Origin of the sequence: Pseudarthrobacter sp. NPDC092202 (assembly GCF_044755505.1) — a bacterium.
Taxonomy (GTDB): domain Bacteria; phylum Actinomycetota; class Actinomycetes; order Actinomycetales; family Micrococcaceae; genus Arthrobacter.
Genome location: NZ_JBIVRG010000002.1, coordinates 1 through 56,615 on the forward strand (window position 1 = coordinate 1; position 56,615 = coordinate 56,615).

Sequence of the window (56,615 nt, forward strand, 5' to 3'; positions counted from 1 at the left end):
GATGGGCAGTGTGAGAACTTCCATCCTGGAAGACCTCGACGTCTATCCACGAACCAGCCGCCGACCCTCGACTACACCCTCAACTGCGAAGAGCCCCTTTAATGCGCCTTTTTGGCTGGCGCTCTCTCACTCTCTTCAGGAAAGTGAGCGAGCGTTGCCAATATTCACGCATCAGTCGAGAGAGCGTTTGGGGACCCGGTTCGGGAGCCCGTGGCCGCCGGCGGGAGCTACTGTCCGGCTGGAGCTGCGTCCGCTTTTGGTTCCTTGGCAGGCAGTGGCTGGGGGTTCAGGAAAGCCGCGGAAATAAGGGGTGCGGCCAGTTCCACCTGCCAGTCCCGCGCGCCCAGGGCGCGGAGTTCCGCGGCAATCGCGTCGTTGCTGACATCGGCCGGTGGGCGCCAGGCCACCCGGCGCAGGTAGTCAGGGGTCAGCAGGTTCTCCAGCGGCAGGTTCAGCTCCTCGGCCCTGGCCTGCAGCAGCGGCCGGGCGGTGGCCAGCCGGGCAGCTGCCGCCGGATCGCGGTCGGCCCAGACCCTCGGCGGGGGCGGGGCATTGGTGGGCAGGTGCAGCGGCGGGAGCTCCTCGAGGTCGCGGGCTGCGGCTATGCACCGCAGCCAGCGGGGAGCCTCCCGCTGGGCAGCCCGGCCGTGGAAGCCCTTGGTTCCCAAAAGCTGCGGCACCGTGGACGGCATCGCCTTGGCTGCAGCCACCAGCGCAGAGTCCGGGATCAGCCTGCCGGGAGCAACATCCCGTTTCTGCGCCAGGGAGTCGCGCTCCAGCCACAGCTCGCGGACGGCAGCGAGCTGCCGGCGGTCCCGGATCTGGTGGAGCCCGGAGGTCTTCCGCCATGGGTCGACGCGGGCCGGCGGCAGCCCCGCGGCCAGGATCGCCGCGAATTCCTGCTCGGCGTACTCCAGCTTGCCGTCAGCCTCCAGGAGTTCGATCAGCTCCTCCCGCAGCTCCGTCAGGACCTCAACGTCCAGCGCGGCGTACCTCAGCCAGGGTTCCGGCAGGGGACGGGTGGACCAGTCGGCGGCGGAATGCTCCTTGGCGAGACCGAAGCCCAGCAGTTGTTCGATGACGGCCGCGAGTCCCACCCGGGGGAGCCCGGCGAGCCGTGCCGCGAGTTCGGTGTCAAAGAGCCTGTCCGGCCACATGCCCAGCTCGGAGAGGCAGGGCAGGTCCTGGCTGGCGGCATGCAGGATCCACTCGACGCCGCGGAGGGCGTCGTTGATGATGTCCAGGTTGCCGAAGGGTTCGGGGTCGATCAGCCAGGTTCCGGCGCCTTCACGCCGGATCTGGACAAGGAAAGCCCGCTGCCCGTAGCGGAAGCCGGAAGCCCGCTCAGCGTCAACCCCCGCGGGCCCTGTTCCTGCGGCTATGGCCGCGGCGCAGCGCTCCAGGCCGGACTGCGTTTCGATCACCAGCGGAACGCCGTCCCGGGGCGAGGCGAGTTCAACGATTTCGGGGACGGGGCTGTCAAAGCCTTCCACCGTGATGTGGGGTGCGGTATCAGCAGCCGGGACGCCGGCCGTGGTGTTATCCGGAATGTTAGGGGTCATGATGCCTTCAGTTTACCGGCCGGCCGGTCCACGCCTGCGTGCGGGCGTGCGTACGGTCCCGCAGCGCCGCCCTGTGCGCCGCGCGCCGTCTGGACGCCACCGGCCAGGGACCTCAGTTCCGCCGCCGGTGTGTCAGCGGCGTAACGCCGTCAGGAAGCGGTGGCAGGCCGGCGAACGTGCAGACCATGTCGGACCACGCCTCGAGGTGGGCCCGGACATCGGAGCTGGCAGGTGTCCAGGACGCACGGAGTTCAATGTCGATGGATCCCGGCCGCTCCGAGAGGGTGCCGAAGCTTTCGGAGAGGACACGGGTGGCGGTGCCGCCTGCAGCCCGGTACGGCGCCTTGTGGTTTTCCAGTGCCTCCACGAGCCAGGTCCAGGCGACGGTTCCGAGCATCTCGTCGTTGCCCATCTCGGGCTCCAGTTCCGCGCGGATATAGGTGACGATGCGGAACTCCCCGCCCCAGACCTCCGATCCCTCCGGATCATGCAGGAGGATGAACCGGCCGGTTGCCAGTTCCGTGCCGCCGTCGTCTTCCGTTCCCGAGGCGGCAGCCAATGCCATGGCGGCCGGGCCGTGAAGGGGCGTTCCGGGCGTGCCGGCGCCGGGAGCATAAACCTCGGCGCCCAAGGCCACGGCAAAGGGTGCCAGCCGGGCAGGCGCGGGAATCTCCGCCAGGCGGAGCTCCCGGCGGCACTGGGCTTTCCTGAGGGTTCCCAAGGCGTGGAGAAACTCCGGGGGAACCTGGTCAAGTGCGTTCACCTTCGCAGGTTACGCAACTGTGCCGGGCAGGGCGGGTAGGCTCGCCGCCGGTCCCTTGCCCGGGGAGCCGGCAGCGTCAGCCGGCACGCTGCTGGAGTTCCCGGCGGATGGCGTCAGCAAAGGAATCCACGTCCTCTTCGGTGGTATCAAAGGAACACATCCACCGGACTTCCCCGGCGGCTTCATTCCAGTCGTAGAAGCGGAAGGACGCGCGCAGCCGGTCCGCCACGCCGTCGGGCAGGATGGCGAACACGCCGTTGGACTCGGTCTTCTGGGTGGGCTGGACGCCGTCGATGGTGTCGACGGCGGCGCGGAGCCGTGCGGCCATGGCGTTGGCGTGGGCGGCGGAGCGCAGCCACAGATCGCCCTCCAGGAGCGCGATGAACTGGGCGGACATAAACCGCATCTTGGACGCCAGCTGCATGTTCATCTTGCGCAGGTACACGAGCCCGTGGGCGGCTTCCGGGTTCAGCGCCACCACCACTTCACCGAAGAGCAGGCCGTTCTTGGTCCCGCCGAAGGACAGGATGTCTACGCCGGCGTCGCGGGTGAAGGCGCGCAGCGGAACCTGGAGGTGGGCTGCGGCGTTGGCCAGCCGGGCGCCGTCCATGTGGAGCTTCATGCCCCTGGCGTGGATGTGGTCGGCGATGGCGCGGACTTCCTCAGGCGTGTAGCACGTGCCAAGTTCGGTCGTCTGGGTGATGGAGACGGCGAGCGGCTGGGCGCGGTGCTCGTCGCCCCAGCCCCAGGCCTCCCGGTCGATGAGTTCGGGGGTCAGCTTGCCGTCCGGCGTCGGGACGTGCAGCAGCTTGATGCCGCCGACGCGCTCCGGGGCACCGTTCTCATCCATGTTGATATGGGCCGTGGATGCGCAGACCACCGCACCCCACCGGGGGAGCAGCGACTGCAGCGAAAGGACGTTGGCACCCGTGCCGTTGAAGACCGGGAAGCACTCAATGCCGGGCCCGAAGTGTTCCTCCATCAGCTCCTGCAGCCTGGCGGTGTATTCGTCCTCGCCGTAGGAGACCTGGTGGCCGCCGTTCGCGGCTGCCAGTGCCGCGAGGACTTCCGGGTGCACCCCGGAATAGTTGTCCGAGGCGAACCCCCGCACGTTCGGATCGTGGAGGCGGACCCCGGCGGCGGTTTCAGCAGTTGTTGTCATCGCTTTGCTCACGCTTTCAGTCTAAGTAAAGTCGGGCGCCGGTAAGTCAGGGCGCCAGCAGCAGCCGGCTGCCGTTCAGTTCAACGGCGGGGGTTTCGAAGAGGCCGACGACGGCGCGCGCCAGGTCCCCGACGTCCGTTGCCCCCGGGAAAGTCCGTCCTGGATGGCTGCGGCGCAGCCCCTCGTCAACCAGGGCCTTGACCACCAGGACGACGGCGGCTGCCGCGCCGCCGCCGTTCCCGGAATCACGGCGGAAGCCGTCCGCCACGGCCATGGTCCAGGCTTCAGCGGCGGCCTTCGCTGCGGCATAGCTGGCTCCTGCCGCCGAGGGCTTGCTGACGGCGGTGGAGGACACCAGGGCGAAGCGGCCGTTCGGGGAGGCGGCGACGTCGTCGTAAAAAACGCGCGAAACGTTGCGGAGCGTTGTGATTGCTCCCCGTTCAAGGAAGTTCCAGTCCTCGTCCGTCTGGTCCGTGATGCCGCGTGCGCCGCGCCAGCCGCCCACCAGGTGGATGACCGCGTCCATTGGTCCGGCGGCAGCGGAGACCTCGGCGCGCAGCTGCCGGACCTCTTCCATTTGGGCGAGGTCGCACACAAAGGGGGCAACGCCGTCGCCCGCCTGTTCCGCCGCCGCGCTGATCCTGGCCCGGTCCGACCCCACGGTGAAGACGCGGTGGCCTGCTTCCCGGAGCGCGCGGGCCACGGCGATGCCGGACGCTCCGCTGCCGCCGGCAACAAGAACGTTCAGCCGCTGTGGTGCTGTACCCGGTGCTTCCGTCACAGGGCGGAGGCTCCGGTGATCCCGGCAGTGGACTCGATGACAGGGCGCATCTTCTTCTCCAGCGCTTCGTAGAACATGGACAGCGGGAATTCGTCGTCAAGCACCTGGTCCGTAAGGCCGCGGGGCGGACCGGCCAGCGGCAGTGCCTCCGGCCCCTTGGCCCAGACGGAGGCCGGGTGGGGAGTGACGGTCGCGGAGATCAGCTGGTACGCGGCCAGCCAATGGGCGGTCTTCGGCCGGTCTATGGAGCGCCAGTACAGTTCGTCGATGTTCGCGCCGAGCGCGATGACGGCGTTGGCTACCTCGTCCCAGTCGATGGTGAGCCGGGTGTCCGTCCAGTGCAGGACCCGCTGCTGGTGCAGCCAGGCGAACAGGAGCTGGCCGCCCAGTCCGTCGTAGTTCCGTACCCGGCTGCCGGTGATCGCGAACCGGAAGATGCGGTCGAAGATGATGGCGTACTGCACCAGTTTGGCGTGGCGCCGAGACTCAGGGTCGGCGTCCTCGTCATTTTCGATCCGTACGGACTCGCGGAAAGCAGTCAGGTCGCAGCGCAGTTCCTCGAGCGAGTACAGGAAGAAGGGCATCCGCTGCTTGATCATGAACGGATCAAAAGGCAGGTCGCCACGCATGTGGGTCCGGTCGTGGATCAGGTCCCACATGACGAAGGTGGCCTCGGTCAGGTCCTGGTCGGCGAGCATTTCCGCCGCGCCGTCGGGCAGTTCCAGGCTGGTGGTCTCGGCTGCGGCTTTGAGGACGCGGCGGAACCTGGCCGCCTCCCGGTCCGCGAAGATGGCTCCCCAAGTGAAGGTGGGGGTCTTGCTGACCGCGACGGTCTCAGGGAACAGTACAGCGGAGTTGGTGTCATAACCGGCTGTGAAGTCCACGAAGCGGATGGGAACGAACAGCTTGTTCGAGTAATCGCCCGCCTCGAGGCCGGCGATGAACTCGGGCCAGATCACCTCGATCAGGACTGCCTCCACGAGGCGGCTGCTGCTGCCGTTCTGCGTGTACATGGGGAAGACCACCAGGTGCTGGAGGCCGTTCCGCCGCTGCTCCTGGGGCTGGAAGGCCAGGAGGGAGGACACGAAGTCAGGGATGGCAAACCCGGAGCGCGCCCAGCTGGAAAAGTCCGTGCAAACAGCGTCCAGGTATGTGGCGTCATGCGGGAAGGCGGGGGCGAGGGCGCGGACGGCGGTGACGATGTCTTCCACCTTGGCAGCTGCCTCGGAATGGTGCGCGGCGTCGGGGATGGAGCCGTCCTGGGCCTGCAGGGCCTGGAGGGCGGTGGCTGCGGCCTTGAGCCGCTTCCAGTCCTGGTTCTCCGCGGAAATCCCGGTGACGGCGTTGGTCAGGGTTTCGGTCATCGTCGGCTGCCTTTCTGGTTGCTTGCTACCTATTGCCGAGCGTAGCAAGCAACCAGTAGGGCTAATGCAGAAAGGGGATAAGCCTAAGAAAGCGTTAGGCTCGGATGCGCAGATTGCTGCCGGAGGAGGCTGCCAGCTGGGGCATTACTTCTCCGGCTCCGTTCCGCTGACCTCCGCATCCTCTTGCGGGACCAGCCGGATGGAGATGGAGTTGATGCAGTAGCGCTGGTCCCTGGGGGTTCCGAAACCCTCACCCTCAAAGACATGGCCCAAATGCGAATCACAGGCTGCGCACCGGACCTCCACCCGGTCCATCCCCATGGTGCGGTCGTGGATGTAGCGGACGTTCCCTTCCGCAAGCGGTGCCCAGAAGGACGGCCAGCCGCAATGGGAATCGAACTTTTCGTTGCTGGTGAAGAGCTCTGTCCCACAGGCGCGGCACTGGTAGACGCCTGCCGTGTGGGTGTCCCAGTATTCACCGGTGTAAGGACGCTCGGTCCCGGCCTGGCGGAGCACGCGGTATTCCTCCGGAGTGAGTTCCTCACGCCATTGGGCATCGCTCTTTTCAACGCCCTTGCCGCCCGGGGCGGAACCGGCGGATGCCGCCTCAGGGGCAGGCGCGGCCGTATCTGGGGCCTTATGTCCGAAGATGCTGTTTCCGAAAATGCTCATAGCTTTCCCAACGCTCACGAGTCGCCAATAAATCCCGAGCCCGCGTACAGGTGAAGCACCGGTATGCCCAGTTGGTCCTGTGCCTTGTTGGCCCAGTCCGTATGGAAGGTGTCCGCCACGGCATGCGGCCGGGTAATCACCACCGCCTGCGCAGCGCCGGTCTCGCGTACCTTCGAGACCAGTCCGCTGACGGCCCCGCCGTCCACCACTTCCCCTGTGAGGCCTGAACCCAGTCCTTCCAGGGCCGCCAGGGATACGGACAGGGTCTCGGCTGCCTTGGCACGTTCCTGGGTGGGATCCGGGGCGTGGGAGGTCAACTCCCGGAAGGCTTTGGCTATGTCCAGCAGCGAAAGGTTCTCGAGGAAATCCACCAGCAGGTGCCGCTCGGTGTTCGCCGGCACCAGGACAACCAGGCGGGTATCCGAGCCGTCCACGAGGCGTTCGATGTTCAGGCGGTCGTCCGCCCCCAGGGGTTCTTCGGTCAGGATGACGATGGGTTCACTCATGGCCCTAGCCTAGTCCTGCAGCGCTGCCCTGCGCAGTGGCCGCCACGCCCGTCCCGGGGGCCGGCAGGCAGCCGCCGCACGCGGCGGAATGCGGGCATCGGTGCCGGGCCGGTAAGAATAGTTTCATGGCATCTTTCCAGCGAACCCGCCCCGCCCCCGTTCAGAGCACCCCCGACTCCGGGGGGATGTCGCTGCGCGCCAAATGGGCAATCGGCGGAGCGATCGGCGGAGGCGGCCTCGCGGGGCTGCTGGCAACAGGGTCATCTGCGCTCGCCGTGTACTTCGCGCGGCGGGTTATCACGCCGGCACGGCAGCGGGCGGCAGACCAGGAAATGCTCGCGCTCATCAGGGACGGCCAGCGGCAGCAGGCAATTTTTGCCGCCACGGACGACACCACCGTGGACGGTGTCTACGGGTTCTTTTTCGACGGCGGCAAAGGACACGCGCGGATCGGCCGCATCGTTTCCTACTCGCCCGCCGAACGGACTGTCCTGCGGGAGGTCGAAGCGGTCTACGCCGGTGACCTCTCAAAGGCCCGCCGCGGCTGGTGGAGCGGGGCTGTCCACCCGGACCCTTCCGCCGTCGGAATCCCGCACGAGGAAGTGATGATCGACGTTGACCGGGGGCAGGCGCCCGCGTGGCTCGTCCGCGCCGGCGGAACGGCCCGGACCTGGGCGGTGATGGTGCATGGACGGGGAGCCACGCGGCAGGAGGCGCTGCGTGCGGTAGGCCCGGCGCTGGAACTGGGGCTTACCAGCCTCCTGGTTTCCTACCGCAACGACGGCCTTGCGCCCTCCGCAGACGACGGCCGTTACGGCCTGGGGTCGACGGAGTGGCGTGACGTCGAGGCAGCAATCGAGTACGCGCTGGCCAACGGTGCGGAAGAGGTTGTGCTGTTCGGGTGGTCCATGGGAGGTGCCATCTGCCTGCAGGCGGCCGACCTTTCCCGCTACCGACACCTCATCCGGGCGATGGTGCTCGATGCGCCCGTCACCGACTGGGTGAATGTCCTGGCCCATCATGCGCAGCTGAACAGGATTCCGTCCCTTGTGGGCCGGTATGGCCAGCTGATGCTGGGGCATCCGCTGGGACGGCGCCTCACCGGATTGTCCGCCCCGGTTGACCTGAAGGCGATGGACTGGGTGTCGCGGGCCGTCGAACTCCGCACGCCCACGCTGGTGGTGCACAGCGTCGATGACGAATACGTGCCCTACCGGCCCTCCGCGCTGCTCGCCGAGCGCAATCCGGAGATGGTGACCTTCGAGCCGTTCCACCAGGCACGTCACACCAAGGAATGGAATGTGGATCCGGAGCGGTGGGAGAGCCTGGTCAAGGCGTGGCTGCGGCAGCAGCTGGCACCCAGGCTGAATCCGGGCGCCTTGAACCCGGTCAGCCCCTGACCCGGGGTCAAGTTCTGCTGTCAGGCCTTGACACGTGGCGGGAAGCCCCCCTGCTGCGAAGCACCTTAGTTGAAGCCCGGACCGTCCGAACGGGTAATGGGATCCGCGAAGTTGGAATGGGTGGGACGGTCGCGGTCCGAAAGATGTTCTGACCACCCGGCGTGCCGATCAACTTTTCCGCACTTCACGCAGTGGCGCGTGAAGTTACCGTCGCGGTCCGCTTCCGCCACCCAGTGGTGCCCCAGATTGATCTTGCAAAGCAGGGTTTTTAGCATGACGTTTGTCCATTTAACAGCGGCCCTGCGTTGGGCTGGGCCGACTAACGGCTGGACCGACCAGTGACTTGCGTCAGCCGGGCGGGCTGATCCTGCTACAGGTAGGTGCGCCCTGACGGATCTTGTGTGCCTTGAAAGCACGCCAGCGATGGCGTGTTGCGGGCGATGGGAGAAGTGACATTCCTGGGGCTGAAACGGTGCACCGATTGTAGCGCCGCAACAGGCCAGAAGATATATGGGCTGCGGACTCTACGCGGCGGACAACGAGCCGATGGGTGCCGTGACGGCCTGGGTGAGGCGGATCAGGTCAGCCGGCGCCAGTTCTATGTCCAGGCCGCGCTTTCCGCCGGAGACCAGCAGGGTCTGCAGGCTCACGGCGCTTGAGTCCAGCACCGTGGGGGAGGGCAGCCGCTGGCCGAGCGGGGAGATGCCGCCCAGCACGTAGCCGGTGCGCCGCTGGGCCGCGGCCGGATCCGCCATTGCCGCTTTCTTGGCCCCCAGTGCGTGGGCGAACGCCTTCAGGTCCAGGGTTCCGCTGACCGGGACGATGCCCACCGCCAGCCGGCCCTCCACCTCAACCATCAACGTCTTGAAGACCCTTGCGGGATCGATCCCGAGGGCCTCGGCCGCCTCGGCACCGTAGCTGGCCGCGGCGGGATCGTGCGTGTAGGGGTGCAGCACAAAAGGAACCCCGGCCGCGGCCAGTGCCGCGGTTGCCGGGGTTCCCTGTGAAGCGTTCCTGCGGGCCATGGTGCTGGTCCCGGCAGCAGCTAGGACCGCACGCCGGAAGCGGCAGCGACCTTGCGCTTGATCCGTCCCAGCATGGCCGTCATGCCGCGCATGCGGAGCGGCGTGATGGCCCGCGTGAGGCCCAGGAGTTCGGGCATATCGTCCGGTACAGAGAGGATCTCTTCGGCGGTCAGCCCGTCGAGGCCCTCGTGCAGCACCCCGGCGAACCCGCGTGTTGTCGGGGCCTCGGCGGGAGCCTTGAAGAACAGACGTACGGTACCGGCCGCGCCGCCATCTTTTTCCGTCTCGATGGTGAGGAAGAGCGGCGACTGGCACTCCACCACCTGCTCCAGCAGTTCGGGGTGGTCCTTGAGCCGGTCCGGCAGCTCCGGAAGGCCCTCCGAGAATTCCAGCAGCAGCTGCAGCCGCTCGGGTTCGGACACGGCCTGGAAATCGTCCACAATGGCCGCCAGGGCGGAAGGCAAAGCTTGAGTAGTCATCGGTCCAAGTCTACGCAATCCCTGAGGAACGGGCCGCGTCAGGCTCCAACTGCAACAGGAACGGACCCGCGTTCCGCACCCTTGACGATCGGTACCCGCACGGCGTTGCCCCATTCGGTCCAGGAGCCGTCGTAGTTGCGGACGGATTCAAAGCCCAGGAGGTACTTGAGGGCAAACCAGGTGTGGCTGGAACGCTCGCCAATGCGGCAGTAAGCCACGACGTCGTCGCCTTCGGCCAGCCCGGCTTCGCCGAGGTAGAGGGCCTCCAGTTCCTCGCGGCTGCGGTAGGTTCCGTCAGCAGCTGCGGCGCGGGCCCACGGGATGGAGGCAGCGGTGGGAATGTGGCCCCCGCGCAGGGCGCCCTCTTCCGGGTAGGCCGGCATGTGCGTGCGCTGGCCCGTGTATTCCTCGGGGGAGCGGACATCGATGAGCGGCTTCCCAAGATGGGCAAGGACGTCTTCCTTGAAGGCACGGATGGGAGCGTCATTGCGTTCGACGAGGGGGTAGTCGCCCCTGGCCGGAGCCGGCTTTTCCCTGGTGAGTTCACGTCCTTCGGCAATCCACTTGTCCCGGCCGCCGTCCAGCAGGCGCACGTCCTGGTGGCCGAAAAGCTCGAAAACCCACAGGGCGTAGGCAGCCCACCAGTTGGACTTGTCCCCGTAAATGACCACTGTGCTGTCACGGGAGATGCCCTTCGACGCCGCCAGTTCGGCGAACGCGGCTCCGTCCACGTAGTCGCGGGTGACGTCGTCGTTCAGGTCCGTGTGCCAGTCGATCTTCACGGCCCCGGGGATGTGGCCGGTTTCGTAGAGAAGGACGTCTTCATCGGACTCCACCACCACCAGCTCGCCGTTGGCGACGGCGCCGCTTTCGATAGCGGCAGCGAGCCACCCGGTGGAGACCAGCCGCTCCGGGTGGGCGTAGGCAGCGAACTTCTCGTTCTGTTCAACGGGGTAGGGCATGATCTTGGCCTTTCATTGAGGACACGGACAGCCTGCTGGACCTTGGCGGCGCCGGCATTGGGACCTGCTTCCACACTAGCCAGCACCCCGGCCGGTGTCCGTATTCCGTTAACAGGACGAAATGTTGCCTTCATCACGCGGGGCCGGCAAAGAGTCTGGGACACAGCATATGGCGGCGGTAAGTCGGGGAGTTGTGGGGCCGCATTGCCGGTATCCTTTCTGGGGACCAACCACCAGCAGAACGGACCCCCTTGGTACAGATCGAACAGCTTGCCGCCCGCACTCCGGCAGTTTCGGTGGATGAGCTCCTCAAAGGTTTCTATCCATCGCCGCGGTTCGGCCAGGTTTCGTTTTCCAGCTACCGCCCCGATCCCAAGCAGCCCAGCCAGTCTGCAGCTGTCAGGGCACTCGAGGGGTTTGCCGACGGCGTTGGCGCCGCGGGCGGGGGTGGACTGTTCAAGAAGTTCTTCGCGAAGAAGGATGAGTCCCGCGCAGGCATCTACCTCGACGGCGGTTTCGGCGTTGGCAAGACCCACCTCCTGGCCTCGCTGTGGCACGCCTCGCCCGGCCCTAAGGCCTTCGGTACCTTCGTGGAGTACACCAACCTGGTGGGGGCCCTGTCCTTCCGCAAGACGGTGGACGCGCTCAGCGGCTACAAGCTTGTTTGCATCGATGAGTTCGAGCTCGACGATCCGGGCGACACCGTCCTCATGTCCCGGCTGATGCGGGAACTGGCAGACGCCGGGGTGAAACTTGCGGCCACCTCCAACACCCTGCCCGGTTCGCTGGGCGACGGCCGGTTCGCAGCGGTGGATTTCCAGCGCGAAATCCAGGTCCTCGCGGACCAGTTCGACGTCCTGCGGATCGACGGGGAAGACTTCCGGCACCGCGGGCTGCCTGCAGCGCCGGCACCGCTGAAGAACAGTGAACTGTCCTCGCACATGAAAGCCGAATTCGACGGGAAGACGGTGGCCCAGGACGAATTCAGCACGCTGATCCACCACCTTGCAGGCGTGCACCCCAGCCGCTACCGCCAGCTGATTGACGGCATTGACGGCGTGGTGTGGCGCAACGTCCACACCATCACTGAGCAGGCGGTGGCGCTGAGGTTCGTTGTGCTTGCTGACCGGCTCTATGACAAGGATGTCCCCATCCTCGCCAGCGGTGTTCCGTTCGACCAGCTGTTCACGGAGGAAATGATGACGGGCGGCTACATGAAGAAGTACTTCCGCGCCGTCTCCCGGCTCACCGCACTGGCCCGTGAAGGCCAGAACCACGAACCCTCCTAGCGGCGGTTCTGCCCGGTTAGCCTATTGCTCCGGGACTGCGCGGCTTCAGGACCAGGCGAACCGCCAGTCCGGCGGCGAGGGCCCAAAACGCCGAGCCGATCCCGGCGAAAGCAAGGCCCGAGGCCGCCATGAGGAAGGTGACGGTCGGGGCTATCCTGTCCTCCGGATCGGCCAGCGCCGCTGAAACGGCACCAGCAAGTGTTCCCAGGAGTGCAAGGCCGGCCACTGCCTCAAGCAGGCCTGCCGGCGCGGCCGTCACCAGCGTCACCAGCGCAGCGGAGAACGCAGCCAGCACAAGGTAGGCAAATCCCGAGGTGAAGCCTGCCACCCACCTGCGGTGCCGGTCCGGGCCTGCCTCCTCACCGGCTGCCAGGGCGGCGCTGAGCGCGGCGAGGTTAATGGCATGGGCTCCGAACCCTGCTGCCGTCGCGGTGCCCGCGCCGGTCACCAGCATGGCGGGGCGCCACGGGGTGTCGTAGCCGAAGGACCGCAGGACAGCCACACCGGGAACGTTCTGCGACGCCATCGTCACCACAAACAGGGGAAGCGCAATACCCGCCATCGCCTGCAGGGTGAAGGCCGGCGCGGTCCAGGCCAGGCCCGGAAGGATTTCCCCGTCACCCAAGGAGGTGCCGCCTGCGGCCAGTGACAGGCCGATCGCGGCCAGGGCCACCAGCAGGGCTGCCGGCACGGACCAGCGGGGCGCCAGCTTCATCATCAGCAGCCAACACAGGATGACCGGCGCAATGAACAGCGGAACAGTCCCCAGCGCCTTGAACGGAGCAAGGCAAAGCTGCAGCAGGACGCCGGCAAGCATAGCCTGGGCAAGGGTTGCCGGGATCCTTGCCATCAGCCGGCCCAGGGCAGGCACCAGACCCGTCATGGCTATCAGTACCCCGGTGGCAAGGAAGGCCCCGACGGCGGCCGGCCACCCGCCGTCGACCGCTCCGGACGTTGCCAGCAGGGCAGCGCCGGGCGTGGACCACGCAAGTGTCACCGGCACTTTGGAACGCCAGGCAAGCCAAAGCACCCCGAGGCCTACGGCCACGGTCAGCGCCAGCAGTCCGGACGCCGCCTGCGCAGGGCTGGCGCCCACTGCCCTGAGCCCGGCCAGCACCACGGCGAAGGACGACGTGAAGCCCACCAGGGCAGTGACAATGCCCGCCACAATGGGCCGGGAGTCGAACCGGGACTGTCCGGGTGGGTGGTGTGCCGTGGTGTATGCGGGGGATTTCGCCATACGGGCAGGTTACCGGCCCTCGCTCGCCAGCCCGCCATCGGCCTGGGACGTGCCGGTTAAACGCCAAAGGTGCAGGTGCCGCCTCCCGGCGGGACCTGCACCCCCTTGACGTGCTAGGGCAAGACCCTGGCCAAATCCTGTTACGGAGTCCTGTCAGCCGGCGGAACCGGGTTGACGGGAGTTACCGGCGGAACCTGCTCGGCGGCAGGTGCCTGTCCCGGGGTTCCGTTCTTGTCAATGAGCTTGGAAGCGCCATCCTGGACTTTGTTGACGTGGCCCGAGTACTTGCCTCCGGTCTTGGTGTCCACAAAATCACCGGCCTTGTTGATGCCGTTCTTGATGGCCTGCTCGTTGCCGCGGATGAGACCCTGAGCCTTGCCCTTTAGATCGTCAATCAGTCCCACGAGCACCTCCCTTCAATCGCGGAGCCAGGTCGCTCCTCCGCATTCGATCCTAGCGCCGCAGGGAAGGCCTGCCAAGGAAATCGGAGGTTCCGGGCGTTCGCCCGCAGCGGATGCCGCTCCGACAACGGGCCCGCCCTGTCTGCTGTGGCTGCCGCGGTGTGGGAACCGATGGGTGGTGGTGCATGGGGGAGGGGTGCCCGGGCAAGAAAAAAGCAGCTCCCGGGGGAGCTGCTGGATGTGGGCGATACTGGGATCGAACCAGTGACCTCTTCCGTGTCAGGGAAGCGCGCTACCGCTGCGCCAATCGCCCGGAACCGGACGACCGGCTTATGGGATTGTAAAAACAAGAGAGCGGACGACGAGATTCGAACTCGCGACATCCACCTTGGCAAGGTGGTGCTCTACCAGCTGAGCTACGTCCGCAAATGTGGAGTGCGTTCCGGCCGGGGCCGGGCGAACTACCTGAAGCAAGTTTCCTTGCTTGGTGGGCGATACTGGGATCGAACCAGTGACCTCTTCCGTGTCAGGGAAGCGCGCTACCGCTGCGCCAATCGCCCATGTCCATCCGGAGATTATCCGGAAACCATGGTTTTCACCGAGGTGGGTACGGGATTCGAACCCGTGTATACGGCTTTGCAGGCCGCTGCCTCGCCTCTCGGCCAACCCACCGTGTAAGCGTCGATTCCGAAGAACTTTTGCTGTGACAGTGTCCTGCGAGCGGACGACGAGATTCGAACTCGCGACATCCACCTTGGCAAGGTGGTGCTCTACCAGCTGAGCTACGTCCGCATTTTGGAGCCTGATTCCCTGCCGTTCCCGGCATTTCCTCGCGTTCCAACGAGTAAAAACAATATAGGAGGTTCAAGGATTCTCCAAATCGCCGGCGCCCCAATCACCCTTTGTGTCCGCCCTTCCCAGCAATGGCGCGGTTTCCGCCTACTTACAGCCGTGTAATTCACGACGACGGGTGTGTGACCTGTGTGCCGCGTCCGGCAGGTTCGCGGGACGCGCCCGCTTGCTGCTGGCTGTCATGGATGGCTGTGCGGGCGCCGATTTTTGAATTGGGTGCGGCGTCGGCTAGCATTCAAGTGCACCAGGGCGATTGGCGCAGTGGTAGCGCGCTTCGTTCACACCGAAGAGGTCACTGGTTCGAACCCAGTATCGCCCACCGCACAAAGGTCCGTTTCCGCTCGCAGCGGAAGCGGACCTTTTTTGTGCGCGGATTCTTGCCTGCAGATTTTGTCGGCCCCCTGTGAAAGAGTTTTTTCCATGACAGCTCCACTCCTCGCCCACGCCACCGAATACGGCCGGATGTACGCCCGCTCAACGTCGGAGCAGTTTTCGGTTCCGTCCATCACCACTGTTATCAGCCAGCAGCCGCATGGGCTGGATGGCTGGTTCGGGTATATGGGCGCCAGCAGCCTGGCAAAAGATCCGCTGCTGGCGGACTGCCTGGGAAGCCCCGCCAAAATCCGCCAGGCTGTCAGCCGCGCTGCCAAGGCAGCCGAGACCTATCGGGACGACGCCGCCAGGCGAGGGGACCGCGTGCACAACTACTGCGAGCAGGTGGCCCTCCGCGCCCTGGGGCGCCCGCACGCCATGAAGGAAGCCCGCGAGGCCCTGGCCGCCAACGGGGAGGAAGCCTTCGCAGTGCGCTTTGACGAGTGGTGGGAGCTGTTCCGGGTGGAACCCATCGCGCCGGAAATCACCGTGTGGAACAACGCGGTGGGGTATGCGGGAACCCTGGACCTGGTGGCCCGCATCAACGGCCGCGTTTGCCTCATCGACTACAAAACCAAAGGCACCACCCGGGACGGACTGGTTAAACCGCTCGATGACAAGGTGGTGATGCAGCTCGTCGCCGGGATGAAGGCGGAAGAGAGCCTGGTTGATCCCGAGGCCGGCACCTGGGAACCGTGGAAATACGGTGAGGACCCCGTCCTGCTGGCGGTGGCTATCGGCGAAACCGAAGTCCGTCCCGTGCGGGCCAACCCCGACGTCCTCAAGCACCACTGGTGGAAGTTCTGTGCCCTGCGGCGGGTGTGGGAGCTCAACGCGGATACCATCAGCGCCGGTGCCGCGCTGCTTCCCATCGCACCACCGCCGCTGGCCCAGGTGCGCACTGCCTAGCGCTCCGTCTGTATTTGGTATGTCTGCGGACCAGATGACTGCGCCTAAACTGGACAGGTCCCCTTTACCGCCAACTGTAAGGAATTACTGCGCATGGCTATCCTGAATATCCGCATCATCGGCGATCCTGTGTTGCGCACAGTGGCCGATCCCGTGACGGATTTCGGGCCGGAGCTGGCCAAGCTGGTGGCGGACATGACCGAAACCATGGAGGACGTGGACGGCGCAGGGCTGGCCGCGCCCCAGGTCGGCATCAGCCAGCGCGTCTTTACCTACCGGATTGGCGGCGTGGAAGGCCACATCATCAACCCCGTCCTGGAAAACAGCGGTGACTACCAGGAGGACCAGGTGGAGGGCTGCCTGTCCATCCCCGGCCTCGGTTTTCCCGTGCGGCGTTTCCGCTCCACCCGCGTGACCGGCGTGGACATGCACGGAAACCCCGTCACGGTGGAAGGTGAAGGGATGCTGGCACGGTGCTTCCAGCATGAGAACGACCACCTGGACGGCATCCTTTACACCGACCGCCTGGAGGGGGAGGACCGCAAGGCCGCCCTGCGGTCAATCCGGAACGCCAACTACGGCTCTGTTACCGAGCGGACGGCAGCCAAACGGGCCAAAACGGTCGGGTCCAGTTTCGGCGGCTCCACGCCCGGGTCAAGTTTCGGTGCCGGAGCGGCCGGTAACGCCGGGTGAGGGTCCTGTTTGCGGGAACCCCCGCAGTCGCCGTCCCGTCCCTTGATGCGCTGGTGGACGCAGGGTTCGACGTCGTCGCCGTGCTGACCCGTCCCGACGCCCCCGTGGGCCGCAAGCGTGTCCTGACGCCGTCGCCCGTGGCCGCGCGCGCCGCCGAGCTCGGCATCGAGGTCATCCGCGCAGCGCGCGTGGACGCCGAGGCGACGGCCAGGATTTCCGGGGTAAACCCGGATGTGGCCGCCATCGTGGCCTACGGCGGGCTGGTTCCGCCCGCAGCCCTGGCCGTTCCCCGGTACGGCTGGGTCAACCTGCACTTCTCCCTCCTGCCGGCCTGGCGCGGAGCCGCACCCGTGCAGCGTGCCGTGATGGCCGGGGACGACGTCACCGGGGCCGTGACGTTCCTGCTGGAAGAGGGGCTGGATACCGGTCCTGTCTTCGGCACCCTGACCGAATCCGTGGGCCCGGAGGACACCGCTGGCGAACTCCTGGAAAGGCTCTCCCGCAGCGGGGCGGTCCTCCTGGCCCAGACGCTGTCCGCCATTGAGGCCGGCAAAGCGGCGCCGCAACCGCAGGCAGGTGAGGTTTCCCTGGCACCCAAGCTGACCCTTGAGGACGGCCACATCAACTGGAACCATCCCGCGCTTGCCATTGGCCGGCAGGCGCGCGGCGTCACCCCGGAACCGGGGGCATGGACGGTCCTGCACGGACAGCGGGTCAAGCTGGAACCTGTCAGGCTGCGGCCCGATGTCACCCATCTTGCGCCGGGGGCACTGTCGCTCCACGGCAGGAACGTTCTGGTGGGCACGGGCTCCCATGCCGTGGAACTGACCCGGATCCAGCCTGCGGGCAAAAAGATGATGGCCGCTGCTGATTGGGCACGCGGCATGGCTTCCCTTGAAAGCGTGGTGTTCGAATGAGCGGGTCCGGCGGCAATCCAGGCGGGCGCGGCAGCGGCGGTCAGGGCAACACAGGCAGAGGCAACACCGGGAAAGACAGCACCGGGCAGGGCCGGGGCAAAGGCGGACCCCGCGACAACAGCCGTCGAAACGCCCAGGGCCGTGAACGCAACCGCGGACCGCAGCGGAACTTCACGGACAACGCCCCCTCCCAGCGCACCCGCCGTGCCGATCCCGCCCGGCTGGTCGCCTTCGAAGTCCTGCGGGCCGTGGCGGCCGAGGACGCCTACGCCAACCTTGTCCTGCCGGCGCGGATCCGCCACCACGGGCTGGACAAGCGCGACGCCGGATTCGCCACCGAACTGACGTACGGTGCCCTGCGCGGCCAGGGCACCTACGACGCCATCCTGGCCCGCTGCGTGGACCGCCCGCTGGACCAGCTGGATCCTGCCATCCTGGACGCCCTGCGCATCGGGGCGCACCAGCTGCTGGCCATGCGCGTACCGGCCCACGCGGCCCTGGACCAGACCGTCGGCCTGGCGCGCGCCGTGATCGGAGCAGGCCCGTCCGCCCTTATCAACGCCGTGCTGCGCAAAGTGGCCGCGCACCCGCTGGACGAGTGGCTGGATGTGCTCGTGGCGGGGGAAACGGACCAGACAAAGATTGCGGCGCTCCGCTACGCCCACCCCGAATGGATCGTCCGTGCCATGCGCCAGTCCCTGGTTGCACACGGGCGCTCCGCCGACGAAATCCAGGACCTGCTGGAGGCGGACAACGCAGCTCCCGTGGTCAACCTGGTAGCCCTCCCCGGCCTTGGCAACCTGGACGAGGCACTGGAGCACGGCGCTGCTCCGGGCGAACTCGTTGAGGGCTCCGCGCTTTCCAGCGGCGGAGACCTGGGACGGTTCTCCTCTGTCCGGGAAGGAACCACCCGCGTCCAGGACGTTGGCTCGCAGCTGGTGGCTAGGGCCATGGCATCGGTCGATCTTGGCGGGCCGGCAGGCGGACCTGGCTATGGAAAAGCCGAGGCGTGGCTGGACCTCTGCGCCGGCCCCGGCGGAAAGGCCGCCCTGCTCGGCGCACTGGCGAAGCAACGGGGCGCCACGCTCCTGGCCAATGAGCCCGCGCCGCACCGGGCCAAGCTGGTGAGCCAGGCCCTCTCCGCCGTCCCGCGGGAAACCTGGCAGGTCAGGACCGGCGACGGCCGCGAGCTCGGCACCGAAAAGCCCGGCTCGTTTGACCGCGTCCTGGTGGACGTTCCCTGCAGCGGGCTGGGTGCCTTGCGGCGCCGGCCCGAATCCCGCTGGCGCCGGTCGCCCAAGGACCTGGCGGACCTTGGCCCGCTGCAGCGCGAGCTCCTGGCTTCGGCCCTGGCAGCCGTGCGGCCCGGGGGAGTGGTGGCCTACGTGACGTGTTCCCCGCATCCGGCGGAGACGACGGCCGTGGTTGCCGACGCCCTCCGCAAGCGTGAGGACCTGGAGCTCCTGGACGCCGGGGCAGCGCTGGACGCCGTCAGCCTTCCGGGGAAGCTGGACGCGGGCTACGAGTCCACGGCGCAGCTCTGGCCGCACATCCATGGCACGGACGCCATGTTCCTGGCACTCATCCATAAAAAGGCCTAGGCGCAAGCAACAACAGACCAGTGAAAGGCAACCCCGTGACGCAATGCTGCATCAACCCGAGCATCCTCTCCGCCGACTTCGTCAACCTGGAGGCCGAACTGCAGCGCATCAGCACAGCTGACGCCGTGCATGTGGATGTCATGGACAACCACTTTGTCCCCAACCTGACCATCGGACTGCCCGTGGTGCAGCGCATCCAGGCTGTCAGCCCCGTCCCCCTCGATGCGCACCTCATGATCGCCGACGCCGACCGGTGGGCGCCCGGCTTTGCGGACGCCGGCCTGGCCTCGGTCACCTTCCATGCCGAAGCATCGATTGCCCCGGTGAAGCTGGCGCGCGAACTTCGCAGCAGGGGGTCAAAAGCGGGGATGGCGCTTCGGCCCGCCACCCCTGTAGAGCCGTATTTGGACATGCTCTCCGAGCTGGACATGCTGCTCATCATGACCGTTGAACCCGGGTTCGGTGGACAGGCCTTCCTGGACCTCACCCTGCCGAAGATCCGGCGGGCAAGGGCGGCCATCGACGGGTCCGGAGCCGGCGTGGCCATCCAGGTGGACGGCGGCATCACGGAGGAAACGATCATCCGGGCAGCAGAGGCCGGCGCCACTGTTTTTGTTGCCGGCTCCGCTGTTTACGGTGCTGACGATCCCGCCGCAGCCATTGAACGGCTCCGCGACCAGGGCAGCCGTCCATTACGTGCGGCGTCCGCGGAATAGACGGGAGCCCGCGCCTGTTATGGCACAATAGCAACACACATACGTGCTCCGGGGTCGGTGTAAGTCCGAACCGGCGGTGACAGTCCGCGACCCGCGAGCCGGTGCCTTCCGCAAGGAAAGCCCGGCAGACGGTTGAACCGGTGAAATTCCGGTACCGACAGTTAAAGTCTGGATGAGAGAAGCACGTACAGCTGTATCTGTGGGGCCGTCCCGGTCCCGCAGCCTTCTGCTGTCGTATACCCCCGGAGCCATCGCGGTTTGAGAGGGAAGGAACGACACAGCATGAACCCCCAGCGATGGCTCTTAACTGCCGAACGTCCCGCCGCTTCAGGGCAGGACGCAGCCGCGGCGATGGTCGCGGCATGACGGCGGCCAGCCAGTTTCCGGGAACCGGCGGCGCCACCGCCCTCTACCCGGACCACCCGCTCCAGCCCGCCGACGGTGTGGTGACCGCCTTCAGCGCCGGCGAGACGCGGGCCATGGAGGCCGCACTGCAAGCAGCCCTGCAGGGCCCGCGCGGGGCGAATCCCCTGGTGGGCGCCGTCGTCGTCGATCCTGCCGGCAACCACCTCATCACCGGGTTCCACCGCGGTGCCGGCACCGCGCACGCGGAGGCCGATGCCATAGCCCAGGCGGCAGCTGCGGGCCTGGACCTTTCGGGCTGCACCATGCTGGTGACGCTGGAGCCCTGCGACCACCTGGGACGCACCGGCCCGTGCACACAGGCGATCATCGCCGCAGGCATCACGGACGTGGTGTACGCCGTGGACGACCCGCATGACCCGGCAGCAGGTGGAGCGGCAACGCTGCGTGCCGCCGGCGTGCGCGTCCGCAGCGGCCTGGGAGCTGCTGAATCACTGGACCTGAACAGGCAGTGGTTCGAAGCGGTGACGGCAAAGCGGCCCTTCGTCACCCTCCACATTGCCCAGACCCTGGACAGCCGCATCGCTGCCCAGGACGGCACCAGCCAGTGGATCTCCAGCCCGGAATCCCTGGCGGACAACCACGCAATCCGCGGGCGGATCGACGCCATCCTGGTGGGGACCCAGACCGTCCTGGTGGACAACCCCCGGCTCACCGCCCGCGACCCGCAGGGAACACCGGCGCCGAACCAGCCGGTACGGGCTGTCATGGGGCTGCGGGACGTCCCCGGCGGGGCCGCCGTGCGCGGAACGGACGGGCGCGTCACGCACCTGCGCACCCGCGACCCCCACGAGGCGTTGTCCCTGCTCTATGCGTCCGGGACCCGCCACCTGATGGTGGAAGGAGGCTCGCGCATCCTGAGCGCCTTCCTCGCCGCCGGGCTTGTCGATGAACTCATCGTGTACCTGGCGCCCACCCTGCTCGGCTCCGGCACCTCCGCCCTGGACGGCCTTGGAATCACCACCCTCGGCGATGCCCAGCAGTGGGAATGGGACGAGTCCGACGGCGGTGCCGTGCGCAAGCTGGGCCGCGACCTAAGACTTCACCTAAGACCGCAACGAACCGTTGCCCTAGACCCCCAACCATCCCGCGTAACCGCGGAGCAAGCCCAGGAAGGCCACTGATGTTTACCGGAATTATTGCCGAACAAGGGCGCGTTCTGTCCGTCGAGAGGGACGGGGAAACCAGCGCCACCCTCCGGCTGCACGCGCCCGGCAGCACTGAAGGGCTCGCCCTGGGCGGCTCGGTCGCCGTCAACGGGGTCTGCCTTACGGCCACCGAAATCAACGGCACGGAATTCAGTGTGGATGTGATGGGCGAGACCATGGTCCGCAGCACCATCGGGGAACTGGCCCCTGGCGACTCCGTCAACCTTGAGCGCTGCGTTCCCGCGGGCGGCCGGCTGGACGGGCATGTGGTGCAGGGCCATGTTGACGGCGTCGGCGTGCTGCTGGAACGGGAAGCCCTGGGCAACTGGGAGCGGCTCCGGTTCGGCGTGCCAGCCAACCTGGCCCGCTACATCGCGGAAAAGGGCTCCATCGCCATCGACGGCGTCTCCCTTACCGTCACCGCCGTCAGCGACGCAGCCGAGCGTAAACCCTGGTTCGAAGTCGGCCTGATTCCCACCACCCTGGCCGAGACCGGGCTGGGTTCCAAGACCACGGGCAGCCGGGTCAACCTTGAGGCGGATGTCCTGGCCAAGTACACCGAACGCCTGCTTGCCTTCAGCACACCAGCGTCTGCTGTCCTTGATGGAGGTGCACCGTGAACGCCGTTCTCCGGCTCGAGCCCGAGGCGCCGCAAACAGGCGCTGAACCTGCCCCCGGGGCCCGCGGACTGGACTCCATCGAGGCAGCCGTGCAGGCCATGGCCGCCGGCAGGCCGGTGCTTGTGGTGGACAACGAGGACCGCGAAAACGAAGGCGACATCATCTTCGCGGCGCAGCATGCCACCCCCGCACTGATGGGATGGACCATCCGCCACAGTTCCGGCGTCATCTGCGTTCCGCTGTCCGGCGACCGGGCGGATGCCCTTGCGCTGCCTCCCATGGTGGCGGTCAACGAGGACGCCAAGGGGACCGCCTACACCGTTTCCTGCGACGCCGCACTGGGTGTCAGCACCGGGATCTCCGCCACGGACCGGGCCCTCACCGCCCGGGTCCTGGCGGACCCCCACGCCGTCCCGGCGTCCCTGACCCGGCCCGGGCATATATTCCCGCTCCGTGCAGTTGACGGTGGTGTGCGGGAACGCCCCGGCCACACCGAGGCCGCGGTTGACCTGTGCCGCCTGGCCGGCCTCGAGCCGGTGGGTGTAATTGCAGAAGTTGTTTATGACGACGGCGAGATGATGCGCCTGGACGGGCTCCTGACCTTCGCAGCTGAGCAGGGCTGCCCCCTGATTTCCATTGAGGATCTGGCGGCCTACCTCGCAGCGGGGGGAAGCGAACCCACGAAGAGCGCCCGCGAGGTTCCGGGCGGCAAGAAGGAGACACGATGACCTCTTCGACAGCCCGCGGCAGCGGTTCGCCGAACGGCCACGGTACTTCCCCGGAGGGCCTTGCAGCTTCCATGAACAGCCACGGACCCGCCGCCAACGGGGAGGAGCGCAGCGGCAGCGGCGTGGTGCCTCATCCCGTCAGCGGCGGCCCGGTAGTGCAGCTGCCCACGGCCTTCGGTGATTTCGTGGCGCAGGCCTGGACGGACCTGGTCACCGGCGTTGAACACCTGGCCGTCAGTTCACCCAACCCGCCCAAGGACGGTAAAGCGCCCCTCGTCCGGCTGCACTCGGAATGCCTCACCGGCGACATTTTTGGCTCCTACCGCTGCGACTGCGGGGAGCAGCTTGCCTTCGCCCTGGAAATGATCCAGCAAAACGGCGGGACGCTGCTCTACCTGCGCGGGCAGGAGGGCCGGGGCATTGGCCTGGCCAACAAGATCAAGGCCTACGCTCTGCAGGAGGCGGGCTTTGACACAGTGGAGGCCAACGAGCAGCTGGGGCTCCCCGTGGACGCCCGCTCCTACAACGCCGCAGCTCAGGTCCTGGCGGAAATGGGCCTCCATGAGGTGCGGCTCCTGAGCAACAACCCGGACAAGCAGAACAGGCTGGCACGGGCGGGCGTGAAGGTTGTGGAGATGGTTCCCACGGAGGTGCCGTCCCGCGATGAGAACATCCGCTACCTGCGGACCAAGAAGGACCGCATGGAGCACCGGCTGCTGCTGGACACCCATGTGGTTGCGGTTCCCGTCACCACCCCGGAAACCTTCGAGCACGAACAAGACTGACGCGCTGCGGCACACCACCGGCCGCAGCACCTTCAAGACACACCACCACGACTGAACGGAACAGACTGACCCATGAGCGGACACGGCGCCCCCGATATCGACCTCAGCACCCTCAACCCCACGGAAACGTCCCAGCTGCGGCTGGCGATTGTGGCGGCAAGCTGGCACACCCAGATTATGGACGGACTCCTGGACGGTGCACTCCGGGCAGCGAAGGACGCCGGCATTGCCGAGCCCACGGTCCTGCGCGTTCCCGGCAGCTTTGAGCTGCCGGTCGCTGCCGCCCGCCTCGCACCGCACTTCGACGCCGTCGTTGCACTCGGCGTCGTAATCCGCGGGGGAACCCCGCACTTTGACTACGTGTGCCAGGCAGCGACGTCGGGACTCACCGACGTCAGCGTGCGCACCGGCGTCCCCGTGGGCTTCGGCGTCCTGACGTGCGACACCGAGCAGCAGGGCCTTGACCGGGCAGGACTTCCCGGCTCCAAGGAAGACAAAGGCCACGAGGCCGTTACCGCGGCGCTTGCCACCGCCGTCGTACTCAAGCAGTACGGCAATTAACGGACCCGGCAGGACGGGCGCGCGTGTGTATTCGCTCACATCGCGCCCGTCATGCAACGGCCCGGGAAGCGCCCCGTGGGCTGCAGCAAGTAGGCTGGAGGGCGTGAAGAATTTCGAGACGCTGTTCGCTGAGCTCAGCGAGAAGGCAGCCACCCGCCCGGAAGGCTCCCGCACCGTCGCTGAATTGGACTCCGGTGTTCACGGCATCGGCAAGAAAGTCGTTGAGGAAGCAGCCGAAGTCTGGATGGCTGCCGAATATGAATCCGATGAAGCCGCGGCAGAGGAAATCTCCCAGCTGCTGTACCACCTGCAGGTTCTGATGCTCGCCAAAGGCCTGACCCTGGAAGACGTCTACAAGCATCTGTAGCCACCGGTCCGGCGCGCTCCAAGCCGCCGGTGCCTGCCGTGGCCTGCATTGCCTGAACACCTAGACCTCCCCAAACCAGAAAGACCTCCAATGCTGCGAGTAGCCGTCCCCAACAAGGGCTCCCTGTCCGAAGCCGCCTCCGCCATGCTGTCCGAGGCGGGCTACCGCCAGCGCCGGGACACCCGCGAACTGGTCATGGTGGACCCGGACAACGACATCGAGTTCTTCTTCCTCCGCCCCCGCGACATTGCGGTGTACGTCGGGCAGGGAACGCTCGACGTCGGCATCACCGGACGCGACCTGCTCCTGGACGCCGAGGTGGAGGCCGAAGAGCTGCTTCCGCTGGGCTTCGCTGCCTCGACGTTCCGCTTCGCGGGCCCCGTGGGTGACTTTGCCAAAGTCGAGGAGCTTGAGGGCAAGCGGCTGGCCACCAGCTACGACGGCCTGCTCCGCGGCTACCTCGCCGGGAAGGGCATCAACGCCAAGGTTGTCCGGCTGGACGGTGCCGTTGAGTCATCGGTCAGGCTCGGCGTGGCAGACGCCATCGCCGACGTTGTGGAAACCGGCAACACCCTGAAGGCTGCGGGCATGGAAATCTTCGGCGATCCCATCCTGAAGTCCGAGGCCGTGCTGATCCGCCGCACCGGCGCAGGCGGCGCCGCGAACGGCACAGCCAAGGAGATTGAGGTGCTGATCCGCCGCCTGCAGGGCGTCCTGGTGGCGCGCCAGTATGTGCTGATGGACTACGACATCCGCAAGGAACTGGTGGAAAGCGCCGCCGCCCTGACCCCGGGCCTGGAATCGCCCACCGTCTCCCCGCTGCGGGATTCGGACTGGGTGGCCGTCCGCTCCATGGTGCCCAAGAAGGAAACCAACCGGATCATGGACGAGCTCTACGACCTGGGCGCCCGCGCCATCCTGGTCAGCAGCATCCACGCCTGCCGCATCTGAGCCAGCCCCGCAGTACCAACCCGCGCCCTAACAACCCAGCGCAGCACAAGACAGAATTTCCAGGAGCTCCCATGGCAGTAGCAGTACGCGTCATTCCCTGCCTTGACGTGGACGCCGGACGCGTCGTCAAAGGCGTTAACTTCGAAGGCCTCCGGGACGCCGGCGATCCCGTTGAGCTCGCCCACCGCTACGACAACGCCGGTGCGGATGAGCTGACCTTCCTTGATGTCACGGCGTCCTCAGGGAACCGGGAGACCACCTTTGACGTGGTCCGCCGGACTGCAGAGGAAGTCTTTATCCCGCTGACCGTCGGCGGCGGCGTCCGGGGCGTGGCAGAGGTGGACAAGCTGCTACGCTACGGGGCCGACAAAGCCTCGATCAACACTGCAGCTGTTGCGCGGCCCGACGTTATCGACGAGATCACCCGGCACTTTGGTTCCCAGGTCCTCGTCCTGTCCCTTGATGCCCGCCGCACCCGCCCCGGGTCCCAGCCCACGCCGTCGGGCTTTGAAGTGACCACCCACGGCGGACGGACCGGCACCGGAATCGACGCCATTGAGTGGGCCAGGGAAGCCGCGGACCGCGGCGTGGGCGAGATCCTGCTCAACTCCATTGACGCTGACGGCACCAAGGACGGCTTCGACCTGGAACTTATCAGGCTGGTCCGGGCTGCGGTCAAGGTGCCCATCATCGCGTCCGGCGGAGCAGGGGAGCCTGCCCACTTCCCGCCGGCCGTCGCCGCGGGTGCCGACGCGGTGCTGGCAGCTTCCATCTTCCACTGGGGACCGGACAACATGATGTCCCAGGTTAAGGACGCCATCCGGAACGCGGGCTTCGAAGTCCGCTGAAGCGTGCCCTAACCCAACTGGGTAGCGTCAGGTGTCGTTTTGAGGGCTCATAACGACGCCTGGCGCTACTTGGTTTGAGGGTTTAGAGGCCCACTTCTGCTGATTGGAGGAGCGCGACGGCGTCGGGCTGGCCTTCGAAAGTCACCAGGGCATGGCGCGTGCGGCCATGGGCGTGCATCAGCAGCTCGCCCGGTTCGCCCACGATGGCCACCGAAACCGGTGCGCGCTTGGCGACGTGCCGGGGCCCGGACGGCCGGACCAGGACGATTCCCAGGTCGACGCCGCGGTAAAGGATCGCGGCGCGCTTGACCAGCTCGTCCCAGAGGGCCTCCGAGTAGGCCTCGTCGAGTGCCCGCGGCGCCCACCGGTCAACTGCCCGGCGGATATCCTCCGTGTGCACGAAGTACTCAATGAGGTTGGCGCTTTCATCGAGGGTCCTGATGTTCATCGGCGAGAGCGCCGGCGGGCCTGCCCGGAACGTGTTGACCAGCTTTGCATAGGCTTCGGCAGTGGTCAGCTTCGCCGCGAGCCTGGCAGTGGCCTGGTCCGAGGCTTTGGCCAGGCGTTTGATAATCAGGCCCAGCCCCACGGCTGCTTTGCGTTCGCGCAGGTACAGGTGCGCGGCAAGGTCCCTGGTGCGCCAGCCCTTGCACAGCGTGGGCGCATCAGGACCGGCCGCAAGCAGGGTCTCGGCCAGGACTTCTCGGGACGGTTCGACGAAATGCATCACTTGTGAAACTAGCATGACCGGCGCGGAGTTGGGCAGCGCGGCCACCCCTGCTGGCGTGCCGTCGTTCACACACGTTCGGGGCCGCGGGACAGGCACTAGACTTGACCTGATGTCTGAGTACCCCGCCCCCGTCCCTGACCCCGGCCCCGCCGTGCCTGTGGCTGCCCCGCCCGGCCCGGCCGCCGCCCCATCGCCAAGCCCGCTTCCCGTGGACTTGGCCGCCGCGCTCAAGCGTGACAGCGCCGGCCTGGTGGCCGCGGTGGTGCAGCAGTACGACACGAACGAGGTCCTGATGCTTGGTTGGATGGACGACGAAGCGCTGCGCCGCACCATGACCACCGGGCGGGTCACCTTCTACTCGCGCTCCCGCCAGGAATACTGGCGCAAGGGCGATACCTCCGGGCACGTGCAGTGGGTCAAGTCAGTGGCAATGGACTGCGACGGCGACGCGCTGCTGGTACGGGTGGACCAGGTGGGCGCAGCATGCCACACCGGCACCCGCACCTGCTTCGACGGCCGGGACCTCGCTGTCACCACCGGCCAGGCCGGCTGAAACTCTCTGGCTGAAACTCTTCAGGACCCGCAGCCACCTGCGGTCACGCGGGGGAGGGCCGGCCACCCCCGCAAGCACGCACACACAGGCGCCGGCGCAGACGGCCCAACGAGAACAGGCGGAACAGCATAGCCATGCAGGACCTTGGAATCATCAGCCCGGGCCTCGAGGAATTCAGGGAGCTCGCCGGGCACAGCCGCGTCATTCCCGTCCGGCTCAAGGTGCTCGCTGATGCCGAGACGCCCATCGGGCTGTACCGGAAGCTGGCCAACGGCCAGCCCGGCACCTTCCTGATGGAATCGGCGGCTGTAGGCGGGGCATGGTCCCGCTACTCCTTCATCGGTGCGAGGTCCAGGGCAACGCTGACCACCAAGGACGGCAACGCGCACTGGCTGGGCCAGCCTCCCGCTGGCGTTCCGGTGGACGGCAGCCCGGTGGATGCCATCCGCGACACCATTGAGGCCCTCCGCACCGACAGGTTCGACGGACTGCCGCCCTTTACCTCAGGCCTGGTGGGATTCCTGGGCTGGGAAACGGTCCGGCACTGGGAACGCCTGGTCAGCCCGCCCGAGGACGACCTGCAGCTCCCGGAGATGGCGTTGAACCTGGTGACGGACATGGCGGTCCACGACAATGTGGACGGCACGGTGCTGCTCATCGCAAACGCCATCAACTTCGACGACAGTTCGGAGCGCGTGGATGAGGCCTGGCACGACGCCGTGGCCAGGGTCAAGGCGCTGCTTGCCAAGGTGAGCACCCCCGTGGCCCAGCCCGTCTCGGTCCTGGCCCCGGCGGCACTGGACTTTGCCTCCAGCGTCCAGGAACGCTGGGACGAAGCGGAGTACCTGGCTGCCCTGGACCGCGGCAAGGAGGCCATCGTTGACGGCGAGGTGTTCCAGGTGGTCATTTCCCGCCGCTTTGAGATGGAGTGCCCGGCATCGGCCTTGGACGTCTACAGGGTACTGCGGAACACCAACCCAAGCCCCTACATGTACATCTTCAGCCTCGAGGATGCCGAAGGCCGTGAGTACTCCATCGTGGGATCCTCGCCCGAGGCCCTGGTGACGGTGACCGGCGAGGAAGTCATCACCCACCCCATCGCCGGATCGCGCCCGCGGGGCAGGACGGTGGAAGCGGACAAGGCACTTGCCGAGGAGCTCCTGGCGGACCAGAAGGAACGTGCCGAGCACCTGATGCTCGTGGACCTTTCCCGCAATGACCTCTCCAAGGTCTGCGTCGCGGGGACCGTGGACGTCACCCAGTTCATGGAAGTGGAGCGCTTCAGCCACATCATGCACCTGGTGTCCACCGTGGTGGGCAAGCTCTCACCACAGGCCAAGGCATACGACGTCCTCAAGGCAACGTTCCCGGCCGGCACCCTTTCGGGCGCCCCCAAACCCCGCGCGCTGCGCCTCCTGGACGAACTCGAACCCCACCGCCGCGGCATCTACGGCGGAGTGGTGGGATACCTCGATTTCGCGGGCGACATGGACATGGCAATCGCCATCCGCTCCGCACTGATCCGCGACGGGCGCGCCTACGTCCAGGCCGGTGGCGGCATCGTGGCTGATTCGGTCAACGACACCGAGGCGTTGGAAACCGTCAACAAGGCCGCAGCGCCCCTCCGCGCCGTCCATACCGCGGGCACGCTGCAGAACATCTCGGCAGACTCGCTGCCCGGCAGGTCGGACTCCTGATGCCCGGTCCGGGACCCGGAACAGGGCAGGAACCCGCAGCAGGACAGGCAGGCGGAGCAGGACAGGCAGGCGGAGCAGGACAGGCAGGTGCTGGAGAGGCGGCGGCCGCGGTCAAGGGCCCGGCGGCGCCGGCCTGGGCACGCCGGTCCACGCTGGTGCTGCTCATTGCCGTCCTGGCGCTGGCGGTGTTCGGCGCCACCACACAGACCTGGATCAGCGTCACCCTCGATCCCAACCAGCTTGGCCAGGGCGGCGCCGCGGAGGAGCCTCTCCCGGTGCAGGGCAGCAAGGCGGCCACCGCCGTCACAGCCCTGGCGCTGGTGGCACTCGCCGGCGGACTGGCAGCCGCGATCGCGGGCAGGGTTGCCCGGTGGATCATCACCGCCATCATCGTCCTGGCATCCGCTGGAATTGTTGCTGCGGCTGCAACCGTCCTCACCAACCCGCTGGCAGCGGCCCAGGGTTCCATTGCGGAAGCCACCGGCGTCACCGGAAGCCAGGCCCAGGTGGCTGTCACGGCGTTCCCGGTCCTTGCCGTCGTTGCCGGCTGCCTGCTGGCACTGGCAGCCCTGCTGATCGTCCCCGCGGGACGGTACTGGAAAGCCCGGACCAAATATGACGCACCGGCGCCCGGCAGTCCCGCGGCTGCAGGCCCGGTGGACGAGATCGACAGCTGGGACAGGCTCTCCCGCGGCGACGATCCCACCTGACCCGGCCTCTGCCAGCCGCGGGCACCGGCAGCGCGCCGCCCGATAACCGGTTGCGGGCCAAAAAATGGCAGAATGTAAGCAGTATTCACCCTGAGGAGATTTCCATGAGCAAAGCACCTGCGTCCGTTTCCAAGTCCGGCACCCGCACGGTAGCCCCGGGCGTCATCGACCACAGCCAGGAACTTGGCCACGGCAACAGCCCCGCAGCCTGGACCTGCGTCATCGTGATGCTGGTGGGCGCCCTGATCATGTCAATCGCATTCGTCATTGCCAACACCCCCATCTTCATCGCCGGCGGCGGCGTCATGGTGCTGGGCCTGATCCTGGGCTACGTCATGCGCAAGGCGGGCTACGGCGTTGAGGGCAGCAAGCTGAAGAACTCCGGCCACTGATGTCCACTGTTCTCGATGACATCAACGCCGGTGTCAGGGAGGATATGGAGGCCCGGAAGCGGCTTGTTTCGCTGGCTGAACTGAAGGACCTGGCCCAGGCCGCGGCACCTGCCCGCGATGCCTGGGCAGCGCTCGGCGGCCCTTCACCGTCCCGGGCGGAGCTCAAAGTCATTGCGGAAATCAAGCGCCGCAGCCCCTCCAAGGGAGACCTTGCCGCTATCGGCGACCCCGCCTCCCTCGCCAGGCAGTATGCCGACGGCGGTGCCTCCGTCATCAGCGTCCTCACCGAACAGCGCCGCTTCAGCGGGTCCCTCGCGGACCTCGACGCCGTGCGGGCCGCCGTCGACGTTCCGCTCCTGCGGAAGGACTTCACGCTTGACGAGTACCAGATCTGGGAAGCCCGTGCCCACGGCGCGGACCTGATCCTCCTCATCGTTGCCGCGCTCTCCGATGCCCAGCTCGCCGAGTTCAGCACCCTCAGCCGGGAACTTGGCATGAACGTGCTGGTGGAGACGCACACTGAAGAGGAAATAGAGCGGGCGGTTGCTGCGCAGGCGCGCATCATCGGCGTCAACGTGCGGAACCTGAAGACGCTCGACGTCGACCGTTCAGTCTTTGCCTCGCTGGCCGGGCAGATTCCGGCCGGGGCAGTAGTGGTCGCCGAGTCGGGCGTACGCGACGCCGACGACGTCACGCACTACGCCGCCAGCGGCGCCAACGCCGTACTGGTCGGCGAGGCCCTGGTCAGCCACTCGACGCCGCGCGAGCGGATCGCCGAATTCAAGGCGGCCGGCGCCGCCGCCATTGCCGCCCGCGGCTGACGCCCACACCGGCGCAGGAGCGGAAGGCGGGGTTTGCCCCGCCCGGCGGTCCTGCCCGGCCAGCCCGCGGAACCACACTTTGAGAAACATCCAACTGGAACAGGACGGGACCGATGGCTGAAGCACCCTCCGGCAACGCCGACAACGATACTGACAACAATGCCGCCGAAGCATTCCTGCAGGGCGGCTCCCTCAAGCACGCCCCGGGGCCTTACTTCGGCAGCTACGGCGGACGCTGGATGCCGGAATCCCTTATCGCCGCGTTGGACGAGCTTGAGGACACCTTCAACAAGGCCAAGGACGATCCCGAATTCCGGGCAGAAATCGCGGACCTGAACAGGAACTACTCCGGCCGGCCGTCCCTGCTGACCGAAGCCAAGCGCTTCTCCCAGCACGCCGGGGGCGTCCGCATCTTCCTCAAGCGCGAGGACCTCAACCACACCGGATCGCACAAGATCAACAACGTCCTCGGCCAGGCGCTGCTCGCCAAGCGCATGGGCAAGACCCGCGTCATCGCCGAGACGGGCGCAGGCCAGCACGGCGTGGCAAGCGCCACCGCCGCTGCCCTCATGGGACTCGAATGCGTGGTCTACATGGGTGCCGAGGACTGCCGCCGCCAAGCACTGAACGTTGCCCGGATGGAACTCCTCGGCGCCACCGTCATCCCCGTGACCAGCGGATCGCAGACCCTCAAGGACGCCATCAACGACGCCCTGCGCGACTGGGTGGCCAACGTGGACAACACCCACTACCTGCTTGGCACCGCCGCAGGCGCGCACCCCTTCCCGGCCATGGTGCGCTACTTCCACGAGGTCATCGGGGAGGAAGCCCGCGCCCAGATCCTGGAGCAGGAAGGCCGGCTCCCGGACGCCGTCTGTGCCTGCATCGGCGGCGGCTCGAATGCCATCGGCATCTTCCACGGCTTCCTCGACGATCCGTCCGTGAAGATCTACGGCTTCGAAGCCGGTGGCGACGGCGTAGACACGGGACGGCACGCAGCCACCATCACGCTGGGTAAGCCCGGCGTCCTGCACGGCGCGCGTTCCTACCTCATGCAGGACGACGACGGCCAGACAATCGAGTCCCACTCGATCTCCGCCGGCCTGGACTACCCCGGCGTGGGCCCCGAGCACTCCTACCTGGCGGACATCGGACGGGTCAGCTACGAGCCCATCACGGACAGCGAGGCCATGGAATCCTTCCGGCTGCTGTGCCGCACCGAAGGCATCATTCCCGCCATTGAGTCCTCCCATGCACTGGCCGGAGCCATCAAGGTGGGCCAGCGCCTTGCAGCCGAAGCCGCAGCCGGCGGCGGGACGGCGGAGGACAAGATCGTGATCGTGAACCTCTCGGGCCGCGGGGACAAGGATGTGGCCACCGCAGCCGAATGGTTCGACCTGTTGGACAAGGATTCGGCCGAGTCGGAAATCGGCAAAGAGGGGGAGCAGCTGTGACCACGGCACAGGCAACCAGCAAGTCAGCGGCGGCCATCGACAAGGCCCGTGCCGAGGGCCGCGCCGCCCTCATCGGATACCTTCCCGCCGGCTACCCCAGCGTGGAGCAGACCATTGCCGCCGGCATCGCGCTGGCGGAAAACGGTGCCGACCTCATCGAGATCGGGATCCCATACTCCGACCCCGTGATGGACGGCCAGGTCATCCAGGCCGCCACCACCGAGGCGCTGGCGAATGGATTCACGGTCAGCCAGGTGTTCGACGTCGTCCAGGGCATCACCAGCCGGACCGACGCAGCCGTCCTGGTGATGACCTACTGGAACCCCGTGGTCCGGATGGGCGTGGACGAGTTTTCCCGCCGCCTGGCCGAGGCCGGGGGAGCAGGGCTCATCACTCCGGACCTCATCCCGGACGAGGCGGCAGAGTGGATGGCCGCCTCCGACAAGTACGGCCTGGACCGTGTGTTCCTCGTGGCGCCGTCCTCCACTCCCGAGCGCATGCAGCGGACGGTGGACGCCAGCCGCGGCTTCGTCTACGCCGTCTCCATCATGGGCGTCACCGGTGCACGGACCTCTGTCAGCACCGCGGCAAAGGACGTTGTGGCGGCAGCACACGCCGCCGGCGCTGAGCGCGTCTGCGTGGGCCTTGGCGTCTCCAACGCCGGGCAGGTCCGCGAGATCGCCGCCTACGCCGAAGGCGTCATCGTTGGCACCGCTCTCGTGGCCGCAATCCGCGACGGCGGCGTCGACGCAGTTGCCGCCCTCACCAAGGACCTCAGCACCGGACTGACAGCGGAAGAAGCCTAGTCAATGCAGATCCTCCTTCAGGCAGCCGCACTGGTGCCGGCCAGCATTCCGAGCCCGGACTGGTCCGGTTTCGACATTCCCCTGCCCTGGGGAACGCTGCGCATCCACGCCTATGCCCTCTGTATCCTGGCGGGCATCGTGGTGGGCCTCTGGCTGACCTCCGTCCGCTGGGCCAAACGCGGCGCGCCTGAAGGCAGCGTCTGGGACATCGTGGTCTGGGCCATTCCCTTCGGCATCATCGGAGGCCGCCTCTACCACGTGGTGTCCTCGCCGGACGCCTACTTTGGCCCCGGTTTCGACGGCACCGGCGACCTTTCCCTCATTCCGCAGATCCAGCGGGGCGGGCTGGGCATTTGGGGCGCAGTAGTGCTGGGCGCCGTGGGCGCCTGGATCGGCTGCCGCCGCAGCGGCGTCAAGCTCAGCGCCTTCCTGGACGCCGCCGCGCCCGGACTGCTGCTGGCCCAGGCAGTGGGCCGCTGGGGCAACTACTTCAACCAGGAACTCTTCGGCGGGCCCACCACCCTCCCGTGGGGCCTGCAGATTGATGCCGACAATCCCAACTTTCCGGCCGGAACGCCGGCGGACACCCTGTTCCACCCCACGTTCCTGTACGAATCGCTGTGGAACCTCGCCGGCGTCGTCCTCCTGCTCGCACTGGACCGGAAGTTCAACTTCCGCCGCAGCAGGCTCTTCTGGCTGTACGCCATGTACTACACGCTGGGCCGGGTCTGGATCGAGGCGATGCGGATCGATGATGCCGAGCAGATCGAACTGTTTGGCATCACCACCCGCCTGAACGTCTGGACCAGCATTTTCGTGTTCCTGGCAGCGCTCGTGGCCTTCATCCTGCTGGGAATGAAGAAGCGCACCGAGAGGGACAGCGTGTATTTGCCGGGCCGGGAACCGGAGAAGGTGGCCGGTCCGAAAGAGGCAGCCGCCGCCGGCGACGACGTCCGTGATCCGGACCCTGTTGTCTCAGATAGTGAATCGCGTGATAATCTCCCTGATAACCAAAACGGTTCCCGGCGTGCTTCCGTGCCAACGGAAGAGGCCGCGGCTGCGCCGGCGGGCTCCACGCCCGGACCGAACGCAACGGCTTCCGGAAAGTCCGGCAGCACTGCCACAGGAACCGCGCCGGAAGCCGGCGCTACCAAGTAGCGCGCGGGCCAGGCAGGGCAGCAGAGCCACCGCTCGAAGCGCCCAATCACCACAGCGTCGTGGCAGCGGGGCCACCCTGGACAGCATAGAGCTGCTGTCCGGTGTTGCCCGGGGCAGGGGCCTGCGTAACTGTTAGTTCAGCAGGCCACGCTGACCTACAATTTCCAGTAAATAACACTTTGTTGTGCCCATGAGAGCGGCGCCCGACGAGTGGGGCCAACGGTGTCCCTTCCATACGCACGATCAGGAGGAAGGACGTCTCCCATGACCCAAACTCTTCACACTCCCAGCTGGTCAGAACCGGACCAGCCTGAGACTGCCATGTCGCCGTTCAAGCGCTTCGCAGCGATGCCGGAGGCTGCCGGGCTCTACAACCCGGAGCAGGAGAAGGACGCCTGCGGTCTTGCGATCATCGCCACCCTCCGCGGCGAGCCCGGCTACGACATTGTGGACGCCGCCCTCACCGCCCTGCGCAACCTCGAGCACCGCGGTGCCGTGGGCGCGGACGAGGGTACCGGTGACGGCGCGGGCCTCCTCATGCAGATCCCGGACGAGTTCTTCCGGGCTGTCACGGAGTTCGAACTTCCCGCTCCCGGCCAGTACGTGGCCGGCACGGCTTTCCTTCCCGCCGAACAGCGCGAGGCCGACGCCGCGAAGGCTGGCATCGAGGGCCTTGCGGCCGATGAGGGCCTGAAGGTCCTTGGCTGGCGCGAAGTCCCCATCGTCGCTGACCTGGTCGGCGCCATGGCCCGCGCCTGCATGCCGTACTTCGCCCAGCCCTTCCTGGCATCTGCCACCGGTGAGGAACTGGAACGCAACGAACTGGACTCCCGCGCATGGCGGATCCGCAAGCGCGCCCAGAACAAGTTCGGCGTCTACTTCCCCTCGCTGTCTTCGCGCACCATCGTCTACAAGGGCATGCTCACCACAGCCCAGCTGGAGCCGTTCTACCCGGACCTTTCGGACAAGCGCTTCAAGACCAAGCTGGCCATCGTCCACTCGCGCTTCTCCACCAACACCTTCCCGTCCTGGCCGCTGGCCCAGCCGTTCCGCACCATCGCCCACAACGGTGAAATCAACACCGTCAAGGGCAACCGGAACTGGATGCGCGCCCGCCAGTCGCAGTTGGCCAACCCGCTGCTGGGCGACACCCCGGAAGAGCTGTACCCCATCTGCACCCCGGGCGCCTCGGACTCCGCGTCCTTCGACGAGGTGGCCGAGCTGCTGTGGCTGTCCGGCCGCCCCATCACGCACTCGATCATGATGATGATCCCCGAGGCCTGGGAAAACCACGCCACCATGGATCCGGCCCGGCGCGCGTTCTACGAGTACCACTCCCTGCTGATGGAGCCGTGGGACGGACCGGCGGCTGTCTCCTTCACCGACGGCAGCCTGGTGGGCGCCACTCTGGACCGCAACGGCCTGCGCCCCGGCCGTTACTGGATCACCGAGGACGGCCTGATCGTCTTCGCCTCCGAGGTTGGCGTCATCGACGTCGAAGCCTCCAAGGTGGTCAAGAAGGGCCGCGTGTCCCCGGGCAAGATGTTCCTGGTGGACACCGAGGCCGGCCGCGTCATTGACGATGAAGAGGTCAAGGCTGAGGTCGCCGCCGCCAACCCGTGGGCGGAGTGGGTCAAGGACAACCTGATCGACCTCAATGAGCTCCCCGAGCGCGAGCACGTGGTCCACACCGCCGCGTCGGTGAACATCCGCCAGCGCACCTTCGGCTACACCACCGAGGAACTGAAGATCCTCCTCGGCCCCATGGCCCGCACCGGCGCTGAGCCGCTGGGTGCCATGGGCTCGGATACCCCGGTGGCCGTGCTGTCCAAGCGCCCCCGCCTGCTCTTCGACTACTTCGTGCAGTCCTTCGCGCAGGTGACCAACCCGCCGCTGGACGCCATCCGCGAAGAACTCGTTACGTCGCTGACGTGTGCCATCGGCCCCAACGGCAACCTCCTGGACACCAAGCAGGTCCGCCAGCCCCAGGTCCAGCTGCCGTTCCCGGTAATCAACAACGACCAGCTCGCCAAGATCGCGAACATCGAGGATGCCGACGGCACCCGCGTTGCAATGAAGGTCCGCGGACTTTACCGCCCCGAGGGCGGCGAGAACGCGCTCCGTGCACGGCTCACCGAGATCTGCGAGCAGGTGTCCGGTGCCATCAACCGCGGCGTCCAGTACGTGGTGCTCTCCGACCGTGACTCCAACGCCCAGTGGGCGCCGATCCCGTCGCTGCTGCTGGTCAGCGCCGTGCACCACCACCTGCTGCGCAGCGCCAACCGCACCAAGACCGCCCTGGTGGTCGAAGCCGGCGACGTCCGCGAGACGCACCACGTGGCTGTATTGATCGGCTACGGCGCCTCCGCCGTCAACCCGTACCTGGCCATGGAGTCAGTGGAACAGCTCATTGCTGCCGGGGACGTCACCGGGGTCACCCCGCAGGACGGCGTGTACAACCTGATCAAGGGCCTCGGCAAGGGCGTCCTGAAGATCATGTCAAAGATGGGCATCTCCACCGTGGCGTCCTACACCGGCGCCCAGACGTTCGAGGCGCTCGGCCTGGGCCAGGAGCTGGTGGACGAATTCTTCGCCGGCACCCACTCGCAGCTTGGCGGCGTTGGCCTGGACGTCATCGCCGCGGAAGTTTCCGCGCGCCACCAGATGGCCTACCCCGAAGGCGGCATTGAGCAGCCCCACCGCCCCCTGCTGGGCGGCGGCGAATACCAGTGGCGCCGCGACGGCGAGCCCCACCTGTTCAACCCCGAGACCGTCTTCCGGCTGCAGCACGCAACCCGTGAGCGCCGCTATGACATCTTCAAGGCGTACACCAGGGGAGTGGACGACCAGTCCGAGAACCTGATGACCCTCCGCGGCCTCCTCAAGTTCAAGAACGAGCGCCCGGCCGTTCCGCTCGAGGAAGTGGAGCCCGTCTCCAGCATCGTCAAGCGGTTCTCCACGGGTGCCATGAGCTACGGCTCAATCTCCCAGGAGGCCCACGAGACGCTGGCCATCGCCATGAACCAGCTCGGTGGCAAGTCCAACACCGGCGAAGGCGGCGAGGACGTTGACCGCCTGCTCGACCCGAAGCGCCGCTCTGCCGTCAAGCAGATCGCCTCCGGCCGTTTCGGCGTGACCAGCCTCTACCTGACCAACGCCGACGACATCCAGATCAAGATGGCCCAGGGTGCCAAGCCCGGCGAAGGCGGCCAGCTGATGGCGCAGAAGGTCTACCCGTGGGTGGCCCGTACCCGCCACTCGACCCCCGGCGTCGGACTCATCTCCCCGCCCCCGCACCACGACATCTACTCCATCGAGGACCTCGCGCAGCTGATTTACGATGCCAAGCGCGCCAACCCCTCGGCGCGGGTGCACGTCAAGCTCGTCTCGGAGGTGGGCATCGGCACCGTTGCCGCCGGTGTTACCAAGGCGAAGGCCGACGTCGTACTGGTCTCCGGCCATGACGGCGGAACCGGCGCCTCGCCGCTGAACTCGCTCAAGCATGCGGGTGTTCCGTGGGAGCTCGGCCTGGCCGAGACCCAGCAGACCCTGATGCTCAACGGCCTGCGCGACCGCGTGGTGGTGCAGGTGGACGGCCAGCTCAAGACCGGCCGCGACGTGGTGATCGCCGCGCTGCTGGGCGGCGAGGAATTCGGCTTCGCCACCGCACCGCTGGTGGTGGAAGGCTGCATCATGATGCGCGTCTGCCACCTGGACACCTGCCCGGTGGGCGTGGCCACGCAGAACCCGGAACTGCGCGCACGCTTCACCGGCAAGCCCGAGTTCGTGGTCAACTTCTTCGAGTTCCTTGCCGAGGAAGTCCGCGAGATCCTGGCCGAGCTGGGCTTCCGGAGCCTGGAAGAGGCAATCGGCCACGCCGAGGTCCTCGACGCGCGGGACGCCGTCAACCACTGGAAGGCCGACGGCCTGGACCTGGACCCGATCCTGCACGGGCTGGAGTTCGACGACGACGCGCCGCTGCGGAACATGACCGGCCAGAACCACGAGCTGGACAAGCACTTCGACCAGCGCCTGATCACCATGGCCACCGAGGCGCTGACGGACCGCAGCCCGGTCAGGATCGCCGTGGACGTCATCAACACGGACCGCTCGGTGGGCACCATGCTGGGGCACGTTGTCACCAAGACGTTCGGCACCGATGTCCTGGCTACGGACACGATCGACATCACCCTCAGCGGCACCGCCGGCCAGTCACTGGGCGCCTTCCTGCCCGCAGGCATCACCCTGCGGCTGTTCGGCGACTCCAATGACTACGTGGGCAAGGGCCTGTCCGGCGGCCGCATCATCGTCCGCCCGGACCGCACGAACGTCTTCAAGGCGGAGACCAACGTGATCGCCGGCAACGTGATCGGTTACGGGGCCACCAGCGGCGAGATGTTCCTGCGCGGCCAGGTGGGCGAACGGTTCCTGGTCCGCAACTCAGGCGCCACCGCCGTCGTCGAAGGCATCGGCGACCACGGTTGCGAGTACATGACCGGCGGCCAGACGCTGATCATCGGCCGTACCGGACGAAACTTCGGCGCCGGCATGTCCGGCGGCACCGCCTACGTCCTGGACCTGGACTCAGCCCGGGTCAACAAGGACGCCCTGCAGTCCGGCGAACTCCAGCTCCGGGAGCTGGACGCCGAGGACCGCGACATTGTGCACGGCCTGCTGGTCAAGCACGTTGAAGAAACTGATTCCCAGCTGGCGGCGCGCCTCCTCGAGAACTTCGATGACACCGCCGCCCGCATTACCAAGGTGCTGCCGCGCGACTACGCTGCCGTACTGCAGACCCGTCTTGACGCCATCGAAGAGGGCCTGGACCCCGACGGCGAAGAAGTGTGGTCCCGAATCCTGGAGGTAACCGGTGGCTGATCCACGCGGATTTTTGAAAGTACGCCAGCGTGAAACCCAGCCGCGCCGTCCCGTTCCCGTCCGCATCATGGACTGGAAGGAAGTGTACGAGGCGCAGGAGAAGGGCACCCTGAAGGCCCAGGCCGGCCGCTGCATGGACTGCGGCGTGCCGTTCTGCCACCAGGGCTGCCCGCTGGGCAACCTCATTCCCGAGTGGAACGACCTCACGTGGCGGGACAAGGGCGAGGAAGCAATCGAGCGCCTGCATGCCACGAACAACTTCCCGGAATTCACCGGCCGGCTCTGCCCGGCACCGTGTGAGGCCTCCTGCGTGCTGGGGATCAACCAGCCCGCGGTCACCATCAAGCAGGTGGAAGTCTCCATCATCGACGAGGCTTGGGACAACGGCTGGGTGGAGCCGCTGCCTCCCGCACGCCTGACCGGCAAGACGGTGGCCGTGGTGGGTTCCGGCCCGGCCGGCCTGGCCGTGGCGCAGCAGCTCACCCGCGTGGGCCACACCGTGGCTGTGTACGAGCGGGACGACAAGATCGGCGGCCTGCTCCGCTACGGCATCCCCGACTTCAAGATGGAAAAGGAGCAGGTGGACCGCCGCGTCGAGCAGATGAAGGCGGAAGGCACCCGCTTCCGGACCGGCGTTGCAGTCGGCACGGACGTGACCTGGGAGCAGCTGCGGCGGCGTTACGACGCTGTTGTTGTCTGCACCGGCGCCACCGTCCCGCGCGACCTGCCCATTCCGGGCCGCGACCTTGAAGGCGTGCACTTCGCCATGGACTACCTGGTTCCGGCCAACCGCGCCGTGGCGGGGGAGGCTGTCGAAAACCAGATCCACGCCCAGGGCAAGCACGTGGTGATCCTCGGCGGCGGCGACACCGGCGCGGACTGCCTCGGCACCGCACACCGGCATGGTGCAGCTTCGGTGACCACGCTCGCGATCGGCAAGCAGCCGCCGTCGGAACGCGCCGGCCACCAGCCGTGGCCGACGTTCCCAACCCTCTTCGAGGTTGCCAGCGCCCACGAGGAAGGCGGAGAGCGCACGTACCTCGCCTCCACCGTGGAGTTCGTAGGCGAAAACGGCCAGCTGACCGGCGTCAAGGTTGCCGAGACCGAGTTCGTTGACGGCAAGCGCCTGCCCAAGGCCGGAACGGAACGGATCATTCCCGCGGACCTGGTGTTCCTGTCCCTGGGCTTCACCGGAGCCGAGCCCGCCGGCATCACCGACCAGGTGAAGGCGGAGTTCGACGGCCGCGGCAACGTGTCCCGCGACGGCTACTACATGACCAACACTGAGGGCGTCTTCGTGGCCGGTGACGCCGGCCGCGGCCAGTCCCTGATCGTGTGGGCCATTGCCGAAGGGCGCGCCGCAGCGGCAGCCGTGGACAAGTACCTGATGGGCAGCACCATCCTGCCCGCTCCCGTGGCCCCGACGGACCGCGCCATCGCCGTCCTCTAGCGATGCAACGGAGGGTTCACCTCCGCGACAACTTAACCAATGCAAGAGACCAATAGGGTAGGTATATGAGACGCGCAAAAATTGTGGCCACGTTCGGCCCGGCCATCGCCAGCTACGAAAACACTCTCGCGGTGCTGGAAGCCGGTGTTGATGTTGCCCGCATGAACATGAGCCACGGCGACTACTCCGTGCACGACAACACCTACGAGAACGTCCGCAAGGCCGCCGCGGACCTGGGCAAGGCCGTGGCCATCATGGCTGACCTGCAGGGTCCCAAGATCCGCCTGGGCCGCTTTGTTGACGGTCCGCACGCCCTCGCCGTGGGTGACACCTTCACCATCACCACCGAAGACGTTCCGGGCACCAAGGACATCTGCTCCACCACGCTAAAGAGCCTCACCGAGGACGTCAACGTGGGCGACGCCCTGCTGATCGACGACGGCAAGGTGGCCTTGCGTGCCACGGCTGTGGACAACGTCAAGGTTGTCGCCGAGGTGACCGTGGGCGGCATGGTGTCCAACAACAAGGGCATCAACCTTCCCGGCGTGGCCGTCAACGTGCCCGCGCTGAGCGAAAAGGACGAGGACGACCTCCGCTGGGCCATGCGCCGCGGGGTTGACCTGATTGCCCTCTCCTTCGTCCGCGATGCCTCTGACATCGTCCGCGTGCACGAGATCATGGACGAGGAAGGCCGCCGCGTTCCGGTCATCGCCAAGATCGAAAAGCCGCAGGCCGTGGAACAGCTGCCCGAGATCATCGATGCGTTTGACGCCATCATGGTGGCCCGTGGCGACCTCGGCGTGGAGCTTCCGCTGGAGGAAGTGCCGATCGTCCAGAAGCGCGCCATTGAACTGGCCCGCCGCTGGGCCAAGCCGGTCATCGTGGCAACCCAGGTCCTGGAATCCATGATCGACAACCCGCGCCCCACCCGTGCAGAGGCCTCCGACTGCGCCAACGCCGTCCTCGACGGTGCCGACGCCGTTATGCTCTCCGGCGAGACCAGCGTGGGCAAGTACCCCATCGAGACCGTCAAGGTCATGGCCCGGATCATCGAGTCCACTGAGGTCCACGGCCTTGAGCGCGTTCCTCCGCTGGGCACCAAGCCCAAGACCCGTGGCGGCGCCATCACCCGTGCCGCCGTCGAAATCGCCGACCAGCTGGACGCAAAGTACATCTGTGCTTTCACCCAGTCCGGTGACTCCGCACGCCGCCTGTCCCGCCTCCGTCCCATCAAGCCGGTCTTCGCTTTCACTCCGGTGGAGCAGGTCTGGAACCAGCTGGCGCTGACCTGGGGCATCCAGCCGGTGCTGGTCCAGATGGTGGACCACACCGATGAGATGACCGCACAGGTTGACCGCAGCCTCATGGAGATGAACCTCGTGGAAGACGGTGACCTGGTGGTTATTGCCGCCGGTTCCCCTCCCGGAAAGGCCGGCTCCACCAACTCGCTGAAGGTGCACAAGGTGGGTGACCTCGCCGACTCCACCCGCGTTGGCGAAGCGACCAGCAACAAGGAAAAGCTCGGCCCCTGGCCGGAAAAGAAGAAGAAGGCCTAGGCTTTCGGATTACGCAAAAGGACCCCTGCCGGCCGGCGGGGGTCCTTTTCGTTGTGGTCTGCTGGTTGGGCCTGCCGGATTCTTGGCAGACCCAACCAGGCGGAACTAGTTGACCTGGTTGATGATGGTCTCAGCCACTTCGCGCATGCTCAGGCGGCGGTCCATGGAGGTCTTCTGGATCCAGCGGAAGGCTTCCGGTTCCGTGAGGCCCATCTTGGTGGTGAGCAGGCTCTTGGCGCGCTCCACGAGCTTGCGGGTGGCGAACTGCTCCTGGAGGTCCGAGACTTCACTTTCCAGTGCTTTGATTTCCTCGTGGCGGGAGAGTGCGATCTCCAGGGCCGGGATGAGGTCCGCGGGAGTGAACGGCTTCACCACGTACGCCATGGCACCGGCGTCGCGGGCGCGCTCCACGAGTTCCTTCTGGCTGAATGCTGTCAGCAGCACTACGGGGGCGATGCGGGCCTTGACGATCTTCTCGGCCGCGGAAATGCCGTCCATAACGGGCATCTTGACGTCCATCAGGACGAGGTCCGGCTTCAGTTCCTCGGCGAGCTGGACGGCCTTCTCGCCGTTGTCCGCCTCGCCCACTACGTCGTAGCCTTCGCCGCGCAGGATTTCGATGATGTCGAGGCGGATGAGGGTTTCATCCTCGGCCACAATGACGCGGCGCGCCGGCTGGGACGTGGGCTTTGACTCCGTCTGTTCAGTCACGGGATCTCCTTGGAAAGGTACGGCGGGGACATCACTATCTTAGGTGCGCCCGGTCCTGTACATGATCTGCATGGTCGGTTGCGGCGTCGGCGGCGCGATTCTGGAATTCAGCCTATCTGGCTGTAGAGTAATTCCGCGTACGTGAAGCGATCGCGTTGCTCACAATCAGCTGTGGGCGTACCGGTTTGCTTTGTGTATTCCGCGCCCGAGTGGCGGAATTGGCAGACGCGCCGCACTCAAAATGCGGTATCGAAAGGTGTGTGGGTTCGAGTCCCACCTCGGGCACAGTGTTTCCACAGGTCAGCGGCCTGTTGGGTTGTTGAGTGTGTACAAAACACCAAAAGTCTTTGCACGGGCGTAGCGCTTTTCCATGGCCAGCGTCAGTACGCGCACAAACAAGGACGGTTCCAAGTCCTACATGGTGCGCTGGCGGGATTCTTAGACCCGCGCTTCACCGGGCCTCCCAGTAGCCAGCCTCACTGAAGCAGGGACGCTCGCGCGTCTGCTAGGCGCCGCGGCCAGTCATTCGAGATTGAGCACCGGCACGTCATCGGCCACGTCCCCGTAGATAAGCTGGACTATAGACTGTTGGCGCAGTGGGTGAAGTCGATGATGGCCAAGGGCACGGCACCGAAGACCATTCACAACGTTCAGGGCCTCATTTCGGCTGCTATGAATACCCGGAGATGCTCGGCTACATTACACGTAACCCCTGCCGCGGCGTACAGCTTCCCGGCATTGAAAAGGCCGAGGACAAGGCTATGTTCCTTACCCATTCGGAGTTCAGCCTCATCATGGAGGGGATGGGCGAGCGCTACAAGGCTTTCACCAGTCGGACAACGCCGACGGGGCGGGAACAAAACCCGGGACGCTCAGGGAAGGGGCCGGCAGCTGAAACCAGCTCTTGGTAGCCATGAACAAGGGGGTCACAGCTCACTTTTGCGTCACAGAATATGCATTTGTGAACGCGCGTCCTTACGTGTCACTCCAGCAACATATGCTCCTCCTATCACTTACCGCTGCGCCTTCGCAGCACTATGAGGAAGACAAATATGGGGGCCTCTCGGAGGCGGCTTCTCGCAGCCGCAGCTTCTCTTGCCATTGCAGCATCCTGGGTTGGATCTGTTGGACAGGCAATCGCAGCATCACCGACCACTACCGCTACGGATGAACAGGTAGCAACACCTACTAGCTCACCTACCGGGACCTCCACAGTTCCGGTAGAAATCCCGGCAGCACCCGCTCCGACAGAAGCAGTTGCTACGTTGCGAATAGAGGCGCCGACCGCTCCGGCCGCCGCGGAAAATGGCGGGACACCCGAAGCGGTCACACCTGGGGGGTCCACGTACACTACCTCCGACGCAATCGGAGCTGAGTATGCGACCTCCGGCGCAATCGGAGCCAAGTACGCCACCGCCTCCGCTATCCTCGGTATCGCCATATCACCGGAGTTCACCAGCCAGCGTTTCGGTGGCGCGTACCAACTCTTTGAGAATGGCACAATCGCCTACCTTCCGCAGTACGGTGCCTACATAGTTATCGGCGGCAACAACAGCGTCTGGCAGTCCATTGGTGCGCAGGACAGCGACCTCGGCTACCCGATCTCCGCCGAGTACGCACCGATGACTGGCGGAGTGATGCAGATCTTCCAGTTCGGGAAAATTTCTTGGAACCCCGCAACGGGTTCTCACGTCACCAAGGGTGGCATTGGTGGCGCCTGGGACAACGCAGGCGGACCGCTGGGCGGCCTCGGTTACCCGACCACGGATGAGTATGCTCCCATGACCGGTGGTGTTATGCAGGATTTCCAATACGGCAAGATTTCCTGGAACGCCGCAACTGGTTCGCGCGTCACCAAGGGTGGCATTGGCGCGACTTACGACTCCGCCGGCGGCCCCCTCAGCGGTCTTGGCTACCCGACGACGGACGAATACGCGACCGAGAACGGCGGCGCCGCCCAGGACTTCCAGTACGGGCAAATCGCCTATTCACCTGCAACGGGATCCCACGTCGTCAGAGGCGCTATCGGGGCGATGTGGATCCTCTACGGCGGACCTCGAGGGTTCGGGTACCCGACGGCCGATGAGATTACTGGTCTGACGGGCGGTGGGGCCAAGCAGTACTTCCAGAACGCTGAAATTGTATGGTCCCCCAGTGTCGGTACCAAGATCATCACCGGCGGTATTCGTTCCATCTGGGTTGCTCAGGGCTCTGAAGCCGGGCGCCTCGGATACCCGACCAGCAACGCATACTGGGTCAGCGGCGGCGAGGGCCAGGATTTCCAGGGTGGCCGGATCACCCGGTACTCGGGGAACACCAAGATCGAGTACGCCTCCGACACGCATTAGCCAGATCCCGCAGCAGCCGCCGGCTTACTAGGCCAATCGCACTTGGAGCTTGTGAGGCCCTGTCCCTGTAAGGGGCAGGGCCTTCCTGCTGCTCGGAGTCCTCGAGCGCGTCCGCCGACGGTACGCTGACGGGCGCGTCTGGCACCCGCCGCTGCCGTACACATAGGATGCAAATTCCAGCGATAGAAAGACCCGCGTGAAGCAGAGCATTTTCGCCCGCGTCGCCCAGCTCGCCAAGGCCAACATCAACGCTCTCCTGGTCTCCGCCGAAGAACCGCAGAAAATGCCGGACCAGATGGTCCGGGACTCGGCCAACATCCGCGAAGCCGAAGCCGCCATCGCCCAGACCATCGGAAACGTCCGCATGGCCGCTCAGAATGAGGAGGTCGACAAGCTCAAGGGCGGGCTCGACCAGATGAAGGGCAGGCTGCACGAGCTGACCGCCAAGCGCAACATCATCCATGATTCGGACTGTCTGCCGTACTGATTGCCGGTTCCAGCGATTCATGCTTGTAGTGCAGCAGGAACTCGTGCTTGTAGTGAAGTCCAATCCAAGGCGAGGCAACAACGTCGTCGATGTCGCAGCCACCTGGGTGCTGATGGATGTGCGTTGCATGGCATTCTCGCTTCATTGCGGGGCCGCAATGGCGGCGCGTGACTGGGATAGGCTGCCACGCATTTTCCACCTGAAGGGGTTAAGGCGGCTGCAGCTGTTCCCTTGAATGGGAGTTAGGTTCAAGGGTCGATTGGCCGGGACCGGAACGATGAGCTGTACGGGTCCCGGCCACTTCGGGGCGAAGTGGGCCTAAGCCTTGGTGCTTGCTCCAGCGGGGGTGACTTCCAGGCCAGCGGCCGTAGTGGAAGCTGCAAGAGTGGGCGCTGGGTGAGCGGCAGCACCGGCTACGTCCAGGCCGAGCTTGCGTCGGTCACGCTGCTGGTTGATGAAAAGCAGGGCCAGGATTCCGAAGACCAGCAGCAGGCCGCCGGCCAGGGCGAACGCTGCGCGGTAACCTTCAGCCGGAGTGGCCGCACCGCCGATAAGGAATCCCGACACGGCCGGTGCGAAAACGCCGCCGGTGGTTAGGACCGCGTTTGCGATGGAGAGGTTTGCCCCGCGCTGGGCGATGGTGGTTAGTTCAGCAACCACCAGGTAGGTGATGGCGAAGAGTGCAGGTGCCGTTCCGAAGCCGAAGACCATGAGAATGACGGAGAGGACGGGTGAGGTGGTCAGAGTTGCGGCCACAAGGCAGGCTCCCGCGAAGGCCGCCGAGATGCTGAGCACCCAACCACGGGCCTTCCGGGTGGGAACGCCCTTTATGTGCAGGCGCTGGGTCAGGGCGCTGAGGCCCACCGTGGCGATCGCTCCCCAGGCCGCAGGCAGCGCGATCATGGCACCGGACTGCTGCCCGCTGAAGCCCAGCACGTTCTGGAAGTACGCCGGGCCCCAGGACATCGCCAGGGTGAAGGTCCAGTAGCCGAAGAAGGAGGCGAACACTGCGAAGATCCAGCTGGGGGAGAGGATGGTGCGCCAGTAGCGAATTTTGGTTTCTGCTGCGACGGGAGTTTCTTCCGCTGCGATGCCGTCGATCTCCTGTTCGGCTTTCCGGCTGGTGTACGGGCCTTCCTTGCCCACGATGACCCAGAAGACTGACCAGACCAGTCCCACGATGGCCAGCAGTGCAAAGGCCGTCTGCCAGCCGAACTGCCCGATGACCCAGGCCAGGACAGGTGCGAAGGCTACAATGCCCAGGGTCACGCCGGATGAGGCAAGAGCCGCCGGCGTAGCGCCCTTCTTCTCCGGAAACCATTTGTAGATGCCGTGCATCAGCACCGGAGCCAGTGGACCCTCGCCGGCACCCAGGAGTAGGCGGCTGGCCCAGAGGGCAGGCAGGGAGGCGAACAGCAGGATGGGTACCTGGGCCACGGACCACAGCAGGCACAGGACCAGGAGGATCCACTTGCTCGATACCTTATTGGCGATGGGTGCAGCGACGATCTGGGCGATCCCGAATGTGAGGAACATGGCGCTGCCCACCAGGCCGAACTGCTCGGGAGTGATGCCCAGTTCTTTCATGATGGGCACGGCCGCGATGCCGAGCACTGCTTTGTCAGCCCAGCTGAGCATCATCAGGAAAAGAAGGCTGAACGTCATGAACCAGCCATAGCGGTTGCGCCTAGCCCGGGACCAGGTCCGGGGATCGCGGGAAGCCGCGGCGTCCGGCGTAATGCCGGTGAGGGGAGTTTCAGACACGGTATGCCCAATCGTTGAAGGGGAGGTCTTTGCCGGTTTGGGGGACGGCGTTTCCTTGACTCTAGGCCCGTGTGACGGGCCTTACATTTCGGCTTTCCGTTGGGCGGAAAGCCACTTTCCGGGGCGGTGTGCACCGCTCGTTGTCCCGCCGCCGGCGGGACCCAGTAGCGCCAGCAGGCCCATCCCCAGAATGCTCAATCCGCATGTCAACCACCAGGTTGTGTCCCAGCCGCCCGTAGTGGTGGCCAGCAGGGCGAACAGCATGGGTCCCAGGAAGTTCCCCACGTTGAAGATCTGCTGCGTCAGTCCCAGTACGGCCGTGACGGAACCGTCGGCGGGGGCAACGTGTACGGAGTACCTGGTGACCGCGGCCGGGATGAGGCCTCCGACGGCGGAGAACATGGCGATCAGGATGAACTGGAAGAGGATGCCGTTGCCGATGTGTTCCCAGCCCACAGCGAAGGTAGCCACGGACGCCGCTGACATGGCCAGGAAGGTCCAGAAGATGATCTTCCGCTCGGACAGGCCGCGCTGGATGAGCGGTCCGGCGCTGAGGGCTCCGATGGCATTGACTCCTCCCACAACGGCGCTGAGGATGCCGGGGAGTGGCCCTTCAAGGCCGGCGGAGCGGTAAATGGAGGGCAGGAAGCCCAGCACTGCCATCCACTGGGCGGTGTAGCACGCGAAGACCACTCCGATAATCCAGGGTGGACGCGTGGCGACGGTGCGTCCGACGCGGCGGAGGGCATGCCGGAGACCAGCGTCGGCCGGAGGCACGTCCCTGGGTACCTGGCGCAGCAGCAAGGGCACCGGTGACAGTGTGAGCACGGCCATCACCAGCCACCATTCGCGCCAGCCGGCGGCCTCCAGGAACAGTGCTCCGGCCGCGAGTCCTATTAGCGTGGCCATGCCCTGGAAGGCGCCCCAGCTTGCCAGCGCAACGTTCAGCCGCCGCTGTGGGGCCACCCTGCGGATGAGGGGTGGGGCGACGACGACGGCCAGCAGGAATCCGATGCCTTCGAGCGTCCGGGCTGCCATGAGCAGTTCGGTGGTGGGGGCGGCGGCGCCGAGCATGGACGCGCCGCTCAGCAGGACCAGTCCGCTGACCAGGAGCCTGCGGAGGCCTGCCAGTTCCCCGCCCACGGCGGTGGCCAGGCCACCCACGACGCTGGCCAGTTGGATGATGCCAAGCAGCAGGCCGGCCTGGACCAGGGTTGTGCCCAGATCCACCTGGATGCCGGCCAAAGCAGCCGGCAATTTCCAGATGTGCATCGCTGCCGCGATGCCCGCGGCGAGGACTGCAAGCCAGGGCCCGTCCGCCGTCGTCCGTTTGTCATTCACTGTTTTTGCGGGCGACGGCAGTTCCAAGAGTTGTCCTTGCTGAAGGGTGGCGGTGCGGTGTCCTTTGTTCCCCGGGGTTCCTAGGCAGGCGCGAGCACCGGGGTGCCGATGCGGAAGCGCTGGCCGCTGGCGGCAACGTCCACAGGGCCGTCGAAAGTGGAAGCGGCACGGGCGCGCCACCATTCCGGCTCCGCTCGGCCAGCCAGGTGGGAGAGGACCAGCCTGCCCACTCCAGCTGCGGCGGCAACGCGGCCTGCCCCTTCCGGAGGTGTGTGCGCGATCTGCTGGTGGTTGAGGAATTCCGGCGCGAAACCCTTGCCGGCGTAGAAATCCAGGTTCACTGCCTCATGCACCAGGACGTCTGCACCGCTGGCGAGTACGGCCATCGCCTGACATTCCGCGGTGTCGCCGGAAAACACTACTGAGCCGGCATCGGTATCGAAGCGGAATGCCAGTGCGGGGCGGACCGGGGGGTGCTCCACCAGGATGCCGGTGACTTTGACCCTGTCGTCCTCGTAGACGTCGAAGGGCCGGGCTGCATCCGGGCTCCCGTGGGCCGGGGCGGAGAGGTCCACGGTCCGCACGAGGGAGGCCAGGTCCGGACGTGCCTCGTCATGGACGCGGATGTCGATGTCGTAGGAGAAGGCCTGCAGCGAGTGGGATACCAGTTCACCGGTGCCGGAGAGGCGGGCACCTCCTGCGCGGGTGGCATCCTTGCCAGGTCCCACAATCGAAACAGGGCCCGTGAAGCCCTCCACCGGGCTGCCCCAATTCCATAGCAGGAAGCCGGGCAGTTCCACCACATGGTCCGAATGCAGGTGGGTGACAAAGCCCGCCACGAAGTCCTTGCCGCGAAGCCCGGCTTCATGGGCGGCGCGGGAGCAGCCCAGGCCGAAATCCACCATGTAGAAGGCATCGTCCACCACCAGGGCGCTGGAGATGCCGTTTTCCGGACCGCGGATGGCCGGGCCGGCGGCGGTGCCAAGGGTAATCAGTTCGACGCTCACGGGAAGTCCTTTTGCAGGGTAGGTGCGGGGCTCAGGAGTGGGGGCGGGCATTGATGACGCGGGTTTCCAGGTATTCCTCCAAGCCCCAGCGGCCGCGTTCGCGGCCGACGCCGGAGGCCTTCCAGCCGCCGAAGGGTGCATCCGGTTCCACCAGCGTGTGCTGGTTGATCCAGACTGTTCCTGCTTCAATCTGCGAGGCGGTGGCGTGCGCGCGTTCCTGGTCCGGGCTCCAGACGGAGGCGCCCAGGCCGAATTCGCCGGCGTTCAGGGAGGCGATGGTCTGCTGGAGGTTGTCATATGCCACGATGGGCACGGCTGCCCCGAACTGTTCCTGTTCAACCAGGTCCATTCCCGGTTCGGCGTCCACTACTACCGTGGGGGAGAGGAAGTAGCCGGGCAGGTCGCAGCCGGCGCTGCCGCCGGCAATGATGCGGGCTCCTGAACCCACAGCGGAATCTACCAGGCCATGGACCAGTTTGAGCTGTGACTCGTTGTGCATGGGGCCCATGGTGGTCCCGTCCGCGATGCCGTGGCCCAGCACGTGCCGCGAAGCCTCTGCAGCGATCGCTTCGGCGAGTTCCCTGCTGCGGCTCCGGGGAACATACACACGCTTGACTGCCATGCACACCTGACCGGCGTTGCGGAACGCGCTGCCCACAATTCCGCGGGCCGTAACGGCCATGTCCGCGTCATCCAGCACGATGGCCGGATCGTTCCCGCCGAGCTCCATGGTGACGCGCTTGACGGTGGGGGCGGCCTGCTGGGCCATGGAGATGCCCACCTCGGTTGAGCCGGTGAAGGAGATCTTGCGGATGCCCGGCGAGGTGCTGAGGGCGACGTTCACGGTCCGCCGCGAACTGGTCCGCACCTGCAATACCCCCGCCGGAAGGGCCTCGTTGAGCAGGTTCACCAGCGCGATGGTGGACAGCGGCGTGGACGGGGAGGGCTTGGCGATCACGGTGCACCCCGCGACCAGGGCAGGGGCAAGCTTGACGGAAAGGAGCGAGATGGGGAAGTTCCAGGGCGTGATGGTGCCCACGATGCCCACCGGCCGGTACTGGACTTCAAGGGTCCTGTCCGCCCGGGGTGCCAGCGGCTCGGTCTCGTCCCAAGCCAGGTCCGCGTAGTACTCGAAGAGTCCTGCCGCCACCGTGAACTCACCGGCAGCCTCCGCCTTGGGTTTACCCTGCTCACGGGAGAGCAAGGTGGCCAGGGAATCCAGGTCGCGGCGGATCAGGGCCGCTCCCGCACGCAGGGCGGCGCGGCGGGCCTCCCGATCAGCTGACCAGCGTGGTGCGGCCCGGCGGGCGGAAGCAACCGCCTGCTCAACATCGTCTCCGGTATTTTCCGGAGCGTACCCCACGAGTTCAAGCGTGGCCGGGTCCAGGACCTGGTAGTGGTCTGCCGTCATGGCCTGTCCTTTCGGGCGGGAAGGGGAAATTCTTATCCCAGTCTCATGGCACCCGTCACAATCCGCGCGAACCTTTCCGCCCAACGGAAAGCCCGGAATGCGGAACTGCCGGAGCTTGCCACTATGGAGTGAAGCACGTCACGCACTAACGAGGAGTCTCCATGACCCAAGAGCAGCTTCCCATCGTCCTCACCGGGGTTTCCTCCGGCATCGGTGCCCGCACTGCACAGATCTTGTCTGCCCGCGGGGTGCCGCTGATCGGTATCGACCGCAACGCCCCCACGGGCTTCAGCGGCACCTTCGTGCAGGCGGACCTGTCCAGCCAGGCGGGCATCGATGCCGCCGCCGCCGCAGTGTCCGCCGCAGCGCCGAACGGCGTCGCCGGCCTGGCCAACATCGCAGGCGTCCCCGGCACCGCCCCCTGGCGCACAGTGCTGTCCGTCAACGTCTTCGGTGTCCGGGAGCTGGTGCGGGCCCTCGCCCCGCTGCTCGGCGAGGGAACCGCCGTCGTCAACCTTGCGTCCAGCGTTGCTGTCCAGTGGCGGGACGTGAAAGGCAAGTGCGCCGCTTTCGCGCTTACCGCCGACCCGGCCGGCGCCCTGGATTCGGTGTCCGGCGATGAGGACATCACCGGCGAGTCCTACCTTTTCTCCAAGCAGTGCGTCCGCTTCCTCACCGAGCACCTGGCCGCGGAACTGCTGCCGCAGCGGACCCGGGTGAACAGCGTGAGCCCGGGGCCGGTTGCCACGCCCATCCTTGAAGACTTCAAGAAAGACCACGGCCGGGACAAGGTGGAGGGGGCAGGAGCCCTGCTGGGCCGTTTTGGCGAGCCCGACGACGTTGCATCCGTCATCGACTTCCTGCTCCGCCCCGAGTCCGGCTGGGTGAATGGCTCGGACATCCGCGTGGACGGCGGACTGGGTGCGTACCGGGGTTCAAGCCTCGCCAACGTCACCGGCTGAGGAAACCCCCTCAGTGCCTGAAGCGGTACTCTCCTTGCCGCCGCAAGGGAGGTTTCGGCGTCGGGCTTAAACTGGTGGTGCGGCACGGCGTCAAGGATGCGCTGCTGCCCCCGGCGTCCGGAAGGGTGAAGCATGGCTAACGCTGCCCCAAGCGGCCGGACCGCCCGTCCCGCGTCCGCGGCGGCCCGGGCGCAGACGGCCAAAGCTGCCGACGGCGGTGCTTCCGCACAGCAAGCAGCGAGTGTCACGTCCCGTGCACTGGCCCTGCTGGGCACCTTCGACGCCGAACACTCAGTCCAAAGCCTCAGTGCCATGGCGCGGCGGGCCGGCCTGCCGGTAGCCACCGCCCACCGGCTGGCAGGAGAACTCGTGGCCTGGGGTGGACTCGAGAAAGCCAACGCCGAGTACCGCGTGGGTCAGCGCATCTGGCGCCTTGGCCTGCTCGCTCCTGCCCAGCAGAACATCGCCGAAGTTGCGGCCCCCTTCATGCAGGACGTCCTCTTCGTCACCCACAACGTGGTGAACCTGTTCATCCTGGACGGGCAGGAGGTCCTGCTGGTGGAACGGATGTCCGGCACGGGAGCAGGCCAGCCCTTCCGGCGGGTGGGCGCCCGCCTGCCGCTCCATGCGAGCGCCGCGGGGAAAATCATGCTGGCCTACGGGGCCAAGGAGCTGTTGACCGCAGTTGTCCAGCACCTGGAGCCGCACACGCCGCGGACCATCACCAGCGCCGCAGCGCTTGCTGCCGAAGTGGAACGGGTCCGGGCCGGCGGCTACGCCACCACCGAGGAGGAAACCGGGCCGGACAACTATGGCCTGGCTGTCCCGGTGTTTCTTCCGAACAAGCAGGTGGTGGCGGCGCTCGGCATCGTCACCCGGAGCAAGCCTGCCCCCGCCGGGAGCGTGGTTCCTGTGCTCAATATCGCTGCCCGGGGCATTGCCCGAAGGCTGGGCGTGGAGCACCTGCCGCGATAAGGGACCGTGGAGTCCTTTTCACGCCGGTCTTTCCGTTGGACGGAAAGCACCGCCCCGGCTGTGGTCTGAAACACCTAACCTCAATTAAGCCGTAAATAAGGCCGGACCTCCGGCCGCAGGGACCGCCGCCCAGGCGGGCCTTCCCAAAGGAAGTGAAGACCTCATGACTGCACCTGCAGGAGCCACTATCGACGTCGTGGTCGATAAGGCGGACATTGTGGCGGACCGGGTGGTCTCCCTGGTCCTGCGGCGGGCCGACGGCCTGCCGTTCGAACCCTGGCAGCCGGGCGCGCACATTGACGTGCACGTGGGGGACGGCCTGGTCCGCCAGTACTCGCTGTGTTCCTCCCCCGACGAGCTGGACCACCTGCGGATAGGCGTGCTGCACGTACCCGATTCGCGCGGCGGATCCAAGGCCGTGCACGCCCTGCTGCCGGGAACACCGCTGGCTATCTCGGAACCCCGCAACAACTTCCCCCTCCGCGAATCCCGCCGTTACCTTTTCATCGCCGGCGGCATCGGCATCACCCCGCTTGTTCCCATGCTTGAAGCAGCTGACGCGGCCGGCAAGGAGTGGACACTGGTCTATGGCGGCCGGAGCCGGAACACCATGGCCTTCGCCCAGCAGCTGGAGGACCGGTACGGCCCTGAACGGGTCCGCATCGTAGCCGAGGACGAGGTTGGCAGGCTGGACCTGGACCAGGTCCTGGGCATGCCCAGGGCCCACATGCTGGTCTATGCCTGCGGCCCGGGCGGACTGCTGGGTGCCGTGGAGGATCGCTGCATGGGTTGGCCGCCCGGCGCGCTGCACACTGAACGCTTCGTCGCCTCCACCCTGGGTGCCGCCGCAGCCAACGCACCCTTCGAAGTGAAGCTGGCACGGACCGGAACCACCGTGACCGTACCCAATGACAAGACCATCCTCGAAGCCGTGGAGGAGGTGGGTGTGCGGGTTCTGTCCTCCTGCCGCCACGGGTTGTGCGGCACCTGCGAAACCCAGATCATTTCGGGCGAACCCGAACACCGCGACGCCGTCCTCACGGAAGAGGACCGCGAGGCCGGCGAAATCATGCTGGTTTGTGTCTCCCGTGCCGCCGCCGGCTGCCCGCGCCTCGTGCTGGATCTCTGAACCAGACGCCAGCTTTCCCTTACTTAGGCCCACGGGCCCGCCACGTATCGCCACCAGGAGAGTTCCAATGACCGTTACAACCCATGAAGCCAACGTCTTGGGGGAGGACCCTTTTGAAACCGCCAATCTCCTCGACCCGTATCCCTTCCTCGGCAGGCTCCGGGACGCGGGGGCAGTTTCCTACCTGGAGGCAACGGGCAGCTACGCGGTAGCCGGGTACCAGGAGGTGTACGAGGTCCTGACCGACTTCGAGACGTACATCTCCTCCGGTGGCCTCGGCCCCCGAGACATCCGGAAGGACGCGGGGTGGCGGCCGCCCAGCATTCTCGAATCCGATCCGCCCATCCATACCGTGATGCGCCGCGCGCTGACCGGCGTCATCAATCCCGGCACCGTGCGCGCCCTGCGGGAACCTTTCACGCCGCCCGCTGAGGAATTGACGGCACAACTGGCGGGTCGGGAACAGTTCGACGCCATCACGGATCTTGCCGAGAAGTACCCCCTGCGGGTCTTCCCGGACGCGGTGGGAATTCCCGACGTCGGCCGTGAACACCTGCTGCCATACGGCAACATGGTGTTCAACGCCTTTGGCCCGGAAAACTACATCTTCAAGCAGGCTTTCGCACAGGGTGACGAACATGCTGCCGCCGTGATGCGTAACTGCCAGCGCGAAAACCTGGATGACACCGGTTTCGGTGCCCAGATCTGGAAGCGCGTGGAGGATGGCCTCATCACCGAGCAGCAGGCAACGCTGCTGGTCCGCGCACTGCTGTCCGCGGGCGTGGACACCACAATATTCGGTATCGGAAACACCCTGTCCGTGTTGGCCCGGTACCCGGAAGCCTGGGCGCGGCTGCGGGAGAACCCCAAGATGGCGAAATTCGCCGTGGATGAGGCGCTGCGGCTGGAATCACCCTTCCAGAAGTTCCACCGGACCGTTGCCGTGGACACCGTCCTGGGCGGTGTGCACCTGCCGGCAGGTGCCAAGGTGCTGGTGTTCCTGGGCGCTGCCAACAGGGATCCCCGCAAATGGGGTGACAACGCCGACGAGTTCGACCTTGACCGCAATGCCTCCGGCCACGTGGCCTTCGGAATGGGCCTGCACCAGTGCGTGGGCCAGCCCATCGCCCGGCTGGAAATGGAGATTGTGCTCCAGCAACTGCTTCTGCGGGTAGCCACCATCGAACCGGACGGCACGCCGGTGCCGATCCTGCACAACGTGCTGCGCGGGTTCGAGTCCCTTCCGGTGCGGATCACGGCAGGATAGACCTCCCAGGAGTGTTCGCGGTCTAGTCTTGAAGTCCCTGAAACGCTCGAAGAGTAGTCGGGGTGGGCGGAACCTTGAACTTTGGAACGTTTGCCAGGAACCACGGGAGTGCGGCCTCGCAATCGTCAGAGCAGGCGATCGGTCATCCGGGTCTTCCGCTCAAACAGTGTCCTGTGGACAAACCTCGAGGGTGGGCCAAGAATGAGCAGCAGGTGCGGTGGGAGCATCCCTGTCCGGGCTTCTGGAGGCCGTTGGATCTGATCGTATTGGGTGCGGCATGAGAGCTGTGGTTGTGGGGGCGGGTATTGCGGGTCTCGTCGCGGCCCGCCAACTTGGTTTGGCCGGATGGGAGGTCGATCTCTGCGAACAGTCGCCGGCTCCGCGACCTGATGGCTACATGATGGACTTCTTCGGCCCAGGAGTCGGCGTAGCCGAGAGGATTGGTCTTTACCCCCGGCTGGCAGCGGTTGCTTATCACGTGGAGGCGGTCGAGTACATCGATGTTGCGGGACGTCTCAGGTCCAGTCTTGATTACCACACGTTTGCCAGGGTGGCGGGCGGGAAGGTTTTGAGCTTGCCGCGCCCCGACATTGAGCGGGCCGCCTTGGCGGCACTGACGGACGACGTCGCCCCGGGCCGGGTACGCGTCCGTTACGGAGCGCCGGTATCCCAGGTGTGGGATGACGAGGCCGGTGTGCGGGTCTCTGTTGAGGGGTCTCCAGGCGTGACTCTCACCGCAGATGTCCTCATTGGTGCTGATGGCATCCATTCCGGTGTGCGGGCCCAAGTCTTTGGTCCGAAAGCGCAGTACTTTCGCTTTCTGGGCATGCGTGCTGCGGCGTTTATCGTGACCGAACCGCTATTGAATGCCCGCTTTCGGGACAGGTTTGTCCTCACTGACACCATCGACC

52 protein-coding genes, 7 tRNA genes, 1 pseudogene and 1 riboswitch (1 of these 61 running past the window's edge) are annotated in these 56,615 nt (G+C 66.3%); of the genes and pseudogenes, 36 read left to right on the top strand and 24 right to left on the bottom strand.

Annotated features, from left to right (window positions below):
* Positions 1–227 precede the first annotated feature (227 nt).
* The 7 genes from ACIQF4_RS03415 to ACIQF4_RS03445 all read right to left on the bottom strand — a co-directional run bounded on the left by ACIQF4_RS03415 (position 228) and on the right by ACIQF4_RS03445 (position 6,810).
* The gene (locus ACIQF4_RS03415; protein WP_400515772.1) at positions 228–1,562 is read right to left on the bottom strand and encodes an HRDC domain-containing protein; all 1,335 of its coding nucleotides are present in this window, start codon (positions 1,560–1,562) and stop codon (positions 228–230) included.
* Between the two features lie 112 nt (positions 1,563–1,674).
* Positions 1,675–2,325, bottom strand: a complete 651-nt coding sequence (locus ACIQF4_RS03420; protein ID WP_400515771.1) for a DUF3000 domain-containing protein — start codon at positions 2,323–2,325, stop codon at positions 1,675–1,677.
* Positions 2,326–2,401: 76 nt separating this feature from the next.
* Positions 2,402–3,487, bottom strand: a complete 1,086-nt coding sequence (locus ACIQF4_RS03425; protein ID WP_400515782.1) for a threonine aldolase family protein — start codon at positions 3,485–3,487, stop codon at positions 2,402–2,404.
* Between the two features lie 46 nt (positions 3,488–3,533).
* Entirely contained in the window at positions 3,534–4,268 is a 735-nt protein-coding gene (locus tag ACIQF4_RS03430) for an SDR family NAD(P)-dependent oxidoreductase (RefSeq protein ID WP_400515770.1), read from the bottom strand.
* Complete coding sequence (locus ACIQF4_RS03435) at positions 4,265–5,632, bottom strand: DUF6421 family protein (protein WP_400515769.1); 1,368 nt, start codon at positions 5,630–5,632, stop codon at positions 4,265–4,267. The genes ACIQF4_RS03430 and ACIQF4_RS03435 overlap by 4 nt, the downstream gene beginning before the upstream one ends.
* A gap of 144 nt (positions 5,633–5,776) precedes the next feature.
* A complete protein-coding gene (gene msrB / locus ACIQF4_RS03440; protein WP_400515768.1) occupies positions 5,777–6,304 on the bottom strand; it encodes a peptide-methionine (R)-S-oxide reductase MsrB in 528 nt (175 codons plus the stop codon).
* A 14-nt stretch (positions 6,305–6,318) separates the two neighbouring features.
* Positions 6,319–6,810, bottom strand: coding sequence for a hypothetical protein (locus ACIQF4_RS03445; RefSeq protein ID WP_231455004.1), 492 nt, complete (start codon positions 6,808–6,810; stop codon positions 6,319–6,321).
* A gap of 125 nt (positions 6,811–6,935) precedes the next feature.
* Between ACIQF4_RS03445 and ACIQF4_RS03450 the strand changes: the two genes are divergently transcribed.
* On the top strand, positions 6,936–8,210 hold the full coding sequence (locus ACIQF4_RS03450) for an alpha/beta hydrolase family protein (RefSeq protein WP_400515767.1): 1,275 nt from the start codon (positions 6,936–6,938) through the stop codon (positions 8,208–8,210).
* A 65-nt stretch (positions 8,211–8,275) separates the two neighbouring features.
* Here ACIQF4_RS03450 and ACIQF4_RS03455 read toward each other — a convergent pair whose 3' ends face one another.
* The 4 genes from ACIQF4_RS03455 to ACIQF4_RS03470 all read right to left on the bottom strand — a co-directional run bounded on the left by ACIQF4_RS03455 (position 8,276) and on the right by ACIQF4_RS03470 (position 10,676).
* Entirely contained in the window at positions 8,276–8,485 is a 210-nt protein-coding gene (locus ACIQF4_RS03455; RefSeq protein ID WP_400515765.1) for a hypothetical protein, read from the bottom strand.
* A gap of 249 nt (positions 8,486–8,734) precedes the next feature.
* Entirely contained in the window at positions 8,735–9,235 is a 501-nt protein-coding gene (ybaK, locus tag ACIQF4_RS03460) for a Cys-tRNA(Pro) deacylase (RefSeq protein WP_400515763.1), read from the bottom strand.
* Positions 9,236–9,255: 20 nt separating this feature from the next.
* On the bottom strand, positions 9,256–9,714 hold the full coding sequence (locus ACIQF4_RS03465; RefSeq protein ID WP_400515761.1) for a SufE family protein: 459 nt from the start codon (positions 9,712–9,714) through the stop codon (positions 9,256–9,258).
* Between the two features lie 38 nt (positions 9,715–9,752).
* The gene (locus tag ACIQF4_RS03470) at positions 9,753–10,676 is read right to left on the bottom strand and encodes a sulfurtransferase (RefSeq protein ID WP_400515760.1); all 924 of its coding nucleotides are present in this window, start codon (positions 10,674–10,676) and stop codon (positions 9,753–9,755) included.
* 251 nt (positions 10,677–10,927) lie between these two features.
* On the opposite strand from ACIQF4_RS03470, the gene zapE reads away from it, so the two are divergent.
* Positions 10,928–11,965, top strand: a complete 1,038-nt coding sequence (gene zapE, locus ACIQF4_RS03475) for a cell division protein ZapE (protein WP_400515758.1) — start codon at positions 10,928–10,930, stop codon at positions 11,963–11,965.
* Between the two features lie 16 nt (positions 11,966–11,981).
* Here the strand turns inward: zapE and ACIQF4_RS03480 are convergent, their stop codons facing one another.
* The 7 genes from ACIQF4_RS03480 to ACIQF4_RS03510 all read right to left on the bottom strand — a co-directional run bounded on the left by ACIQF4_RS03480 (position 11,982) and on the right by ACIQF4_RS03510 (position 14,398).
* Positions 11,982–13,205: a benzoate/H(+) symporter BenE family transporter gene (locus ACIQF4_RS03480; protein WP_400515756.1), complete on the bottom strand. Its 1,224-nt coding sequence runs from the start codon at positions 13,203–13,205 to the stop codon at positions 11,982–11,984.
* Positions 13,206–13,345: 140 nt separating this feature from the next.
* Positions 13,346–13,609 (bottom strand): antitoxin, encoded by a 264-nt coding sequence (locus tag ACIQF4_RS03485; RefSeq protein WP_174179273.1) that lies wholly within the window; start codon positions 13,607–13,609, stop codon positions 13,346–13,348.
* 238 nt (positions 13,610–13,847) lie between these two features.
* Positions 13,848–13,919, bottom strand: a tRNA-Val gene (locus ACIQF4_RS03490).
* Positions 13,920–13,959: 40 nt separating this feature from the next.
* Positions 13,960–14,032: transfer RNA gene (locus ACIQF4_RS03495), tRNA-Gly, on the bottom strand.
* 59 nt (positions 14,033–14,091) lie between these two features.
* Positions 14,092–14,166: transfer RNA gene (locus tag ACIQF4_RS03500), tRNA-Val, on the bottom strand.
* Positions 14,167–14,207: 41 nt separating this feature from the next.
* Positions 14,208–14,278, bottom strand: a tRNA-Cys gene (locus ACIQF4_RS03505).
* A gap of 47 nt (positions 14,279–14,325) precedes the next feature.
* Positions 14,326–14,398, bottom strand: a tRNA-Gly gene (locus tag ACIQF4_RS03510).
* A gap of 307 nt (positions 14,399–14,705) precedes the next feature.
* Between ACIQF4_RS03510 and ACIQF4_RS03515 the strand changes: the two genes are divergently transcribed.
* The 14 genes from ACIQF4_RS03515 to hisF all read left to right on the top strand — a co-directional run bounded on the left by ACIQF4_RS03515 (position 14,706) and on the right by hisF (position 26,097).
* Positions 14,706–14,777: transfer RNA gene (locus tag ACIQF4_RS03515), tRNA-Val, on the top strand.
* 101 nt (positions 14,778–14,878) lie between these two features.
* Positions 14,879–15,739, top strand: a complete 861-nt coding sequence (locus ACIQF4_RS03520; protein ID WP_350002274.1) for a cytochrome — start codon at positions 14,879–14,881, stop codon at positions 15,737–15,739.
* 93 nt (positions 15,740–15,832) lie between these two features.
* Entirely contained in the window at positions 15,833–16,432 is a 600-nt protein-coding gene (gene def / locus ACIQF4_RS03525; RefSeq protein ID WP_350002275.1) for a peptide deformylase, read from the top strand.
* The gene (gene fmt / locus ACIQF4_RS03530; RefSeq protein WP_400515754.1) at positions 16,429–17,349 is read left to right on the top strand and encodes a methionyl-tRNA formyltransferase; all 921 of its coding nucleotides are present in this window, start codon (positions 16,429–16,431) and stop codon (positions 17,347–17,349) included. Before def ends, fmt begins: the two co-directional genes overlap by 4 nt.
* A complete protein-coding gene (locus ACIQF4_RS03535) occupies positions 17,346–18,950 on the top strand; it encodes an RsmB/NOP family class I SAM-dependent RNA methyltransferase (RefSeq protein ID WP_400515752.1) in 1,605 nt (534 codons plus the stop codon). The genes fmt and ACIQF4_RS03535 overlap by 4 nt, the downstream gene beginning before the upstream one ends.
* A 35-nt stretch (positions 18,951–18,985) precedes the next feature.
* Entirely contained in the window at positions 18,986–19,666 is a 681-nt protein-coding gene (gene rpe / locus ACIQF4_RS03540; protein ID WP_400515781.1) for a ribulose-phosphate 3-epimerase, read from the top strand.
* A 39-nt stretch (positions 19,667–19,705) separates the two neighbouring features.
* Positions 19,706–19,855: riboswitch (FMN riboswitch) on the top strand.
* 290 nt (positions 19,856–20,145) lie between these two features.
* Positions 20,146–21,213: a bifunctional diaminohydroxyphosphoribosylaminopyrimidine deaminase/5-amino-6-(5-phosphoribosylamino)uracil reductase RibD gene (gene ribD / locus ACIQF4_RS03545; RefSeq protein ID WP_400515780.1), complete on the top strand. Its 1,068-nt coding sequence runs from the start codon at positions 20,146–20,148 to the stop codon at positions 21,211–21,213.
* Positions 21,213–21,857: a riboflavin synthase gene (locus ACIQF4_RS03550; protein ID WP_400515750.1), complete on the top strand. Its 645-nt coding sequence runs from the start codon at positions 21,213–21,215 to the stop codon at positions 21,855–21,857. The genes ribD and ACIQF4_RS03550 overlap by 1 nt, the downstream gene beginning before the upstream one ends.
* On the top strand, positions 21,854–22,585 hold the full coding sequence (ribB, locus tag ACIQF4_RS03555) for a 3,4-dihydroxy-2-butanone-4-phosphate synthase (RefSeq protein WP_400515748.1): 732 nt from the start codon (positions 21,854–21,856) through the stop codon (positions 22,583–22,585). The genes ACIQF4_RS03550 and ribB overlap by 4 nt, the downstream gene beginning before the upstream one ends.
* 71 nt (positions 22,586–22,656) lie before the next feature.
* Complete coding sequence (gene ribA / locus ACIQF4_RS03560; RefSeq protein WP_400515779.1) at positions 22,657–23,370, top strand: GTP cyclohydrolase II; 714 nt, start codon at positions 22,657–22,659, stop codon at positions 23,368–23,370.
* Positions 23,371–23,442: 72 nt separating this feature from the next.
* Positions 23,443–23,931, top strand: coding sequence for a 6,7-dimethyl-8-ribityllumazine synthase (gene ribH / locus ACIQF4_RS03565; RefSeq protein ID WP_400515746.1), 489 nt, complete (start codon positions 23,443–23,445; stop codon positions 23,929–23,931).
* A 103-nt stretch (positions 23,932–24,034) separates the two neighbouring features.
* Complete coding sequence (locus tag ACIQF4_RS03570) at positions 24,035–24,298, top strand: phosphoribosyl-ATP diphosphatase (RefSeq protein WP_015936881.1); 264 nt, start codon at positions 24,035–24,037, stop codon at positions 24,296–24,298.
* A gap of 90 nt (positions 24,299–24,388) precedes the next feature.
* Positions 24,389–25,249, top strand: coding sequence for an ATP phosphoribosyltransferase (gene hisG / locus ACIQF4_RS03575; RefSeq protein ID WP_231455018.1), 861 nt, complete (start codon positions 24,389–24,391; stop codon positions 25,247–25,249).
* Between the two features lie 71 nt (positions 25,250–25,320).
* Complete coding sequence (gene hisF / locus ACIQF4_RS03580; protein ID WP_190611982.1) at positions 25,321–26,097, top strand: imidazole glycerol phosphate synthase subunit HisF; 777 nt, start codon at positions 25,321–25,323, stop codon at positions 26,095–26,097.
* Positions 26,098–26,179: 82 nt separating this feature from the next.
* On the opposite strand, the gene ACIQF4_RS03585 is transcribed toward hisF, so the two are convergent.
* Positions 26,180–26,824 carry a TIGR03085 family metal-binding protein gene (locus tag ACIQF4_RS03585; protein WP_350002280.1) on the bottom strand — a complete coding sequence of 215 codons (645 nt, stop codon included), beginning with the start codon at positions 26,822–26,824 and terminating at the stop codon, positions 26,180–26,182.
* A 112-nt stretch (positions 26,825–26,936) separates the two neighbouring features.
* On the opposite strand from ACIQF4_RS03585, the gene hisI reads away from it, so the two are divergent.
* The 11 genes from hisI (at position 26,937) to pyk (ending at position 42,302) form a co-directional block, all read left to right on the top strand.
* Positions 26,937–27,380, top strand: a complete 444-nt coding sequence (hisI, locus tag ACIQF4_RS03590; RefSeq protein WP_400515744.1) for a phosphoribosyl-AMP cyclohydrolase — start codon at positions 26,937–26,939, stop codon at positions 27,378–27,380.
* 134 nt (positions 27,381–27,514) lie between these two features.
* Positions 27,515–29,077: an anthranilate synthase component I gene (locus tag ACIQF4_RS03595; RefSeq protein ID WP_400515742.1), complete on the top strand. Its 1,563-nt coding sequence runs from the start codon at positions 27,515–27,517 to the stop codon at positions 29,075–29,077.
* A complete protein-coding gene (locus ACIQF4_RS03600; RefSeq protein ID WP_400515740.1) occupies positions 29,077–29,787 on the top strand; it encodes a Trp biosynthesis-associated membrane protein in 711 nt (236 codons plus the stop codon). The genes ACIQF4_RS03595 and ACIQF4_RS03600 overlap by 1 nt, the downstream gene beginning before the upstream one ends.
* A gap of 104 nt (positions 29,788–29,891) precedes the next feature.
* Positions 29,892–30,179 carry an HGxxPAAW family protein gene (locus tag ACIQF4_RS03605; protein ID WP_066275356.1) on the top strand — a complete coding sequence of 96 codons (288 nt, stop codon included), beginning with the start codon at positions 29,892–29,894 and terminating at the stop codon, positions 30,177–30,179.
* The gene (trpC, locus tag ACIQF4_RS03610; RefSeq protein ID WP_350002284.1) at positions 30,179–31,000 is read left to right on the top strand and encodes an indole-3-glycerol phosphate synthase TrpC; all 822 of its coding nucleotides are present in this window, start codon (positions 30,179–30,181) and stop codon (positions 30,998–31,000) included. The genes ACIQF4_RS03605 and trpC overlap by 1 nt, the downstream gene beginning before the upstream one ends.
* A gap of 113 nt (positions 31,001–31,113) precedes the next feature.
* Positions 31,114–32,454: a tryptophan synthase subunit beta gene (gene trpB, locus ACIQF4_RS03615; RefSeq protein WP_400515738.1), complete on the top strand. Its 1,341-nt coding sequence runs from the start codon at positions 31,114–31,116 to the stop codon at positions 32,452–32,454.
* Positions 32,451–33,260, top strand: coding sequence for a tryptophan synthase subunit alpha (trpA, locus tag ACIQF4_RS03620; RefSeq protein WP_400515736.1), 810 nt, complete (start codon positions 32,451–32,453; stop codon positions 33,258–33,260). Before trpB ends, trpA begins: the two co-directional genes overlap by 4 nt.
* A 3-nt stretch (positions 33,261–33,263) precedes the next feature.
* Positions 33,264–34,418 carry a prolipoprotein diacylglyceryl transferase gene (lgt, locus tag ACIQF4_RS03625; RefSeq protein WP_400515734.1) on the top strand — a complete coding sequence of 385 codons (1,155 nt, stop codon included), beginning with the start codon at positions 33,264–33,266 and terminating at the stop codon, positions 34,416–34,418.
* 264 nt (positions 34,419–34,682) lie between these two features.
* Complete coding sequence (gltB, locus tag ACIQF4_RS03630; RefSeq protein WP_400515733.1) at positions 34,683–39,296, top strand: glutamate synthase large subunit; 4,614 nt, start codon at positions 34,683–34,685, stop codon at positions 39,294–39,296.
* Complete coding sequence (locus tag ACIQF4_RS03635) at positions 39,289–40,746, top strand: glutamate synthase subunit beta (protein ID WP_231454632.1); 1,458 nt, start codon at positions 39,289–39,291, stop codon at positions 40,744–40,746. The genes gltB and ACIQF4_RS03635 overlap by 8 nt, the downstream gene beginning before the upstream one ends.
* Positions 40,747–40,811: 65 nt before the next feature.
* Positions 40,812–42,302, top strand: a complete 1,491-nt coding sequence (gene pyk, locus ACIQF4_RS03640; RefSeq protein WP_400515732.1) for a pyruvate kinase — start codon at positions 40,812–40,814, stop codon at positions 42,300–42,302.
* Positions 42,303–42,407: 105 nt separating this feature from the next.
* On the opposite strand, the gene ACIQF4_RS03645 is transcribed toward pyk, so the two are convergent.
* Positions 42,408–43,013 (bottom strand): ANTAR domain-containing response regulator, encoded by a 606-nt coding sequence (locus ACIQF4_RS03645; protein ID WP_009358190.1) that lies wholly within the window; start codon positions 43,011–43,013, stop codon positions 42,408–42,410.
* Between the two features lie 203 nt (positions 43,014–43,216).
* Between ACIQF4_RS03645 and ACIQF4_RS03650 the strand changes: the two genes are divergently transcribed.
* From ACIQF4_RS03650 to ACIQF4_RS03665, 4 genes and pseudogenes are all read left to right on the top strand, one after another.
* A tRNA-Leu gene (locus tag ACIQF4_RS03650) sits at positions 43,217–43,298 on the top strand.
* Between the two features lie 311 nt (positions 43,299–43,609).
* Positions 43,610–43,924, top strand: a complete 315-nt coding sequence (locus ACIQF4_RS03655) for a hypothetical protein (protein WP_400515731.1) — start codon at positions 43,610–43,612, stop codon at positions 43,922–43,924.
* A 354-nt stretch (positions 43,925–44,278) separates the two neighbouring features.
* Positions 44,279–45,361, top strand: coding sequence for a hypothetical protein (locus ACIQF4_RS03660; RefSeq protein ID WP_400515729.1), 1,083 nt, complete (start codon positions 44,279–44,281; stop codon positions 45,359–45,361).
* A gap of 196 nt (positions 45,362–45,557) precedes the next feature.
* Positions 45,558–45,815, top strand: a pseudogene (locus ACIQF4_RS03665) (PspA/IM30 family protein); the annotation flags it as partial.
* A 351-nt stretch (positions 45,816–46,166) separates the two neighbouring features.
* On the opposite strand, the gene ACIQF4_RS03670 reads toward ACIQF4_RS03665, so the two are convergent.
* From ACIQF4_RS03670 to ACIQF4_RS03685, 4 genes are all read right to left on the bottom strand, one after another.
* The gene (locus ACIQF4_RS03670) at positions 46,167–47,612 is read right to left on the bottom strand and encodes an MFS transporter (RefSeq protein ID WP_350002293.1); all 1,446 of its coding nucleotides are present in this window, start codon (positions 47,610–47,612) and stop codon (positions 46,167–46,169) included.
* Between the two features lie 81 nt (positions 47,613–47,693).
* Positions 47,694–48,980, bottom strand: coding sequence for an MFS transporter (locus ACIQF4_RS03675; RefSeq protein WP_350002294.1), 1,287 nt, complete (start codon positions 48,978–48,980; stop codon positions 47,694–47,696).
* A gap of 53 nt (positions 48,981–49,033) precedes the next feature.
* Positions 49,034–49,960, bottom strand: coding sequence for an MBL fold metallo-hydrolase (locus tag ACIQF4_RS03680; protein WP_350002295.1), 927 nt, complete (start codon positions 49,958–49,960; stop codon positions 49,034–49,036).
* 31 nt (positions 49,961–49,991) lie between these two features.
* Complete coding sequence (locus ACIQF4_RS03685) at positions 49,992–51,371, bottom strand: aldehyde dehydrogenase family protein (RefSeq protein ID WP_400515726.1); 1,380 nt, start codon at positions 51,369–51,371, stop codon at positions 49,992–49,994.
* Positions 51,372–51,532: 161 nt separating this feature from the next.
* Between ACIQF4_RS03685 and ACIQF4_RS03690 the strand changes: the two genes are divergently transcribed.
* From ACIQF4_RS03690 to ACIQF4_RS03710, 5 genes are all read left to right on the top strand, one after another.
* Entirely contained in the window at positions 51,533–52,333 is an 801-nt protein-coding gene (locus tag ACIQF4_RS03690; RefSeq protein WP_350002297.1) for an SDR family oxidoreductase, read from the top strand.
* A gap of 132 nt (positions 52,334–52,465) precedes the next feature.
* Positions 52,466–53,308 carry an IclR family transcriptional regulator gene (locus ACIQF4_RS03695; protein WP_350002298.1) on the top strand — a complete coding sequence of 281 codons (843 nt, stop codon included), beginning with the start codon at positions 52,466–52,468 and terminating at the stop codon, positions 53,306–53,308.
* 163 nt (positions 53,309–53,471) lie between these two features.
* Positions 53,472–54,437, top strand: a complete 966-nt coding sequence (locus ACIQF4_RS03700; protein ID WP_400515724.1) for a PDR/VanB family oxidoreductase — start codon at positions 53,472–53,474, stop codon at positions 54,435–54,437.
* 67 nt (positions 54,438–54,504) lie between these two features.
* Positions 54,505–55,704, top strand: coding sequence for a cytochrome P450 (locus tag ACIQF4_RS03705; protein ID WP_400515722.1), 1,200 nt, complete (start codon positions 54,505–54,507; stop codon positions 55,702–55,704).
* A gap of 277 nt (positions 55,705–55,981) precedes the next feature.
* On the top strand, positions 55,982–56,615 hold the 5' portion of the coding sequence (locus ACIQF4_RS03710; RefSeq protein ID WP_400515720.1) for an FAD-dependent monooxygenase. It continues 557 nt past the right edge of the window; 634 of the gene's 1,191 nt are visible here — the first part of the coding sequence; the start codon lies at positions 55,982–55,984; its stop codon lies beyond the right edge, outside the window.

What these genes read in the sequence shown, in the direction of transcription:
- ACIQF4_RS03415 (WP_400515772.1), bottom strand. Translation starts at nt 1,562, where the DNA reads ATGACCCCTAACATTCCGGATAACACCACGGCCGGCGTCCCGGCTGCT.
- ACIQF4_RS03425 (WP_400515782.1), bottom strand. Translation starts at nt 3,487, where the DNA reads ATGACAACAACTGCTGAAACCGCCGCCGGGGTCCGCCTCCACGATCCG.
- ACIQF4_RS03435 (WP_400515769.1), bottom strand. Translation starts at nt 5,632, where the DNA reads ATGACCGAAACCCTGACCAACGCCGTCACCGGGATTTCCGCGGAGAAC.
- msrB (WP_400515768.1), bottom strand. Translation starts at nt 6,304, where the DNA reads ATGAGCATTTTCGGAAACAGCATCTTCGGACATAAGGCCCCAGATACG.
- ACIQF4_RS03445 (WP_231455004.1), bottom strand. Translation starts at nt 6,810, where the DNA reads ATGAGTGAACCCATCGTCATCCTGACCGAAGAACCCCTGGGGGCGGAC.
- ACIQF4_RS03450 (WP_400515767.1), top strand. Translation starts at nt 6,936, where the DNA reads ATGGCATCTTTCCAGCGAACCCGCCCCGCCCCCGTTCAGAGCACCCCC.
- ACIQF4_RS03455 (WP_400515765.1), bottom strand. Translation starts at nt 8,485, where the DNA reads ATGCTAAAAACCCTGCTTTGCAAGATCAATCTGGGGCACCACTGGGTG.
- ybaK (WP_400515763.1), bottom strand. Translation starts at nt 9,235, where the DNA reads ATGGCCCGCAGGAACGCTTCACAGGGAACCCCGGCAACCGCGGCACTG.
- ACIQF4_RS03465 (WP_400515761.1), bottom strand. Translation starts at nt 9,714, where the DNA reads ATGACTACTCAAGCTTTGCCTTCCGCCCTGGCGGCCATTGTGGACGAT.
- ACIQF4_RS03470 (WP_400515760.1), bottom strand. Translation starts at nt 10,676, where the DNA reads ATGCCCTACCCCGTTGAACAGAACGAGAAGTTCGCTGCCTACGCCCAC.
- ACIQF4_RS03480 (WP_400515756.1), bottom strand. Translation starts at nt 13,205, where the DNA reads ATGGCGAAATCCCCCGCATACACCACGGCACACCACCCACCCGGACAG.
- ACIQF4_RS03520 (WP_350002274.1), top strand. Translation starts at nt 14,879, where the DNA reads ATGACAGCTCCACTCCTCGCCCACGCCACCGAATACGGCCGGATGTAC.
- def (WP_350002275.1), top strand. Translation starts at nt 15,833, where the DNA reads ATGGCTATCCTGAATATCCGCATCATCGGCGATCCTGTGTTGCGCACA.
- ACIQF4_RS03535 (WP_400515752.1), top strand. Translation starts at nt 17,346, where the DNA reads ATGAGCGGGTCCGGCGGCAATCCAGGCGGGCGCGGCAGCGGCGGTCAG.
- ribD (WP_400515780.1), top strand. Translation starts at nt 20,146, where the DNA reads ATGGAGGCCGCACTGCAAGCAGCCCTGCAGGGCCCGCGCGGGGCGAAT.
- ACIQF4_RS03550 (WP_400515750.1), top strand. Translation starts at nt 21,213, where the DNA reads ATGTTTACCGGAATTATTGCCGAACAAGGGCGCGTTCTGTCCGTCGAG.
- ribA (WP_400515779.1), top strand. Translation starts at nt 22,657, where the DNA reads ATGAACAGCCACGGACCCGCCGCCAACGGGGAGGAGCGCAGCGGCAGC.
- ribH (WP_400515746.1), top strand. Translation starts at nt 23,443, where the DNA reads ATGAGCGGACACGGCGCCCCCGATATCGACCTCAGCACCCTCAACCCC.
- hisG (WP_231455018.1), top strand. Translation starts at nt 24,389, where the DNA reads ATGCTGCGAGTAGCCGTCCCCAACAAGGGCTCCCTGTCCGAAGCCGCC.
- hisF (WP_190611982.1), top strand. Translation starts at nt 25,321, where the DNA reads ATGGCAGTAGCAGTACGCGTCATTCCCTGCCTTGACGTGGACGCCGGA.
- ACIQF4_RS03585 (WP_350002280.1), bottom strand. Translation starts at nt 26,824, where the DNA reads ATGCATTTCGTCGAACCGTCCCGAGAAGTCCTGGCCGAGACCCTGCTT.
- hisI (WP_400515744.1), top strand. Translation starts at nt 26,937, where the DNA reads ATGTCTGAGTACCCCGCCCCCGTCCCTGACCCCGGCCCCGCCGTGCCT.
- ACIQF4_RS03595 (WP_400515742.1), top strand. Translation starts at nt 27,515, where the DNA reads ATGCAGGACCTTGGAATCATCAGCCCGGGCCTCGAGGAATTCAGGGAG.
- ACIQF4_RS03600 (WP_400515740.1), top strand. Translation starts at nt 29,077, where the DNA reads ATGCCCGGTCCGGGACCCGGAACAGGGCAGGAACCCGCAGCAGGACAG.
- ACIQF4_RS03605 (WP_066275356.1), top strand. Translation starts at nt 29,892, where the DNA reads ATGAGCAAAGCACCTGCGTCCGTTTCCAAGTCCGGCACCCGCACGGTA.
- trpC (WP_350002284.1), top strand. Translation starts at nt 30,179, where the DNA reads ATGTCCACTGTTCTCGATGACATCAACGCCGGTGTCAGGGAGGATATG.
- trpB (WP_400515738.1), top strand. Translation starts at nt 31,114, where the DNA reads ATGGCTGAAGCACCCTCCGGCAACGCCGACAACGATACTGACAACAAT.
- lgt (WP_400515734.1), top strand. Translation starts at nt 33,264, where the DNA reads ATGCAGATCCTCCTTCAGGCAGCCGCACTGGTGCCGGCCAGCATTCCG.
- gltB (WP_400515733.1), top strand. Translation starts at nt 34,683, where the DNA reads ATGACCCAAACTCTTCACACTCCCAGCTGGTCAGAACCGGACCAGCCT.
- pyk (WP_400515732.1), top strand. Translation starts at nt 40,812, where the DNA reads ATGAGACGCGCAAAAATTGTGGCCACGTTCGGCCCGGCCATCGCCAGC.
- ACIQF4_RS03685 (WP_400515726.1), bottom strand. Translation starts at nt 51,371, where the DNA reads ATGACGGCAGACCACTACCAGGTCCTGGACCCGGCCACGCTTGAACTC.
- ACIQF4_RS03690 (WP_350002297.1), top strand. Translation starts at nt 51,533, where the DNA reads ATGACCCAAGAGCAGCTTCCCATCGTCCTCACCGGGGTTTCCTCCGGC.
- ACIQF4_RS03695 (WP_350002298.1), top strand. Translation starts at nt 52,466, where the DNA reads ATGGCTAACGCTGCCCCAAGCGGCCGGACCGCCCGTCCCGCGTCCGCG.
- ACIQF4_RS03700 (WP_400515724.1), top strand. Translation starts at nt 53,472, where the DNA reads ATGACTGCACCTGCAGGAGCCACTATCGACGTCGTGGTCGATAAGGCG.
- ACIQF4_RS03705 (WP_400515722.1), top strand. Translation starts at nt 54,505, where the DNA reads ATGACCGTTACAACCCATGAAGCCAACGTCTTGGGGGAGGACCCTTTT.